Source organism: Streptomyces sp. NPDC102467 (genome assembly GCF_044765445.1).
Taxonomy (GTDB): domain Bacteria; phylum Actinomycetota; class Actinomycetes; order Streptomycetales; family Streptomycetaceae; genus Streptomyces.
The window spans coordinates 1-55,590 of the sequence record NZ_JBIWKA010000017.1 but is presented as its reverse complement, the minus strand read 5'-3'; the positions used below and the strand labels follow the sequence as shown (position 1 = coordinate 55,590).

General features: G+C 71.2%; 53 protein-coding genes (1 of these 53 only partly in view). 28 read left to right on the top strand and 25 right to left on the bottom strand.

Translation table 11 applies throughout. The features are described 5' to 3' along the window. Both ACIREE_RS31965 and ACIREE_RS31960 read left to right on the top strand, forming a co-directional pair. Positions 1 to 458, top strand: the 3' portion of a protein-coding gene (locus ACIREE_RS31965; protein WP_404159935.1) for a hypothetical protein. The gene continues 76 nt to the left of window position 1, outside the view; 458 of the gene's 534 nt are visible here — the last part of the coding sequence; its start codon lies off the left edge, out of view; the stop codon is at positions 456 to 458. Between the two features lie 3 nt (positions 459 to 461). After that, positions 462 to 1,439: a hypothetical protein gene (locus ACIREE_RS31960; protein ID WP_404159932.1), complete on the top strand. Its 978-nt coding sequence runs from the start codon at positions 462 to 464 to the stop codon at positions 1,437 to 1,439. A 43-nt stretch (positions 1,440 to 1,482) separates the two neighbouring features. On the opposite strand, the gene ACIREE_RS31955 is transcribed toward ACIREE_RS31960, so the two are convergent. The 5 genes from ACIREE_RS31955 to ACIREE_RS31935 form a co-directional block, all read right to left on the bottom strand. Beyond that, complete coding sequence (locus ACIREE_RS31955) at positions 1,483 to 1,827, bottom strand: Uma2 family endonuclease (RefSeq protein WP_404159930.1); 345 nt, start codon at positions 1,825 to 1,827, stop codon at positions 1,483 to 1,485. An 87-nt stretch (positions 1,828 to 1,914) separates the two neighbouring features. Then, positions 1,915 to 2,082, bottom strand: coding sequence for a hypothetical protein (locus ACIREE_RS31950; RefSeq protein WP_404159928.1), 168 nt, complete (start codon positions 2,080 to 2,082; stop codon positions 1,915 to 1,917). Positions 2,083 to 2,243: 161 nt separating this feature from the next. Next, complete coding sequence (locus tag ACIREE_RS31945) at positions 2,244 to 2,855, bottom strand: RraA family protein (protein ID WP_404159926.1); 612 nt, start codon at positions 2,853 to 2,855, stop codon at positions 2,244 to 2,246. Then, positions 2,852 to 3,028, bottom strand: coding sequence for a DUF397 domain-containing protein (locus tag ACIREE_RS31940; RefSeq protein WP_404159923.1), 177 nt, complete (start codon positions 3,026 to 3,028; stop codon positions 2,852 to 2,854). The genes ACIREE_RS31945 and ACIREE_RS31940 overlap by 4 nt, the downstream gene beginning before the upstream one ends. Positions 3,029 to 3,031: 3 nt before the next feature. Beyond that, positions 3,032 to 3,910 (bottom strand): helix-turn-helix domain-containing protein, encoded by an 879-nt coding sequence (locus ACIREE_RS31935; protein WP_404159920.1) that lies wholly within the window; start codon positions 3,908 to 3,910, stop codon positions 3,032 to 3,034. Between the two features lie 217 nt (positions 3,911 to 4,127). Here ACIREE_RS31935 and ACIREE_RS31930 point away from each other — a divergent pair, with 217 nt between their 5' ends. From ACIREE_RS31930 to ACIREE_RS31920, 3 genes are read left to right on the top strand one after another with little or no spacing between them, the layout of a single operon-like run. Further along, entirely contained in the window at positions 4,128 to 4,613 is a 486-nt protein-coding gene (locus ACIREE_RS31930; protein ID WP_404159917.1) for an ATP-binding protein, read from the top strand. A 47-nt stretch (positions 4,614 to 4,660) separates the two neighbouring features. Beyond that, a complete protein-coding gene (locus ACIREE_RS31925) occupies positions 4,661 to 5,008 on the top strand; it encodes a hypothetical protein (RefSeq protein ID WP_404159914.1) in 348 nt (115 codons plus the stop codon). Continuing rightward, positions 5,008 to 5,172, top strand: coding sequence for a hypothetical protein (locus ACIREE_RS31920; RefSeq protein WP_404159911.1), 165 nt, complete (start codon positions 5,008 to 5,010; stop codon positions 5,170 to 5,172). Before ACIREE_RS31925 ends, ACIREE_RS31920 begins: the two co-directional genes overlap by 1 nt. A gap of 78 nt (positions 5,173 to 5,250) precedes the next feature. Here ACIREE_RS31920 and ACIREE_RS31915 read toward each other — a convergent pair whose 3' ends face one another. Next, a complete protein-coding gene (locus tag ACIREE_RS31915) occupies positions 5,251 to 5,673 on the bottom strand; it encodes a Rid family hydrolase (RefSeq protein ID WP_404159908.1) in 423 nt (140 codons plus the stop codon). Positions 5,674 to 5,725: 52 nt separating this feature from the next. Then, the gene (locus tag ACIREE_RS31910) at positions 5,726 to 6,400 is read right to left on the bottom strand and encodes an HD domain-containing protein (protein WP_404159905.1); all 675 of its coding nucleotides are present in this window, start codon (positions 6,398 to 6,400) and stop codon (positions 5,726 to 5,728) included. A gap of 70 nt (positions 6,401 to 6,470) precedes the next feature. Here ACIREE_RS31910 and ACIREE_RS31905 point away from each other — a divergent pair, with 70 nt between their 5' ends. Continuing rightward, on the top strand, positions 6,471 to 7,433 hold the full coding sequence (locus tag ACIREE_RS31905) for a GlxA family transcriptional regulator (protein ID WP_404159902.1): 963 nt from the start codon (positions 6,471 to 6,473) through the stop codon (positions 7,431 to 7,433). Between the two features lie 211 nt (positions 7,434 to 7,644). Here the strand turns inward: ACIREE_RS31905 and ACIREE_RS31900 are convergent, their stop codons facing one another. Beyond that, a complete protein-coding gene (locus tag ACIREE_RS31900; RefSeq protein ID WP_324769927.1) occupies positions 7,645 to 8,181 on the bottom strand; it encodes an HNH endonuclease in 537 nt (178 codons plus the stop codon). Positions 8,182 to 8,451: 270 nt separating this feature from the next. Between ACIREE_RS31900 and ACIREE_RS31895 the strand changes: the two genes are divergently transcribed. Next, positions 8,452 to 9,528, top strand: coding sequence for a mechanosensitive ion channel family protein (locus ACIREE_RS31895; RefSeq protein WP_404159898.1), 1,077 nt, complete (start codon positions 8,452 to 8,454; stop codon positions 9,526 to 9,528). A 17-nt stretch (positions 9,529 to 9,545) separates the two neighbouring features. Here the strand turns inward: ACIREE_RS31895 and ACIREE_RS31890 are convergent, their stop codons facing one another. From ACIREE_RS31890 to ACIREE_RS31880, 3 genes are read right to left on the bottom strand one after another with little or no spacing between them, the layout of a single operon-like run. Next, positions 9,546 to 10,898: an FtsX-like permease family protein gene (locus ACIREE_RS31890; RefSeq protein WP_404159895.1), complete on the bottom strand. Its 1,353-nt coding sequence runs from the start codon at positions 10,896 to 10,898 to the stop codon at positions 9,546 to 9,548. After that, on the bottom strand, positions 10,895 to 11,656 hold the full coding sequence (locus tag ACIREE_RS31885) for an ABC transporter ATP-binding protein (RefSeq protein WP_404159893.1): 762 nt from the start codon (positions 11,654 to 11,656) through the stop codon (positions 10,895 to 10,897). The genes ACIREE_RS31890 and ACIREE_RS31885 overlap by 4 nt, the downstream gene beginning before the upstream one ends. Then, positions 11,653 to 12,195, bottom strand: a complete 543-nt coding sequence (locus ACIREE_RS31880; RefSeq protein WP_404159890.1) for a PadR family transcriptional regulator — start codon at positions 12,193 to 12,195, stop codon at positions 11,653 to 11,655. The genes ACIREE_RS31885 and ACIREE_RS31880 overlap by 4 nt, the downstream gene beginning before the upstream one ends. A gap of 283 nt (positions 12,196 to 12,478) precedes the next feature. Here ACIREE_RS31880 and ACIREE_RS31875 point away from each other — a divergent pair, with 283 nt between their 5' ends. The 8 genes from ACIREE_RS31875 (at position 12,479) to ACIREE_RS31840 (ending at position 20,707) form a co-directional block, all read left to right on the top strand. Beyond that, positions 12,479 to 12,691, top strand: coding sequence for a hypothetical protein (locus ACIREE_RS31875; protein WP_363191688.1), 213 nt, complete (start codon positions 12,479 to 12,481; stop codon positions 12,689 to 12,691). Next, positions 12,688 to 14,790: a 4-alpha-glucanotransferase gene (gene malQ, locus ACIREE_RS31870; protein WP_404159887.1), complete on the top strand. Its 2,103-nt coding sequence runs from the start codon at positions 12,688 to 12,690 to the stop codon at positions 14,788 to 14,790. The genes ACIREE_RS31875 and malQ overlap by 4 nt, the downstream gene beginning before the upstream one ends. 20 nt (positions 14,791 to 14,810) lie before the next feature. Beyond that, positions 14,811 to 15,050: a hypothetical protein gene (locus ACIREE_RS31865; RefSeq protein WP_404159884.1), complete on the top strand. Its 240-nt coding sequence runs from the start codon at positions 14,811 to 14,813 to the stop codon at positions 15,048 to 15,050. Between the two features lie 142 nt (positions 15,051 to 15,192). After that, positions 15,193 to 16,662, top strand: a complete 1,470-nt coding sequence (locus tag ACIREE_RS31860; RefSeq protein ID WP_404159881.1) for an FAD-dependent monooxygenase — start codon at positions 15,193 to 15,195, stop codon at positions 16,660 to 16,662. A 36-nt stretch (positions 16,663 to 16,698) separates the two neighbouring features. Further along, a complete protein-coding gene (locus ACIREE_RS31855) occupies positions 16,699 to 17,964 on the top strand; it encodes a histidine kinase (protein WP_404159878.1) in 1,266 nt (421 codons plus the stop codon). Further along, on the top strand, positions 17,928 to 18,572 hold the full coding sequence (locus tag ACIREE_RS31850; protein WP_404159876.1) for a LuxR C-terminal-related transcriptional regulator: 645 nt from the start codon (positions 17,928 to 17,930) through the stop codon (positions 18,570 to 18,572). The genes ACIREE_RS31855 and ACIREE_RS31850 overlap by 37 nt, the downstream gene beginning before the upstream one ends. A 123-nt stretch (positions 18,573 to 18,695) precedes the next feature. Beyond that, on the top strand, positions 18,696 to 19,631 hold the full coding sequence (locus ACIREE_RS31845; RefSeq protein ID WP_404159873.1) for a DMT family transporter: 936 nt from the start codon (positions 18,696 to 18,698) through the stop codon (positions 19,629 to 19,631). Positions 19,632 to 19,720: 89 nt separating this feature from the next. Further along, complete coding sequence (locus ACIREE_RS31840) at positions 19,721 to 20,707, top strand: alpha/beta fold hydrolase (protein WP_404159870.1); 987 nt, start codon at positions 19,721 to 19,723, stop codon at positions 20,705 to 20,707. Here ACIREE_RS31840 and ACIREE_RS31835 read toward each other — a convergent pair. Further along, on the bottom strand, positions 20,667 to 21,176 hold the full coding sequence (locus ACIREE_RS31835) for a GNAT family N-acetyltransferase (RefSeq protein ID WP_404159867.1): 510 nt from the start codon (positions 21,174 to 21,176) through the stop codon (positions 20,667 to 20,669). The genes ACIREE_RS31840 and ACIREE_RS31835 overlap by 41 nt on opposite strands. Before the next feature lie 33 nt (positions 21,177 to 21,209). Between ACIREE_RS31835 and ACIREE_RS31830 the strand changes: the two genes are divergently transcribed. Together ACIREE_RS31830 and alc are read left to right on the top strand one after the other, a co-directional pair. Next, on the top strand, positions 21,210 to 22,139 hold the full coding sequence (locus ACIREE_RS31830) for a LysR family transcriptional regulator (protein ID WP_404159864.1): 930 nt from the start codon (positions 21,210 to 21,212) through the stop codon (positions 22,137 to 22,139). A 59-nt stretch (positions 22,140 to 22,198) separates the two neighbouring features. Continuing rightward, entirely contained in the window at positions 22,199 to 23,335 is a 1,137-nt protein-coding gene (gene alc / locus ACIREE_RS31825; protein ID WP_404159861.1) for an allantoicase, read from the top strand. 244 nt (positions 23,336 to 23,579) lie between these two features. Here alc and pepN (ACIREE_RS31820) read toward each other — a convergent pair whose 3' ends face one another. Next, the gene (gene pepN, locus ACIREE_RS31820; RefSeq protein WP_404159858.1) at positions 23,580 to 26,153 is read right to left on the bottom strand and encodes an aminopeptidase N; all 2,574 of its coding nucleotides are present in this window, start codon (positions 26,151 to 26,153) and stop codon (positions 23,580 to 23,582) included. Positions 26,154 to 26,284: 131 nt separating this feature from the next. Between pepN (ACIREE_RS31820) and ACIREE_RS31815 the strand changes: the two genes are divergently transcribed. After that, positions 26,285 to 26,797: a DUF1203 domain-containing protein gene (locus ACIREE_RS31815; RefSeq protein ID WP_404159855.1), complete on the top strand. Its 513-nt coding sequence runs from the start codon at positions 26,285 to 26,287 to the stop codon at positions 26,795 to 26,797. 7 nt (positions 26,798 to 26,804) lie between these two features. Here the strand turns inward: ACIREE_RS31815 and ACIREE_RS31810 are convergent, their stop codons facing one another. Next, positions 26,805 to 27,824: an aspartate-semialdehyde dehydrogenase gene (locus tag ACIREE_RS31810; RefSeq protein ID WP_404159852.1), complete on the bottom strand. Its 1,020-nt coding sequence runs from the start codon at positions 27,822 to 27,824 to the stop codon at positions 26,805 to 26,807. Positions 27,825 to 28,007: 183 nt separating this feature from the next. Between ACIREE_RS31810 and ACIREE_RS31805 the strand changes: the two genes are divergently transcribed. Continuing rightward, a complete protein-coding gene (locus tag ACIREE_RS31805; protein ID WP_404159849.1) occupies positions 28,008 to 28,532 on the top strand; it encodes a sigma-70 family RNA polymerase sigma factor in 525 nt (174 codons plus the stop codon). Between the two features lies 1 nt (position 28,533). Next, complete coding sequence (locus ACIREE_RS31800) at positions 28,534 to 29,265, top strand: hypothetical protein (protein ID WP_404159846.1); 732 nt, start codon at positions 28,534 to 28,536, stop codon at positions 29,263 to 29,265. Positions 29,266 to 29,326: 61 nt separating this feature from the next. On the opposite strand, the gene ACIREE_RS31795 is transcribed toward ACIREE_RS31800, so the two are convergent. Continuing rightward, positions 29,327 to 32,665 carry a S8 family serine peptidase gene (locus ACIREE_RS31795; RefSeq protein WP_404159844.1) on the bottom strand — a complete coding sequence of 1,113 codons (3,339 nt, stop codon included), beginning with the start codon at positions 32,663 to 32,665 and terminating at the stop codon, positions 29,327 to 29,329. Positions 32,666 to 33,005: 340 nt separating this feature from the next. Here ACIREE_RS31795 and ACIREE_RS31790 point away from each other — a divergent pair, with 340 nt between their 5' ends. Continuing rightward, the gene (locus tag ACIREE_RS31790) at positions 33,006 to 33,455 is read left to right on the top strand and encodes an NUDIX hydrolase (RefSeq protein ID WP_404159841.1); all 450 of its coding nucleotides are present in this window, start codon (positions 33,006 to 33,008) and stop codon (positions 33,453 to 33,455) included. Between the two features lie 249 nt (positions 33,456 to 33,704). Then, the gene (locus ACIREE_RS31785) at positions 33,705 to 35,465 is read left to right on the top strand and encodes a TIGR03767 family metallophosphoesterase (RefSeq protein WP_404159838.1); all 1,761 of its coding nucleotides are present in this window, start codon (positions 33,705 to 33,707) and stop codon (positions 35,463 to 35,465) included. Positions 35,466 to 35,547: 82 nt separating this feature from the next. Here the strand turns inward: ACIREE_RS31785 and ACIREE_RS31780 are convergent, their stop codons facing one another. Further along, the gene (locus ACIREE_RS31780) at positions 35,548 to 36,642 is read right to left on the bottom strand and encodes a hypothetical protein (protein ID WP_404159836.1); all 1,095 of its coding nucleotides are present in this window, start codon (positions 36,640 to 36,642) and stop codon (positions 35,548 to 35,550) included. Between the two features lie 221 nt (positions 36,643 to 36,863). Then, complete coding sequence (pepN, locus tag ACIREE_RS31775) at positions 36,864 to 39,443, bottom strand: aminopeptidase N (protein WP_404159834.1); 2,580 nt, start codon at positions 39,441 to 39,443, stop codon at positions 36,864 to 36,866. Between the two features lie 167 nt (positions 39,444 to 39,610). Between pepN (ACIREE_RS31775) and ACIREE_RS31770 the strand changes: the two genes are divergently transcribed. After that, on the top strand, positions 39,611 to 40,252 hold the full coding sequence (locus ACIREE_RS31770) for a DsbA family protein (protein WP_404159831.1): 642 nt from the start codon (positions 39,611 to 39,613) through the stop codon (positions 40,250 to 40,252). Here the strand turns inward: ACIREE_RS31770 and ACIREE_RS31765 are convergent, their stop codons facing one another. The 4 genes from ACIREE_RS31765 to ACIREE_RS31750 all read right to left on the bottom strand — a co-directional run bounded on the left by ACIREE_RS31765 (position 40,253) and on the right by ACIREE_RS31750 (position 44,377). Next, a complete protein-coding gene (locus tag ACIREE_RS31765) occupies positions 40,253 to 40,477 on the bottom strand; it encodes a hypothetical protein (RefSeq protein ID WP_404159829.1) in 225 nt (74 codons plus the stop codon). A gap of 141 nt (positions 40,478 to 40,618) precedes the next feature. Next, a complete protein-coding gene (locus tag ACIREE_RS31760) occupies positions 40,619 to 41,269 on the bottom strand; it encodes a superoxide dismutase (RefSeq protein ID WP_404159826.1) in 651 nt (216 codons plus the stop codon). Positions 41,270 to 41,465: 196 nt separating this feature from the next. Continuing rightward, complete coding sequence (locus ACIREE_RS31755; protein WP_404159823.1) at positions 41,466 to 42,866, bottom strand: amino acid permease; 1,401 nt, start codon at positions 42,864 to 42,866, stop codon at positions 41,466 to 41,468. Positions 42,867 to 43,009: 143 nt separating this feature from the next. Further along, positions 43,010 to 44,377: an amino acid permease gene (locus ACIREE_RS31750; protein WP_404159820.1), complete on the bottom strand. Its 1,368-nt coding sequence runs from the start codon at positions 44,375 to 44,377 to the stop codon at positions 43,010 to 43,012. Positions 44,378 to 44,661: 284 nt separating this feature from the next. On the opposite strand from ACIREE_RS31750, the gene ACIREE_RS31745 reads away from it, so the two are divergent. Further along, positions 44,662 to 45,267, top strand: a complete 606-nt coding sequence (locus ACIREE_RS31745; RefSeq protein WP_404159817.1) for a biotin transporter BioY — start codon at positions 44,662 to 44,664, stop codon at positions 45,265 to 45,267. 4 nt (positions 45,268 to 45,271) lie between these two features. Here ACIREE_RS31745 and ACIREE_RS31740 read toward each other — a convergent pair whose 3' ends face one another. Both ACIREE_RS31740 and ACIREE_RS31735 read right to left on the bottom strand, forming a co-directional pair. Beyond that, positions 45,272 to 46,654, bottom strand: coding sequence for an FAD-binding oxidoreductase (locus tag ACIREE_RS31740; protein ID WP_404159814.1), 1,383 nt, complete (start codon positions 46,652 to 46,654; stop codon positions 45,272 to 45,274). Between the two features lie 44 nt (positions 46,655 to 46,698). Then, positions 46,699 to 47,481, bottom strand: coding sequence for a hypothetical protein (locus ACIREE_RS31735; RefSeq protein ID WP_404159811.1), 783 nt, complete (start codon positions 47,479 to 47,481; stop codon positions 46,699 to 46,701). A 173-nt stretch (positions 47,482 to 47,654) separates the two neighbouring features. Between ACIREE_RS31735 and ACIREE_RS31730 the strand changes: the two genes are divergently transcribed. Continuing rightward, entirely contained in the window at positions 47,655 to 49,634 is a 1,980-nt protein-coding gene (locus ACIREE_RS31730) for a serine/threonine-protein kinase (RefSeq protein ID WP_404159808.1), read from the top strand. A gap of 54 nt (positions 49,635 to 49,688) precedes the next feature. Here the strand turns inward: ACIREE_RS31730 and ACIREE_RS31725 are convergent, their stop codons facing one another. Beyond that, positions 49,689 to 51,122: an amino acid permease gene (locus tag ACIREE_RS31725; RefSeq protein ID WP_404159805.1), complete on the bottom strand. Its 1,434-nt coding sequence runs from the start codon at positions 51,120 to 51,122 to the stop codon at positions 49,689 to 49,691. Between the two features lie 186 nt (positions 51,123 to 51,308). Here ACIREE_RS31725 and ACIREE_RS31720 point away from each other — a divergent pair, with 186 nt between their 5' ends. Then, complete coding sequence (locus tag ACIREE_RS31720; protein ID WP_404159802.1) at positions 51,309 to 51,794, top strand: ribose-5-phosphate isomerase; 486 nt, start codon at positions 51,309 to 51,311, stop codon at positions 51,792 to 51,794. Positions 51,795 to 51,998: 204 nt separating this feature from the next. Continuing rightward, a complete protein-coding gene (locus ACIREE_RS31715; protein ID WP_404159799.1) occupies positions 51,999 to 52,820 on the top strand; it encodes an Fpg/Nei family DNA glycosylase in 822 nt (273 codons plus the stop codon). On the opposite strand, the gene ACIREE_RS31710 is transcribed toward ACIREE_RS31715, so the two are convergent. After that, complete coding sequence (locus ACIREE_RS31710) at positions 52,805 to 54,034, bottom strand: GNAT family N-acetyltransferase (protein WP_404159797.1); 1,230 nt, start codon at positions 54,032 to 54,034, stop codon at positions 52,805 to 52,807. The genes ACIREE_RS31715 and ACIREE_RS31710 overlap by 16 nt on opposite strands. Before the next feature lie 150 nt (positions 54,035 to 54,184). On the opposite strand from ACIREE_RS31710, the gene ACIREE_RS31705 reads away from it, so the two are divergent. After that, positions 54,185 to 55,357, top strand: a complete 1,173-nt coding sequence (locus tag ACIREE_RS31705; protein ID WP_404159794.1) for a PP2C family protein-serine/threonine phosphatase — start codon at positions 54,185 to 54,187, stop codon at positions 55,355 to 55,357. Positions 55,358 to 55,590: the final 233 nt, after the last annotated feature.

The window sequence follows — 55,590 nt, the reverse complement described above, 5'->3', positions numbered from 1 at the left end:
CCGCGACCGACCACCGCGTCGCGGCCGAGAACGCGTTGCGCGCCCGGGACTACGAATCCGCGATCACGCACCTCAAGCACGTGCTGATGACGGACCCGGCCGACCCGCTCGCCCGCTACCGGCTCGTCCTCGCCGCCCTGCGCGGCCGCCACCCCGACCGCTACGGCGCCCGCCAGATCCACGACCTGACCGCGCGTCTCGTCCGTCTCGTCACCGAGTACCCCGACTGCCACCACGCCCGGGCCCTCGCCCTCGTCATCAACGACGGCATGGTGGCGGGCGGCCCGTCGGGCCCGCCCGCGCCCGGCGCCGGGGCCCGGCGTCTGATCGCGCTGGTCGACCCGGACCGGGCCCGCGAGATCGTCCTCCACGTCGACGTCCCCGGCAGCCCGGTCCGCGCGCTGCTCAGCCGCCGGGCAGAGCGCAGTTCCACGTCCCCGAACCGGCAGGAGTTCTGAACCATGGCGTCCCAGCCGTACGTACCGCCGCAGGGACAGCGGCCCGCCCCGGGCGGGCAGTCCTCGCGACCCCCGGCTTACTGGATCACCCGCTACTTCATCGACCCGCCGGATCCGGCCGTGCTGCGCTCCGCCCTGATCAAGCTGTGGATCGGCGCGAGTGCCTTCGCCCTCGGCCTGCTGACGCTCGTCGCGGCCAGCGGCGCGGACAAGGGCCTCGGCTTCGTCCTCCTCATCGTGGGCTGCGTCGTCGGGAGCGGCGGCCTGTCGGCGAAGAAGGCCTACGACGCCGCGTACGCGCTGGCGATGCCCCGCCCGTCCGACGCCGAGATCGACCAGCTGATCGGCATGGACTCCCTCTCCATCCTGAACCGCGCGCTGCCCCAACTCGGCCTCACCGACGCGGACCTGGTGCAGCCCAGAGGCGTCTCCGGCGCGGCCGGGGTGAGCTTCACCGACATCGAGGCCCGGGCCGGGGCGGAGCCGGTGCCGGGCGGCAACCAGATGATGGTCTGGGGCCCGTCCTTCCCCTGCAACAGCTCGATCGGCCAGGACCAGCGCACCCGGTACTCACGCTACGAGTTCATGGTGATCTGCCCGACCCACTACCAACTGGCCATCTACAAGTGCGAACTCGACCTCTACACCGGCCAGTTGAAGGAGAGCACGAACGAGTACCACTACCAGGACGTGGTGGCGGTGCGCACGTCCGCCGTGCCGCTGAACCGGCACGGCGGTCAGTACGTGAACCCGCGCCCGTCACAGCGCGCGTACTTCTCCCGGATCGACACGAGGCGTGTGATGGAGATCGTCGTCTCCAGCGGCGACCGCACCTCGATCAACCTGAGGGTGGCTTCCTCGACCGAAGCCACCGTCGACTCCGGTGACCCGCTGGACTTCCCGCAGGTACTGGAGCGCGTGCGGGCCACGCTGCGGGAGAAGAAGGGTGGCGTGCGGCGCGCGGAGGAGGACCTGATCTGACGCCCTGCCCCCCGCGGCAACCGATCCGGCCCCGGCCGCCGCCTCAGTCCAGGAACGGGGCGGTGTCGAGCGCGGGGCAGGGCTCGGGGAGGGGGAGCGGGCGGCCCAGGTCGACCTCGGTGCGGGTCGTGTAGTGCCCCTCCGTCGGGAGGGAGTGGCACGAGGCCTTCATGGCGTGCCGGTCGATCAGGACGTACACGGGTACGTCGGCGGTGGCATAGGTCCGCAGCTTCGGCCCGGTGTCCGTCTCGTGGTTGCTGGAGGTGACCTCGCCGACGAGGGCGATCATGTCGAGGGGGTACCAGCCCTTGTGGGCTTTGCGGTAGGACTCGTCGAGATCGGTGGGGCGACGGCGGCGCACGTAGAAGTCGGGGATGACGAGGGCCATGGTGCGGCCGTCTCTGTAGGCGGCGCGATAGCCGTTTCCAAAGCCCACAAGACGGATTCCGGCAGCACGGAACTGGTAGAAGAGCTCTCACGCCCCGTCGTTGTGGTTGTCATTGGGCTGCGGAGGCACGATGGCGGTTCCCTCGATGAACTCGGGCCGAATCGGTGCCTGGGACGCTTCTTCGATCGCGATCAACAGATCGATGGGGTCCTGCTGCGGCTCCATGACCGGCTCCAAGATGGTTTCGGCGCTCATCGCTGGTCCTCCGTGTCGCTGTGGCCCGGCTACGCCGGTGCCGGGTGCCCCGCGCCGAACTCTGGGACGCCCCGCGCGGGACCGCCCCGAAGATGCGCAGCCGTTCACTCGAACCAGCGTGCAGAGGCGTTCCGCTCCGCGTGGGGCGGGTTCGGCCCTTGTCAGCCGGTGAAGCCGCCCTCGCTCAGCGCCTTGTCGATCTTCGCTCGGTGGGCCGCCTCCCAGTCGTCCAGGGACTCGGCGGCCTCCTTGGCGAGCATGGCCCGCGCCGCGGTGAGCGTCCGGTCGCGACGGTCGACCGGGACGACCACGACGCCGTCCTCGTCGGCGACGACCACGTCCCCGGCCGCCACGGTCACCCCGCCGCACGTCACCGGCTCGCCCAGCGGAGTGACGGCCTTCTTCGTGCCCGGGATCGGCACGACGCCGCGCCCGTACACCGGGAATCCGGCCTCGCGGGCCTCCCCGATGTCCCGGATCACCCCGTCCAGCACGAACCCGGCGATGCCGCGCCGCTGGGCGACCGCGCACACGTTGCCTCCGGCGAGCGCGTGGTCCAGGTCGCCGGACTCGACGACGATGACCGAGCCGGGCTCCGCGCGGTAGATCGCGGCGTGCAGCATCAGGTTGTCGCCGGGCGGGCAGCGCACCGTGAAGGCCGGGCCCGCGAGGTGCGGGGCCGGGGTCCAGAGTGAGCGGATGCCGAGGGTCATGACCTGGGGGCGGCCCAGGAGGTCGGCGAGCGTGGTCGTGGGGATGTCGGCGAAGGTCATCGCAGGTAGTCCGTGAAAGTGGTCCAACTCGTCGGCGATATGCGGAGGGTGGGGGCGGTCCCGGGTGTCTTCGAGTCGCGGACGGCGACGACCCCGGTCACGTTGCGGGCGACCTCGACACACTCGTTGGCGACGGTGCTGTAACTGGACTTCTCGAAGCGGAATTCTTGCATCGCTCACATTTCCTTGCGGAGATCCTCGATGAGGGCGATCGAGTCCCGGGGCGCCAGGCTCAGACGCGCGGTGCGCTCGAAGTGAGTCCGGTACGTCGTACTCGTCGCGGCGTCCTCGACCCAGACCATATCCGTCACGGTGTCGGACTGGACCACGTCGAGGGCGCCGTCCTCGGCGAAGCTGATGATGCTGAACGGCCCGGCCATGCTGGGGTGGCTGCCTGCCCGGAACGGCAGAACCTGCAAGCGGACGTTGGGCAGTTCCGCCAGTTCCAGCAAGCGTTCCAGCTGGGCCCGCATCACGCTTCGCCCGCCGACCTCCTGGCGTAGCGCGGCTTCCCACACGATGCCGTAGAACTGGAGGGGTCTTTCGCCCAGCAGGCGCTGCTGGCGCCGCCGTTTGACCTCCGCGTAGCGTTCGATCTCGTCCGGGTCGTCCCAGTTCCCTTCGCCGACGGCGAGTGCGCGGGTGTACTCAAGCGTCTGCAGCAGTCCTGGGATGAGTGAGACCTGCCAGTTCCGCACCAGCGTGGCAGCGTCTTCCATCGCCACGTACTCGGCCATCGTTCCGTCCGGCGGCATCTGTCGCCACCAGCCCCTCGCCTTGCGCCGGTCACGGTCGAGCCTGGCCAACTCCAGCAAGAGACCGAGGCCTTCGGGCCCGGCGGCGCCGTAGAACTCGTGAAGCGCCTTGATGTCAGGGTCCCGCATCGGAACCCAGCCGCGTTCCATCTTCACGATCTTCGAGTTGGTGGCATTGATGGCTTCGGCGGCTTGCTGCTGTGTCGTGCCGGAGGCATCGCGCAGCCGAAGGAGTTCTCCACCGAGGCGGCGGCCAAGGACAGTTGACGTCCGGTTGCCGAGTTGAGCTGGTCGCTTCACGGACTCAATGGTGCCCCGCGTGATGTCAACGCGTCGACTACCTCACTCGTTGGAGACAATTATCTCCGAGTCCATTGCGCCGGAGAAAGACAGATCGCTACTGTCCGTACGCAACAAGCCACCCGGCGAAGCCAGTTGGCGGAAGCGCACCGACCTGCCCTCCGGCAGGTCGGCAGAGCCACCACCAACTCCCCGACCGCACAGAGAGGTGCGCGTCATGGCCGAACACCGGCCCGATGCCGTCCGCGAGGACACCGTCAGCTACACCCCCGCCGCGCGCAGCGTCCCGCTCGCCCGGCGCCGAGCCGCCCGCCTCGCCGCCGAGTGGGGCCACCCGGACCTGGCCGGAGACGTCGCCCTCGTCGTCTCCGAGCTGATGACGAACGCCCTCCTGCACGGCGGTGTCCGCGACCACCTCATCCGCGTAGGGCTCTACGTCACCGACGTGACGCTCCGCGTAGAGGTGAGCGACCCGCGCGCCGAGCGGCAGCCGGAAGCGCGCGGGGCGCCGGACGGCATGGACCAGTTCGGGCGCGGGCTGCTCCTGGTCGGGGCGCTGGCGGATCGCTGGGGCTGGGAGTCGCGGAGCGTGGGCAAGACGGTGTGGGCCCAATGGGGTCTCGACCCGGGCCGGAAGCGTGGGGGTGAGGAAGACGGGGTGGGTTCGCTCGTCGGAGAGAAGGTGCGAGCGGAACGGCGCTAGCGCGGGCGCGTGCCACAGGGGTGCTCGACGAGCGGAAGAGGCGCCCGATGACCATGCCGTACGCGGACGGGGGCAGCCCTGTCATTCCCGCTCCCGAGCTGACGCTTCCGGCGCTGCGGCAGGCGGTGGCGACGGTCACGCCGTCCCGCCTCCCCGAGTTCTTCGAGGACCCGCAGAGGGCGTTCGTCCGGGCAGGGGACGAGGACAGCGTCGTGCCGATCCGGATGTTCTACCGGCAGTGGGGCGTGATCGTCGGGATCGAGCGGCACCCCGAGACCGCTCGCAGACTGCACGCTGCCGAGCAGGCGGTGAACAGCCAGGACCCCGAGGGGCGCGAGAAGGCCACGTGCTGGAAGGACTCCCGGAAGAGGCGTGGACGGAAGCGGAACGGTTGATGACCGAGATCGCGGTGCGCGAGTCCATGGTCTTTCTGGAAGGGGCCGACTGCACCGGGACGGGTCCAGGTGTGCGCACGGAGGCCCGTGGTCGGCTGATGGTCGACTACCTGACCGACGTCCGAGGCGAACGCATCACGCTGATCCAGGTCATCCGGATGTGACGTGACGGTGGCCGCGCCCCCCCCCGCCCGGCTCCCGGGCCAGGGGCGGTCCAGGAGCGGGAGCGGCGGAGCGGTGGGCTACGAGACTGCGTCGGGATACGCCGCGGTCGCGCGGATCTCGACAAGGAGTCCCGGGCTGGCGAGGCCGCTGACCCCGATGATCGTCCAGGTCGGAAGGGACGCCGTGACGAGGCGCTGTTTGGCCTCGCCGAAGCCGCTCAGGTGCTGACGGATGTCGACGTGGTAGCTGGTGACGTCGACGAGGGCGGACAGGTCGAGGTTCTCCAGTCGGAGGATCTCTTCGATCTTCAGGATGGCGAGCTCTGTCTGCTCCTCGATGGTGTCCGGGATGGTCCCATCGGCGCGGCGGCCGATCGTTCCGGCGATGAAGAGGAGGCCGTGCGCGCGAACCGCGGCGGAATAGCCGAAGCTCGCGAAGGCACTGCGGGTCTGCCCGAAGACCGCGTTGCCCTCGGGGACCTCGACGGTGTGGATGCTCATGGTGGTGCTTCCTTTTCCTGAGGGGGTTGTGGAGCCGGTGACGTGCGGGGAATCAGTTGCCCCAGCGGGACGAACGGCAGGCGTGCTCCAGCCGTGTTCGGCCGAACTCCTCGCGTTCGCGCAGGAGCTCGCCGGGGATCGCGTACCGGGGTGCGTTCTTCGGGTGCTTCGCGGCCTGCGCGACGATCGCGTCGGTGAGTGAGCGGACCATGTCCAGCCGCGGATACGTGGTGTGCAGGGTGGCGGCCTGCTCGTCGGTGACGGCGTCGACGTGGTCGGCACCCAGTGGGCCGCCGAAGTCGAGAGCGACGCCTTCGCGGACGAGCACACACAGCGTGCCGCGGCGTTCGGCGATGCCCGGAGAGGTGTGCAGGGCGATGGCCTGCCAGACCTGCTCGGCGTCCGCCGCGGGCAGCCCGCGCTCGACGAGGAATGCGGCGGCCCGGTCGGCGCCCTCGACCTCGAACCGCTGCTTGTGCGGGCCGTCCGACGCAACACCGATGTCGTGCATGGCGCAAGCGGCGAACAACAGGTCGTCGTCGTAGTCCCGGCCGACGGTCAGAGCCAGGCGCCCGGCCACCAGCCGGGCGAACAGATAGGTGCGGATGCTGTGGTTGAAGACGGACCGCACTTCCACCGACTGGATCAGATTCACCACGGCGTCGGAAAGCGGTGTACCCGGCAGCGTCACCAGGTCAGTGGATGCCTCATGGGTGGTCTCTGTCATGTCTTCAGCCTGGCCGCACCGCTCTGACCTGGCGAGAGGCAAAATTCCCATACTTCGTTAGGATATTGCCATGACTGTGCATCGCGTCGCGGTCCTGGCGCTGGACGGGGTCACCCCGCTCGATCTGGCGATCCCGACCCAGATCTTCACCGCCCGGCCGGAGACTTCCTACGAGACGACCGTGTGCGCGCTCGACGCGAAGGTAGCCACCACCGGGGGGTTCAGCCTGGTCGCCGACGGGGATCTGGAGCAGGTGCGCGCCGCCGACACGGTGATCGTGCCGGGGTTCGAGCCGTTGCTTCGGCCGCCGGAGGCCGTGCTCCGCACGCTGGCCGAGGCCCATGACCGAGGCAGACGCGTGGTGTCGATCTGCACGGGAGCTTTCGCGCTGGCCGCGGCGGGCGTGCTGGACGGGCTGCACGCCACGACCCACTGGAAGCATGTCGACGCGTTCGAGCGGGACTTCCCGGCCGTCACGGTCGATCGCGACGTGCTCTACGTCGACGCGGGATCCGTGCTCACCTCGGCCGGAGTGTGCTGCGGCATCGACCTGTGCCTGCACCTCGTGCGCCACGACCTGGGCGCGGTGGTGGCCAACGAGATCGCTCGCGGTCTGGTGGCCGCCCCGCATCGCGACGGCGGGCAGGCCCAGTACGTGCCGGCCCCGGTCCCGGTGGCCGGCCAGGCGTCGCTCTCCGCCACCCGAGGATGGGCCCTGCAACGGTTGGACGAGCCCCTCACGCTACGCGAACTCGCCCGGCACGCAGGCCTCTCGCAGCGCACCCTCATGCGCCGGTTCACCGAGGAGACGGGCACGACCCCGTTGCGGTGGTTGCTCAACGCCCGCCTCGGCAAGGCGCGGGAACTGCTGGAAGCCACGGACCATTCGGTCGACCGGGTGGCACGCGACTGCGGGCTGGGCACAGCCGCCAACCTGCGCCTGCACTTCCGGCGCGCACTCGATACCACCCCCACCGCCTACCGCCGCACCTTCGGGCGCTCGATGCCGAGTACTGCGACCAGCCTGAACTGAGCACAAGAGACCCGTATCGGCAGTCATGTGCAGACGCTCTCGATTCCGGCCACAGCCTCGTCCGCGCCGAACGACGGTGGCGACACGTGTTCCGCACGGCGCGCATGAACGAGCACGGCGAAGCCGAGCCCGGACACGACGGCGGCCGCACACCCACCGGCGTGCGGCCGCCCGGAAACACAGGGACCCGGATCGAGAGTCAGGTCGGAGATCAGGCGGAGACTCCCTCGATCCGGGCCAGTGCCTCGTCCGCGCCGAACGGCTGCAAGTAGGGCAGCCAGCGCGGATCCCGATGTCCGGTCCCGATGATGCGCCAGGCCAGACCCGACGGCGGAGCCGGCTTGTGGCGCAGGCGCCAGCCGATCTCCACCAGATGACGGTCGGCCTTGGTGTGATTGCAGCGGCGGCACGACGCCACCACGTTGTCCCAGGCGTGCAGACCCCCGCGGCTGCGCGGGATCACGTGGTCGACGCTGGTTGCGACGCCACCGCAGTACATGCACCGGCCGCCGTCACGGGCGAACAGTGCACGCCGGGTCAGAGGAACGGGCCCCCGATAAGGGACCCTGACGAACCGCTTGAGCCGGACCACGCTGGGAGCGGGGACGGTGCGTGTCGCGCTGTGCATGAAGGCGCCGGACTCCTCGAGGCACGTGGCCTTGTTCTCGAGGACGAGTACGAGCGCGCGGCGGAGCGGTACGACGCCGAGTGGCTCGTACGACGCGTTGAGGACCAGGACATGCGGCACGGATGCCTCCTTGTACGCCGGCGGCGCGTGGCTCGCGCCGGGACGATCTCGTAGCCAGTCTCCCCTCCTGGCTGGTCGTGGCGCCACCATGTCCACGTAACGGCCTTGGAGTGTTTTCGACCACACTTCCTTCATCCCCAAGTGAGCACCGTCTCTCCCTCCAACATGACAACGATCCACACACAATGCCCCGTTAGTGTGGTGGGTCTGCCCGCTGATGTCCCCGAGCCACCCGAGGCGAGCAGATGGCCACGCCTGGAGGTACCTGCCGTGATCTCGTCCGTCCTGTCGGCCGCGGGGGCGAGCAACTCCTCGTCCGACTCCCCGCAACCCACCCTCAAGGACGCCCAGGAGCAGGCCGGACAGGCCGCCAGCTGGGTCGAACAGAACTGGTCCGCCTGGCTGGGCATCGGTCTGCGGGTGCTGCTGATCGTCGTCATCGCGTGCGTGCTGCGCGTCGCGATACGGCGGGCCATCACCAAGCTGATCGAGCGCATGAACCGCACCGCGCAGGCGGTCAACGGCACCGCGCTCGGCAGCCTCTTGGTGAATGTGGAGCGGCGCCGTCAGCGCTCGCACGCCATCGGTTCCGTGCTGCGCTCGGTCGCCTCGTTCGTGATCATGGGCACGGCCGCGCTGATGATCCTCGGCACGTTCGAGATCAATCTGGCGCCGCTGCTCGCCTCCGCCGGTGTCGCCGGTGTCGCGATCGGTTTCGGCGCCCGCAACCTCGTCACCGACTTCCTCTCCGGCGTCTTCATGATTCTCGAGGATCAATACGGCGTAGGGGACACCATCGACGCGGGCGTCGCCTCCGGCGAGGTCATCGAGGTGGGCCTGCGCGTGACCAAGCTGCGCGGCGACGGCGGCGAGATCTGGTATGTGCGCAACGGCGAGGTCAAGCGCATCGGCAACCTGTCCCAGGGCTGGGCCACCGCGGGCGTCGACGTCACCGTCCGCGGCGACGAGGACCTCGACAAGGTGAGGGCGGTGCTCTCCGAGGTCGGCGAGGCCATGAGCAAGGCCGAACCGTGGAACGAGATGCTGTGGGGGCCCATCGAGGTGCTCGGCCTCGACAGCGTGCTGCTCGACTCGATGGTGGTCCGGGTCACCGCCAAGACGATGCCCGGCAAGGCCCTTACCGTCGAACGCGAACTGCGCTGGCGCATCAAGGGGGCCTTCGACGAGTCGGGCATCCGGATCGTGGGCGGCGCGCCGGTGCTGGTGGACGGCGAGGCGGCCGTGGACCCGGCGGCCGGCGTGTCGGCGCCGTCCGCGTACGCCTCGGCCACCTCGCCGCAGTCGCTGGCCGCCTCGCCGATACCCCCGACGAACCTGGCGAAGTAGCCGGCGACCGGGAGGACTCAGGCGGTCCGCAGCAAGGCCGGGTGCACCGAGCGCCGCAGCAGCGGCAGCGCGGTGGCCGCCGCCAGGAGGCAGGCCGCGTAGACGCCGACCGGGACCAGCAGCGGCAGCGCCCAGGGGAGGGCCTGCCCCGACGCGACGGCGTACGCGAGGTGGATCGCCGTGCCGCCGAGGGTGGCCAGGACGAGTGCGGGGGCCAGCGGCAGCGCGGTCTCCAGAAGGAGCGTGCGGGTCAGGACCCGGCGCGGCACCCCGGCGGCGACCTGCGCGGCGAGCGCCCTGCGCCGCGTGGACAGCGACTCGGCCGTGCCCACCGCGAGCGCGGCGAGGCTGATCACGAGGGCGACCAGGACGGCCGCCGCGGAGAGGTCAAGGCCGAAGGTGTAGTAGTCCGTGGGCTCGCCCGCGCTGCCCGTGCGCTGGATCTCGTGCAGGTCGGCCAGGAGCACCCGGCGGATGCCGACCACGCCGACCCCCACGATCGTGACCAGCAGGACAGCGGCGTGGCTGCGGGCCGCCGCCCACGGGTCCTCCTGAAGGCGCGCGGCGGCGAGCAGCACGGCCGGGTTCTCGGTGCGGCCCGCGAGCCGCCGCCCCATCGCCGAGGCGGACGCGCCGGCGACCCAGATGGATCCCGCGCCGGTGAGCACGACCGCGCCGAGCACGAAGAGCGGCAGGCCCGCGAGGCCGGTACCGGAACCGCGGGTCATGAGCAGTGCCACTCCGAGGATCACGGCGAGTGTGGGCAGCAACAGCGCGGTCAGCGGACGGGGCCCGCGCGGCGGCCGCTCCCGGCGGACGTACCCCAGCGGCGAGGCGATGACCCGGTGCAGTGCGACGGCGCTGACCAGCGCCGCGAGCACCGGGATCAGCAGGGTGACGAGGACGAGGCCCGGCCAGGCGAGGCCCGGCGGTGTCCAGCCCACGACCGGCAGCAGCGCGGCGAACACGACGAACCCGGCGAGCGTCCCCGCCAGACAGGCGAGCCCCGCCTCCAGCGCCGCGATCCGCCGCACCTGCCGTGGCCCGGCCCCCGCGAGGCGCAGGCCCGCGAGGCGCCGGTCGCGGTGGACCGCGCCGATCCGGGCGCACTGCCCGAGGAAGCCGAGCAGCGGGACCAGCAGGAGCAGCAGTCCGGCGGCGATGCCGTGCCGGGTGCCGGGCTGGTCGAGCAGACCGTGGCCGTACGTGAAGGAGTACTGCCCCTGGATGCTCGCCAGTGCCATGGCCGGCAGGGCGAACCACGTCGCCACGGCGGCCCCCGCCGCGGTGAGCGCGGCCCGCCGCCGCTCCAGGCGGTCGGCGCCGCGGGTCAGCAGCCACGCGAGGCGCAGGTCGGAGACGACCTTCATCGCTCCACCTCCGACGACGACGCGACCCCGGCGGCCCCGGAGGAACCGGCGCCCCAGGCGGAATCCGCCGAACCGGCGCCCCCGAAGGCCCCGGAGGTCTCCTGCACCACCCCGTCTTGCAGGCTCACCTCCCGGTCCGCGTACGCCGCCACCTGCGCCTCGTGCGTCACCAGGATCACGGCCGTGTGCGTCTCGCGCACGGTGTGGACCAGGGACGTCAGGACCTGCTCGGTCGCCAGGGAGTCGAGCGCGCCGGTCGGCTCGTCGGCGAAGACCACCTTCGGCTCCGTCACCAGGGCGCGGGCCAGCGCGACCCGCTGGGTCTGGCCGCCGCTCATCTCGCCCGGCCGCAGCTCCCGCTGGCCGCGCACCCCGAAGCGCTCCAGCCACGCGTCGGCCTCGCCCTGTGCCGCCGCCCGCCTGCGGCCCGCGAGCAGCAGCGGCAGGGCGACATTGTCCAGAGCGGTCAACTCCGGTACGAGCTGGCCGAATTGGAAGACGACGCCGAAGTCCGTACGGCGCAGCTCGCTCAGCCGTTCCTCGTCGAGGCCGTCGAGCCGGAGACCGTCGTACGTCACGGTGCCCTCCTCGGGGCGGACGATGCCGGCCAGGCAGTGCAGCAGGGTCGACTTGCCGCTGCCGCTCGCGCCCGTGACGGCGAGGATCTCGCCGGTGCGGACCTCTACGTCGGCGCCGCGCAGCGCGGGCGTCCTGCCGTACGACTTCGTGAGTCCTCTGGCGGTCAGAAGTGTGCTCATGCTGCGGTGACCTCCGCGGTCAAGGTGGCGAGCCGGGCCGCGGTGGTGGTCATCCACCGCAGATCGGCATCGAGGTGGGCGAGGGCGTAGTCGGCGGACAGGACGGTGGTGAGGTCGGCGCCGGGAGCGCTCTTCACCGCGGTCAGCTCCCGCATGCGCGCCATGTGCGCGGCGCGCTGGGCCAGCAGGTGGGCGGCGGGATCGGCGCCCTGCCCCGCGACCAGGATGGAGACGACGACCTTGGCGAAGATCTCGTTGGTGACGTGCGGGGCGGGCGGGGTGATCCGCGCCGCCCAGCCGAGGAGTTCACGGTTGCCGTGGGGTGTCGCCCGGTACAGCGTCCGCTCGGGGCCGCCGTCCGAGTCGGTCCCCTCGACCTCCACGAGGCCGTCGCGGACCAGGCGCTGCAGCGTCGTATAGACCTGCGCGTAGGCGAGGGGACGGGCCTGCGGGAACCGGTCGTCGTGGCGTCGCTTGAGGTCGTAACCATGGCGCGGACCGGAAGCGAGCAGTCCCAGCAGGACGTGGCGGGTGCTCATGGCGCTCAGTATGTACTGCGTATATGTACTGAGTACATAGTGGCGAATGGAGTGGCCGGTGGAATGCCGTAAGTGGGAATCGGGGTTCCGGTTGGCCGGCCGTCGCCGGGCCGGAGGACTTCCGGTTTTCCCGGCTCCCTGGTCAACTTCTTCTCGTCGTACACAATGTGACCAGCAACACGTTGTCCGCCCGAACAGGTCTGCCTTCGTATCCAGTGGGTAGGGACCCGGACTCCTGACACGTACGAGAACATGTATGAGACCTCTGACGAAGGAGGCCCCCGTGGCCGCATCGGCACATCTTCTGCTCTCGGCCCTCTCCAAACAGGCGGACACCACCCTGACCGGCGCCGACACCACGACGTCCTCCGCCGAGCCCCCGCTGACCAGCGAACCGCCCTTCGCGGACTACGCTCCGCTGACCTCCGAGCCGCCCCTCACCGACGCGGCCCCGCTGACCTCCGAGCCCACTCCGAGCGGCCTGGCCGCGGGATGACCCTGGCCCGGCTCGCCGAGCTGTACGGCGTGGCCACCTCCTACTCGCCCGCGCCGGGCCGCACGGTCGTGGCCTCCGACGCGGCGGTCACGGCGGCGCTCGCCGCGTTCGGCGTCGACGCGGCTACGCCAGAAGCGGTGCGGGACGCGCTGGCCGCGCGGGAGGCGGAGTCGGCCGCGCGTCTGCTGCCGCCGACGGTGGTGTGGTGGCTCGGCGCCGCACGGCCGGGCTGGCTGGACGAGCTCCCCGAGGGCACCCGTCTGTCCCTGGCCGATACGGAGCCCGGCGATCAGGCGGGCGGGTGGGAGTATCCGCCGCGCCCCGGCGACCAGGAGAGTCCCCCGCCGGGGGTGCACACCCTCACGGTCGAGACCCGGGACGGCGTCACGGCGACGGCCCACTTGATCGCCGCGCCGCGCAAGGCCCCGGTGCCGCCCCTGCGCACGCACGGCCTCCTGGTCCAGCTCTACTCCCTGCTCTCCGGCCGCTCGTGGGGGATGGGCGACCTCGCCGACCTCGCCGATCTGGCGTCCTGGTCGGCGCACACCCACGGCACGGGATTCCTCCAGGTCAACCCGTTGCACGCGGCGGTCCCCAGCGGGCCGGACGGCGGCACCGACCCGTCCCCGTACCGCCCCTCGTCCCGCCGCTTCCCCGACCCGGTGCACCTGCGGATCGAGGACGTACCCGAGTACGCGTACGTCCCCGCACGCGTCCCGCCGATCGCGAGCGAGGCCGCCCGGCTGCGCGAAGCCGTCCTCGAAGAGGCAGGGCTGATCGACCGGGACGCCGTATGGGCGCTGAAGCGGGAGGCGCTCGAAGCGGCGTACGACATCCCCCTGACACCCGGCCGCCGGGCCGCCTACGAGAAGTACCTCGCCGAACAGGGCGCCGCCCTGGAGGACCACGCCACGTACAACGCGCTCGCCGAGCGCCACGGCCCCGACTGGCGCACCTGGCCGGCCGAGCTGCAGGACCCGCGCTCGTCCGGGACGGCGCATGCGCGCCGGGAGTCGGCGGGCCGCGTCGACTTCCACCGCCGGCTCGCCTGGCTCACCGACGTCCAGCTGGCCGCCGCCCAGCGGGCCACGCGTGAGGCGGGCATGCCGATCGGGCTCGTGCACGACCTCGCGGTCGGCGTGCACCCCGGCGGCGCCGACGCGTGGGCCCAGCGGCTCGTCTTCGCGCCGGGCACGAGCGTGGGCGCGCCGCCGGACGCGTTCAACGCGCGCGGCCAGGACTGGGGCCTGCCCCCGTGGCGCCCCGACCGTCTCGCGGAGACCGGTTACGCGGCCTTCCGCGATCTCCTGCGCAACCTGATGCGGCACGCGGGCGCCGTCCGCATCGACCACGTGATGGGCCTGTTCCGGCTCTGGTGGATCCCCGAGGGCGAGGCCCCGACGGAGGGCACGTACGTCCACTACGACGCCGAGGCGATGCTGGCCGTACTGCTCCTGGAGGCGTCGCGATCGGGCACGTACGTCATCGGGGAGGACCTGGGTACGGTCGAGCCAGGCGTGCGCGAGCGGCTGCGCGAGGGCGGCGTGCTCGGCACGTCCGTGCTGTGGTTCGAGCGGAACTACGCACCCGAGGGCGACGGGAGCCCGGTGCCGGCCGAGGAGTGGCGCACCGACTGCGTCGCCACGGCCACCACCCACGACCTGCCGTCCACCGCGGCCCGGCTCTCCGGCGACGACGTGCGGCTGCGCGAGCGGCTCGGCCTGTCCACGGCGACACCCGCCGAGGCGGCGGCGGAGATCGCGGAGTGGCTCGACCTGTTCACCCGCCACGGCCTGCTGCCGCCGGGCAGCCACGGCGACGAGGAGGAGGCCGCGCGGGCCGTGCACCGCTTCCTGCTGCGCACCCCGGCCCGTCTGGTCGGCATCTGGCTGCCCGACCTCGTGGGCGACCGGCGCCCGCAGAACCTGCCCGGGACCTGGACCGAGTACCCCAACTGGCGGCTGCCTGTCGCCGACTCGGCGGGCCGCCCCGTCACCTTGGAGGACCTGACTTCCTCGCCCCGCGCGCACGCGTTGCTCAACGTGTTCGCGGGAACGACCGTGCCCCTTACAGGCCCCCCGGACGCGCGCGTCGTTTAGGCGTTCGCTACGTTGGCACCGTGGACAAGAAGAACGCCCTGCGCGCCGGCGCCCTGGCCTCCGGTACGACGCTGATGATGCTGCTCATGTCGTCCCCCGCGCTCGCGCTCACGCGCGACGACGGCGACGACCCGGGTAACGGCCTGAGTGTGATCGATACGCTCGGCCTCTATGTGGCGGCCCCGATCGTCCTGTTCCTGGTGATCGCCGGTCTCGTGGTGCTGGGTGACAAGTCCCGCAAGCAGCACAAGCAGGGCTGACCCGCAGAGTTTTCCCGTCGAGGGCACTCGCCGCGCACCTGTCGCGGTGGGTGCCCTCGACGCGTTCTCCGCGAAAGAGGACTTCCTCGTTCCTGACGTGACGCCTCACCATGAACGCCTCACCGTGTAAGAGGAGGCCTCCATGAACGGCACCCCGAGCAACGGCACCGCGCACGACCGCTCCGTCCTCGTCGTCGGCGCGGGCCCCACCGGCCTGCTGCTCGCGGGTGACCTCGCCGCCGCCGGCGTGCCCGTCACCCTCGTGGAGAAGCGCCCGCCCGGCATCAGCAATCTCTCCCGCGCCTTCGTCGTGCACGCCCGCACCCTGGAACAGCTCGACGCCCGCGGCCTGGCCGACGAGGTCGAGGAACAAGGGCAGGTACTCGACCGGCTCCGCCTGTTCGGCGGACTCACCATCGACCTGACCGGACTGCCCTCCCGCTTCAACCACCTCCTCGTCGTCCCGCAGTACGAGGTCGAGAAGGCCCTGGAGCGGCGCGCGGTCGGAGCCGGGGTCTCCTTCGCGTACGAGACCGAGGTGACCGGCCTCGTCCAGGGCACGGACGGGGTCACCGTCCAGGTGCGGGGCGCGGACGGCGAGGCGGGGGAGCTGAGCGCCGCGTACGTCGTCGGCACCGACGGCATGCGCAGCGCCGTACGGGGCGCCGTGGGGCTGCCCTTCCCCGGCAAGTCCGTCATCCGCTCGGTCGTGCTCGCCGACGTCCGTCTCGCCGAGCAGCCGGAGAACCTGCTCACGGTGAACGCGGTCGGTGACGCCTTCGCCTTCATCGCGCCCTTCGGCGACGGCTACTACCGCGTCATCGGCTGGAACCGCGCCCGGAACGTGCCCGACAGCGAGCCCCTCGACCTCGACGAGATCAAGGAGACCGCCCGGCTCGCCCTCGGCCACGACTACGGCATGTACGACGCCCGCTGGATGTCCCGCTTCCACAGCGACGAACGTCAGGCACCCGCCTACCGTGTAGGCCGCGTCCTGCTCGCGGGCGACGCCGCGCACGTGCACACCCCGGCGGGCGGGCAGGGCATGAACACCGGTCTGCAGGACGCGGCCAACCTGGGGTGGAAGCTGGCCGCGGTCGTCAACGGCCGTGCGTCGGACGCCCTGTTGGACACGTACGAGGCCGAGCGGCACCCCGTCGGCAAGGCCGTTCTGCGCAGCAGCGGCGGCATCGTGCGGATGGCGATGGCGAAGTCCCCCCTCACGCTCGCGACCCGCGCCGCCCTCATCGGGGTCATCGGCCGGATCGGCGCCGTGCGCACCCGCGCCATCGGCCAGGTCACCGGCATCGGCTTCGCCTACCCGGCACCCAAGGGCGCGCACCCCCTGGTCGGCAAGCGGGTGCCCGACGTGGCGCTGGCCGACGGTGCGCGGCTCTACGAGGTGCTGCGCGCGGGCGAGTTCGTGCTGATCCTGCCCGAGGGCGACGCGTACAAGGGCGACGGGATCCGCGTCGTCCACTGGGCCGGCGGCCGGCAGACCGCCCTGCTGGTGCGGCCCGACGGGTACGCGGCCTGGGCGTCGCGCGGCACGGATGGGGGAGTTAACTCCACCGACGTGCCCAGGGAGTTCGCCTCATACTCGTTGCGGTAGGCGGAACGAGCAGGTGAGCCGGGGGAGTTGCGGGACATGAAGCGGATCGAGGCGCTGCGGCGCTGCCATCGGCTGTGGTGGCTTTCGGTAGTGGCGATGCACTGGTCGCTCATGGTCGGCAACGCGCTGTGGATCCCGGTCCCCGGGCTGCTGCCCCGGGCCGCGGACGGCATGCGGCGCCTCGTGGACCGCGAACGCGCCCTGGCCGCCGAGTGGTCGGGGATCACCGTCGGATCGGCGTCGGGGCCGCGGATGGACCGGGGTGCGGAGCGCCGCGGGCTCGTGGCCCGCTACCGGTGGATCCTGGAGGACCCGCAGCGGCTGCGCGAATGGCGCTGGGTCACGCTGTACTCGTTCGCGGGGGGCCTCATCGCCTGCGTCCCCGGCGCCCTCGTCCTCTACGGCCTGTGGGGCGTCTTCCTGGCGTTCTTCGGCCCGTACCTGGCCGGCCGGGGGGCCGGCTGGGACGGCCTCTGGTACACGGTCGTCCACGTCACGGACACCCCCACCGCCGTCATGGCGGGCCTGCTCGGTCTGGTCGTCGGCGCGGCCGGCCTGTGGCTCGCGCCCGGCACCGTCGACCGGCACGCCCGCTTCGTCCGGTCCACGCTCGCCCCGAGCGAGCAGGAGATCATGGCCGCCCGCATCACCCACCTGGCAGCGACCCGCTCCGACGCCGTCGACACCTCGGCGGCCGAACTGCGGCGCATCGAGCGGGACTTGCACGACGGCGCCCAGGCCCGCCTCGTCGCGATGGGCATGACCCTCGACGCGGCCGAGCACCGGCTCGCCGAGGACCCGGAAGCCGTGCGCGTCCTGCTCGCCGAGGCCCGCGCCTCTTCCGTCGCGGCCCTCCAAGAGCTGCGCGATCTCGTCCGCGGCATCCACCCGCCGGTCCTCGCCGACCGCGGAATCGCCGACGCCGTACGGTCGTTGGCGCTGCTGAGCCCCTTGCACACGGAGGTCGCCGTCGACCTGGAGGGCCGCCCCGAGCCGCCCGTCGAGTCCGCCGTGTACTTCGCGGTCGCCGAGGCCGTGACGAACGCGGCCAAGCACGGTGACGCCGAACGCCTGTGGATCGACATCGGCTACGACGTCGCGCGCTCGGCCCTGAGCGTCAGCGTCACCGACGACGGCCGCGGCGGCGCCGATCCGGCCCGGGGCAGCGGTCTGGCCGGCATCGAGCGCCGCCTGGCCACCTTCGACGGTGTCCTCGCGGTGAACAGCCCGGCCGGTGGCCCGACGCAGGTCTCGATGGAGGTGCCGTGCGCGTTGTCGTCGCCGAAGACCACTTCCTGCTGAGGGACGGTCTCGTCCGGCTCCTCGGCGCGTACGGCCATGAAGTCGTCGCCGCCGTCGACAACGGACCGGAGCTGCGCACGGCCCTGGTGGCACAGCGGCCCGACGTCGCGATCGTCGACGTACGCCTGCCGCCGGACTTCAGCGACGAGGGCCTGCGCGCGGCCCTCGCCGCCCGCGAACAGGTGCCGGGGCTCCCTGTGTTGCTGCTTTCCCAGTACGTGGAGCCTTTGTACGCACATGAGTTGCTGGCCGACGGCGCGGGTGCGGTCGGCTACGTCCTGAAGGACCGGGTCACGAACGGCGCCGAATTCCTGCGCACCATCGGGCAGGTCGCGGGCGGCGGGACCGTGATGGACCCGGAGGTCGTCTCGAAGCTGCTCGCCCGCAAGGTCCGCGACCGCAAGCTCGGCTCGCTGACCGCCCGCGAGCGCGAGGTCCTCGGGCTGCTCGCGCAGGGGCGCTCCAACGCCGGTGTCGCGGAGGCCCTGTTCGTCGGGGAGAAGGCCGTGACCAAGCACATCGGCAACATCTTCACCAAGCTCGGCCTGCTGCCCGGCGAGAGCGACAACCGTCGGGTGCTGGCCGTACTGGCGTATCTGGAGGGATGAGTCCCGGCCTCGATCGTTCGTTTCTGCTGAACATAAGCAGCGGAAACATTCGGTAGACGTGACAGGTGGTGCGCTGCGACGGTATCCCCATATCCCGCAGACAGCACTCACGAGAGGCTCCCGATGGCAGTCCTGGACCGCGTCCGTATTCCCACCGAGCCGGGGCGGGCGGTCGGGGGCCTCGGTGCCGGGATCGCCCTCGCCGCGCTCGCCACCGTCGTCTGGTCGGGCAGCTTCGTCACCTCCCGCGCCCTGCACGACAGCGTGCCGCCGATCCAGCACGCGTTCTGGCGGTGGATCATCGCGATCGTGGCCCTCGCCCCGTTCGGTCTCCGGGCGGCCTGGCGGGAACGGGCCCTGATCCGGCGGCACTTGGGGTACGTCACCCTGGCCGCGCTGCTCGGCGTCACCGTCTACAACACCCTCGTCAACCAGGCGGGGCTGACCACCTCCGCCGGCAACATGGGCATGATCATGGCCGCGTCGCCGGTGCTGATGGCCCTGTACGAACGGCTCGGCGGGGCACGCCTGGGCGCCCGCCGCGTCACCGGCACCCTCGTGGCCTGCGCGGGCGTCGTGCTCCTCGTCAGCAAGGGCTCGCTGTCCCCCGAGTTCGCCCCCGGCGACCTGTGGGTCGTCGCGGCCGCGGTCTGCTTCGGCTCGTACAGCGCACTGCTGCGCCGCAGGCCCCGGGAGATCGGCGGCGTCGCGTTCCTGTTCGCCACGTTCGTACTCGGCGCGCTGATGCTGCTGCCCGCGTATGTGGCGAGCGTGGCGGTGCAGGGCGGCTTCGAGGCGCGTCCGGGCACGGTCGGCCCGCTGCTGTACGTCGGCGTGGTCTCCTCCGCCGTCGCCTTCTTCGCCTGGAACAAGGCGATCGCCCTGATCGGGGCCGCCCGCGCGGGCGTCGTCTACTACCTGCAACCGGTCTGCGTGGCCCTGCTGTCCTACGCGGTGCTCGGCGAGGCGATGGGCGGCACCCAACTGGTGTGCATGGGGCTGATCCTGGCGGGCGTCGTGCTCGCGTCGGCGACGGGCCGGAGCGCGAAGCGCCGGTGAATTTGCCGGACCGGCAAACGCGGGCGGCGCCGCGGGCCGACCGGGGAGACCATCGAAGGACCGCAGCACCGCTCCTCCCGGAGGTCCTTATGACACAGCCGCCCGCCGCCGCGCCCGCCCACCGCCTCGTCCCCACCCCCGCCGGCCGCACCCACCTCGTAGAACAGGGCACGGGCCCGCTCGTCCTGCTCGTGCACGGCTTCCCCGAGTCCTGGTACTCCTGGCGCCGTCAGCTCCCGGCCCTGGCCGCGGCCGGATACCGGGCCGTCGCCGTCGACGTCCGCGGCTACGGGCGCTCCTCCCGGCCCGCGCAGGCCGAGGCCTACCGGATGACGGAGCTCGTCGAGGACAACGCCGCCGTGGTGCACGCGCTCGGCGAGGAGTCCGCGGTGGTCGTCGGCCACGACTGGGGAGCGAACATCGCCGCGAACTCGGCGCTCCTGCGCCCGGACGTCTTCCGCGCCGTCGGCCTGCTGAGCGTGCCCTACGCGCCGCGCGGCGGCCCGCGCCCCAGCGAGGTGTTCGCCGGGATGGCGGGCGGGGCGGAGGAGTTCTACGTCTCCTACTTCCAGGAGCCCGGCCGCGCCGAGGCGGAGATCGAGCCCGACGTACGCGGCTGGCTGGCCGGGTTCTACGCGGCGTTCTCCGCCGACACGATGCCGGCGCCCGGGGAACCCGACCCGCACTTCGTCGCGCGCGGCGGCCGACTGCGGGACCGCTTCCCGGCCCCCGGACAGCGGCCCGGCTGGCTCGGCGAGGACGAACTCGACGTCTACGCGGCCGAGTTCGAACGCACCGGGCTCAGCGGCGCCCTCGCCCGCTACCGGAACATGGACCGGGACTGGGCGGACCTAGAGCCCTACGACGGCGCCCCGATCCCACAGCCGTCGCTCTTCGTCGGCGGCGCGCTCGACGCGTCCACGACCTGGCTCGCCGACGCGATCGAGGCGTACCCGAAGACCCTCCCCGGGCTCGTCGCCTCGCACGTGCTCGACGGGGCCGGGCACTGGATCCAGCAGGAGCGGTCCGACGAGGTCAACCGCCTGCTCCTCGACTGGCTGGCCGCTCTTCCGTAGCGGCGCGCACCGCCAGCTCCATCAGCGGCAGTACCCGCCCCGCGATCGACCCCGACGGGATCGAGCCGACCCGCCGCCCGCCCATCGCCTCGTAGAACGGCAGGGCGTTCGGGTCGGCGGCCCAGCCGAAGCGGGTGAAACCGGCGGCGCGCGCCGTCTCGCGCACGTGCGTGAACAGCAGGCGCCCCACGCCGCCGCCGATCGCGTCCGGGTCGACGAACATCAGGCCCAACTCGCCCTGCGGCGGCTGTCCTTCGAGTGTCGCGAAGCCCAGGAGCCGGCCGTCCGGCGCCTCGGCCACGGCCGTCCGGCGCGGCTCGACCTCGTCCGCCCGCAGCGTCAGCTCGGCGGCGCAGGCCGCCAGGAACTCCGCGTCGTACCCCCAGTGCGCCTTCGACCGCAGGGCCAGCGCGCTCAGCAGCTCCGCCTCGTCGGGGCGGGCCGTCCGGATCCGTACCGTCTGCCGCATGACTTCAGCGTAGACCGGGTTACGTTGGGGCGTATGAGCGAAGCTGCGCCGAGACCGGACCGGTGGGACATCAAGAAGCTGGTGATTCTGCGCACCCTGCGGGAGTGCGGCACCGTGACCGCCACCGCGGAGGCGCTCCTCATGACGCCGTCCGCCGTGTCGCAGCAGCTCACCAATCTGGCGAAACAGCTCGGCGTGCCGCTCCTCCAGGCGCACGGGCGGCGGGTGCGGCTCACCGACGCGGCGCACATCGTGCTGGGACACGCGGAAGCCGTCTTCGCCCAACTGGAGCGCGCCGACGCCGAGTTGGCGCAGTACGTGTACGGAGACGCCGGGCTCGTACGGCTCGCCGCGTTCTCCACCGCCGTGCCCGCCCTCGTCGTACCCGCCGTCCGGGCGCTGCGCACCACCCACCCCGGAATCACCGTCCGCGTCCGCGAGGCCGAGGCGGCGCAGGCCTACGAACTCCTCGCGTCCGGCGACGTCGACCTCGCCCTCTCGCTCGCCGCGCACGCGCCGACCGCCCGCGACCCGAAGTTCACCCGGGTGCCGCTGCTCGCCGATCCGCTGGACGTGGCCCTGCCGGTCGGGCACCGGCTGGCGGAAGCGCCGGGGCTGCGGCTCGCCGACCTCGCCGGTGAGCCGTGGATCTTCGGCGGCTCCGGGCCCTGGTCCGAGATCACCATCGCCGCCTGCGAGGCCGCCGGGTTCGTGCCCGAGCAGGCGCACAGCGCGGCCGGCTGGACGGCCATCCTCGCCCTGGTGGAGGCGGGGATGGGGGTCGCACTCGTGCCGCGGATGGCGGCGGCCCGTCGGGACGGCGTCGTGATGTGCGCGCTCGGCGCCGACCGGCCCGTACGGCATGTGGTGGCGGCCGTACGGAAGGGGGCGGAGGAGGGGGCGACGGTGCGCCGGGTGCTCGACGCACTGCACCCGCAGCCCAGGATTGTTCAGCCCAGCTGAACAGTGACCTCGGAAACTTTCGATGGACCTGCGAGGTCGGTGTCGCCGAGAGTACGGGCATGACGACGACCCCCGCGCACGACGGCCTGCACGACGACCCGCACGCCAACGACGCCGCCCCCTACGGAGGCGGCGACCCGTACGCCGACTACCGCACCTTCGGCGAGGCCACCGGCTTCGCCGAGCTGGTCGACCTCGCCGACCGGCGGCTCGGCGCCGGGGTCATCGCCGCCAACGACGAGTTCTTCGCCGAGCGCGAGAACCTCCTCGTGCGCGAGCGCGCCGTCTTCGACCCCGAGCACTTCGGGCACAAGGGCAAGGTCATGGACGGCTGGGAGACCCGGCGCCGCCGCGGCACCGCCGACTCCCCGTTCCCCGCGCCCGAGGACCACGACTGGGCCATCGTGCGGCTCGGCGCCCCCGGCGTGATCCGCGGCATCGTCGTCGACACCGCGCACTTCCGCGGCAACTACCCGCAGCGCGTGAGCGTCCAGGCCGCCGCCGTGCCCGGCACCCCGAGTCCCGGCGACCTCCTCGCCGACGACGTGAAGTGGGAGGAGATCGTCCCGCGCAGCCAGGTCCGCGGCCACGCCGCCAACGCCTTCACCGTCACCTCCGAGCGCCGCTTCACGCACCTGCGCGTCTGCCAGCACCCCGACGGCGGCATCGCCCGCCTGCGCGTCCACGGCGAGGTGATACCCGACCCCGAGTGGCTCGGCCTGCTCGGCACGTTCGACCTGGTCTCCGTACTCAACGGGGGTGTGTACGAGGACGCGTCGGACAAGTTCTACTCCTCGCCGACCCAGATCATCCTGCCCGGCACCTCGCGCAAGATGGACGACGGCTGGGAGAACCGGCGCCGCCGCGTCCACGGCACCAACGACTGGGTCCGCTTCCGGCTCGCCGCGCAGGGCACGATCCGCGCCGTCGAGATCGACACGGCTTACTTGAAGGGCAATTCGGCGGGGTGGGTGGCCCTGAGCGGCCGGGACGGGGATTCCGGTGACTGGTTCGAGGTCATCCCGCGCACCCGGCTCCAGCCGGATACGCTGCACCGCTTTGCGCTGGCCGCGGGGGTTGTGGCGACGCATGTCCGGCTGGACGCGTTCCCTGACGGGGGTGTGGCCCGGATGCGGGTGCACGGCGTCTTGACGGAGGCGGGGCGGGCGGCGCTGGAATCGAGGTTCCGCGGGTGAGCCGCCCGCTCGGGTTTCGCCGTCGGGGATCTGCTTGATGCCGTGCGCGCCCCGGTGGGGACTTCTCGCGCAGTTCCCCGCGCCCCTGAAATGCGCACTGCGTGCGCCATTTCAGGGGCGCACACGCGTGCGCCCCATGGGGCTGCGGCGAAGCCGCATGCTCCAGGGGCGCGGGGAACTGCGCGACCAGCCCCCACCGGGCCGCGGTCCGCGAAGGGCGGCGACCCGGCAGACGGGGATCGGGCTACGCGTCGGCGCCCTGCGCCTTGAGCGCTCGCTCCACACCGGCGTGGGACTCGGACACCAGCCGACGAAGCGCCGCGCTCGGTTCCGCCGACGACAACCACTCCGTGGTCCGCGCGAGCGTCTCCTCGGACACCTGGATCGACGGGTACAGGCCCACCGCGATCTGCTGCGCCATCTCGTGGGACCGCGCGTCCCACACGGTCCGCAGCGCCTCGAAGTACTTGTCGGCGTACGGCGCGAGCAGCTCACGCTGGTCGGTCTGGACGAAGCCGCCGATCACCGCTTCCTGCACCGCGTTCGGCAGCTTGTCCGACTCGACGACGGAGGCCCACGCCTCCGCCTTCGCCTCCGGGGTGGGCCGCGCCGCACGGGCCGTGGCCGCGTGCCGCTCACCGGCGGCCGTCCGGTCCCGCTCGTACTCGGTGGTGATCTCCGACTCGTCGAAACGGCCGACCGCCGCGAGCCGCTGCACGAACGCCCAGCGCAGCTCGGTGTCCACGGCCAGCCCCTCGATGGTCTGAGACCCCTCCAACAGGCCGTCCAGCACGTCGAGTTGCTCCGGCGTACGGGCCGTCGCCGCGAACGCGCGGGCCCACGCCAGCTGGTGGTCGCTGCCGGCCTCGGCGGTGCGCAGATGGGTCAGCGCCGCCTCGGTCCAGCGGGCCAGCAGCGCGTCGCGGTGGGAGGGGGCCGCGTACAGGTCGATGGCCAGCTTCACCTGACGGTGCAGCGACTGCACGACGCCGATGTCGGACTCCTTGGCGATGCCGGAGAGCACCAGGTCCAGGTAGGCGCTGGTGGACAGTTCGGCGTCGCGCGTCATGTCCCAGGCCGACGCCCAGCACAGCGCGCGCGGCAGCGAGGACTCGAAGTCGCCGAGGTGTTCCGTGACGGCGGCGAGCGACTGCTCGTCGAGGCGGACCTTCGCGTACGACAGGTCGTCGTCGTTGAGCAGGATCACGGCCGGGCGGCGCTTGCCGACGAGCTCGTTCACCTGCGTCGACTCGGCCGCGGTGACGTCGAGTTCGACGCGCTCGCCCCGCAGCAGCTTGCCGCTCGCCTCATCGAGGTCGTAGAAGCCGATGGCGATGCGGTGCGGCCGCAGCGTGGAGGTGCCCTTCGCGCCCTCGGGCAGCGCCGGGGCCTCCTGGCGGACGGCGAAGGACGTGATGACGCCGTGCTCGTCCGTCTCGATCTCCGGGCGCAGCACATTGATTCCGGCCGTCTCCAGCCACGCCTTCGACCAGGCCTTCAGGTCACGGCCGCTGGTCTCCTCAAGCGCGCCGAGCAGGTCGGACAGGCGGGTGTTCCCGAAGGCGTGCCGCTTGAAGTACGCCTGCACGCCCTGGAAGAACTCGTCCATGCCGACGTACGCGACGAGCTGCTTGAGGACAGAGGCGCCCTTCGCGTACGTGATGCCGTCGAAGTTGACGAGCACGTCGTCGAGGTCGTTGATCTCCGCCATGATCGGGTGCGTGGAGGGCAGCTGGTCCTGCCGGTACGCCCACGTCTTCATGGAGTTGGCGAACGTCGTCCACGAGTGCGGCCACTTCGAGTTCGGCGCGTAGGCCTGGCAGGCGGCCTCGGCGTACGTGGCGAACGACTCGTTCAGCCACAGGTCGTTCCACCACTCCATGGTGACCAGGTCGCCGAACCACATGTGGGCCAGCTCGTGAAGGATTGTCGCCGCCCGCACCTCGTACGCGGCGTCCGTCACCTTCGAGCGGAACACGTACTGGTCGCGGATGGTCACCGCGCCCGCGTTCTCCATCGCGCCCGCGTTGAACTCCGGCACGAAGAGCTGGTCGTACTTGGCGAACGGGTACGCGTAGTCGAACTTCTCCTGGAACCAGTCGAAGCCCTGCCGCGTCACCTCGAAGATCGCGTCCGAGTCGAGGTGCTCGGCGAGCGAGGGCCGGCAGTAGATGCCGAGCGGCACCGACTGCCCGGTCTCGGCGTTCTCGTACGAGGAGTGCACCGAGTGGTACGGGCCGACGATGAGCGCCGTGATGTACGTCGACATCCGCGGCGTCGGCTCGAAGAACCAGGTGTCGTCCTTCGGCTCCGGGGTCGGCGAGTTCGAGATCACGGTCCAGCCGCCGGGCGCCCGCACCGTGAACTGGAAGGTGGCCTTCAGGTCCGGCTGCTCGAAGCTCGCGAACACGCGCCGCGCGTCCGGCACCTCGAACTGCGTGTACAGATAGGCCTGTTGATCGACGGGGTCGACGAACCTGTGCAGTCCCTCACCGGTGTTCGTGTACGCGCAGTCGGCGACGACCCGCAGCTCGTTGGGCCCCTGCTCCAGGCCGCTCAGCGCGATGCGGGAGTCCTGGAAGACGGCGGCGGCGTCGAGGGGGCGCCCGTTGAGGACCACCTCGTGGACGGCCGGCGCGACGAGGTCGATGAACGTCTCGCCCCCCGCCTCCGCGCTGTCGAAGCGGACGGTGGTCACCGACCGGTAGGTGCCGCCCTCCTGCGCGCCGGAGAGGTCGAGATCGATCTCGTACGAGTCAACGGTGAGCAGCTTCGCCCGCTGCTGTGCCTCTACGCGGGTCAGATTGGTGCCAGGCACGCGGTCATCTCCTAGTGCGGTTACGTGTTCTACGTTTGTGACGTTTCCGGTCATCCTTCCACGCGCGGGTGCGCGAGCGCGATGTCCGTTTTCCGCCGGTGCACACGCGTGCGCGGGGCCACTCTCGACCCATGACCAGGTACACCGCACGCCCCATCGAGGACGCCGCCCTCAAGGAACTCAGGAGCAGCGACGACGCGGGCAGGCCCTGCCTCCCGTACACCGCCACCGACGACGACGCGGGTTCCCCGCTGCGCTGCTGCCTGCGGCCGATCCGGCCGGGGGAGCGCATCGCGCTCGTCTCGTACGCGCCGCTGCGCCGCTGGGCCGCCGCGACGGGCGCGGACCCGGGCGCGTACGACGAACAGGGCCCGGTCTTCCTGCACGCGGCGGCCGAGGAGTGCGCGGGCTACGTCCCCGATCCCGGCCGCTACCCCTTCGACCGGCCCGGCGCCCTGCGCACCCTGCGCCGCTACGACGCGCGCGGGCACATCGCGGGCGGGCGGCTCCTGGAGATCCCCGCCGCCGCGACGGCCGGATTCGACGCGGCGCTCGACGAGGCGTTCGCCGACCCGGACGTGGCCTTGGTGCACGTCCGGGCCGTCGAGTACGGCTGCCTGCACTTCGAGGTGCGGCGGCCGTGACAGGGGACTACTTGGCGGACAGCTCCTGAGCCACCAGCTCCGCGATCTGTACGGCGTTCAGCGCGGCGCCCTTGCGGAGGTTGTCGTTCGAGATGAACAGGGACAGGCCGTTGTCGACCGTCTCGTCGCCGCGGATACGGCCCACGAACGACGCGTCCTGGCCCGCGGCCTGCAGCGGCGTCGGGATGTCGGAGAGCTCGACGCCGGGGGCGCCGCCGAGCAGCTCCGTGGCGCGCTCGACGGAGATCGGGCGGGCGAAGCGGGCGTTGACCTGGAGGGAGTGGCCGGAGAACACCGGGACGCGGACACAGGTGCCGGAGACCTTGAGCTCCGGGATCTCCAGGATCTTGCGGGACTCGTTGCGGAGCTTCTGCTCCTCGTCCGTCTCGTTCAGACCGTCGTCGACGATGGCGCCCGCGAGCGGCAGCACGTTGAACGCGATGGGGCGCTTGTAGACGTTCGGCTCGGGGAAGTCGACGGCGCCGCCGTCGTGCGTGAGCTTGTCGGCCTCGGCGACGACCTTCTGCGCCTGACCGTGCAGCTCGGCCACACCGGCAAGACCCGAACCCGAGACGGCCTGGTACGTGGCGACGACCAGCGCTTCGAGACCGGCCTCGTCGTGCAGCGGGCGAAGCACCGGCATGGCGGCCATCGTCGTGCAGTTCGGGTTGGCGATGATGCCCTTGGGGCGGTTCGCGATCGCGTGCGGGTTGACCTCGGAGACGACGAGCGGCACCTCGGGGTCCTTGCGCCAGGCCGAGGAGTTGTCGATCACGACGGGACCCTGCGCGGCGACCTTCTCCGCGAGCGCCTTGGAGGTGGCGCCCCCGGCGGAGAACAGAACGATGTCCAGGCCCGTGTAGTCGGCCGTCGAGGCGTCCTCGACCGTCACACCGTCCAGCACCGTGCCGGCGCTGCGCGCCGACGCGAACAGGCGCAGCTCGTCGGCCGGGAAGGCCCGCTCCACGAGGATCTTGCGCATGACCGTGCCGACCTGACCGGTGGCTCCGACGATTCCGACCTTCACAGGGGTTCCTCCGTGCTGACGTGCGGCCATCCGGCCTGGCGGGTGCTCCATGATGCGTCTCTCCAGGGCGGCCTTGTCCAATCCATTGTCCGGGGTGCGGACGGTATGGCACAGGCCACAAAGAGCCGTGAACGTTTCCGGGGCCTGCCGCGTCCTAGGACAAACGCGGGGAGGGGAGGGGCATTGCTGCGCAGAAAGCCACGGGGGCGGGCGGACGACGTGCCGGACCCGCTGGACGCCGGGGTCGAGGACCGGGTGCGCGCCGTGCTGTCGCTCGGCGGAGTGCCGTACACGGATCTGCCGGACGGCGTGCAGCAGGTGCGGCTGCGACTGCTCGAGCGGGCGGCGAAGGGGCAGGAGGCGCCGCGGGACGTCTCGGCGTGGGCGGCGGTCGTCGCCTCCAACCTCGCCATGGACTGGCACCGGGCGCGCCGCCGCCAGGAACGGCTGGGGGAGCGCCTCGCCGCGCTGCGCCAGGAGCACTCACGGGACGCCGCGGACACCCGCGTCCTCTCGCTCGCCGTGGCCCAGGGCCTCGACGCGCTCCCCGACCAGCAGCGGCAGGTGGTCGTGCTGCGGTTCTACGCCGATCTGCCGGTCCGGGACATCGCGGCCGAGCTGGGCGTGCCCGAGGGCACCGTCAAGAGCCGGCTGCACACGGCCGTCCGCGTGCTGCGGGCCCGGCTGCACGAACAGGAGGTGGTGTGACGTGGAGGACAGCGCACGGGAGGACCGGCTCCTGATGATGGCCGTCAGTGGGGAACCGCTGCCCGACAGCGATCCGGACGCCGCGGAGGTGGCAGCGGACGTCGCCCTGCTGCGGGAGCAGGTGCGCGGCCTCGGCGACGCGCTCGCGGCCCACCGGACCCCGGAGCCGATGCGCGCGCCCGTATCCGTACCCCTCTCGGTACCCGTACGCCGCCGACGCCCGCTGCGTCTCGCGCTCGGCGGACTCGCCGTGGCGGGCGGCCTGGGCGTGGCGAGCGTCATGGTGTGGGCCGTCCTGCAGAGCGGCGGCGGAATCGCGGCGAGCAGCGGGGACGACAAGTCCGCCGCCGACAACGGCAAGGCGGCGGGCGGGGAGAGCGCCGACCTGTCCCCGGAGGGCTTCGTGGCCTGCTCCCGCGTCATCGCGGAAGGCACGGTCGTGAAGGTGGAACAGCTCCCCGGCACCGGGCAGGACCGCATCACGCTGCGCGTCACCCGATACATCAAGCCGGAGTCGGGCGGCGCGAAGACCCTCACGTTCCCGATGGACCACGACGTGGACCCGCGCCTGAAGACCGGCGACCGGCCGTTGATCACGATCCCGGAGGGCGGGCGGCAGCCGGACAACTGGTCCACGGGCAAGGACAGCGAGCGTCTGCGTGCGATGGTGCTCAAGGCCCTGCCGGGCTCGCACGCCATCACGTGCGACAAGGGGCCGGGCCCGCAGACGTGAGATACGGGAACGGGGGCGGCCGCCACCGGCGACCGCCCCCGCACTCACACCACCCCGAGCCCTACGAGGTGACCTTCTCGATCTTCACGCTGCCGACGCCCGCGGCGACGCCGCGCTCGTTCAGCAGCCGCACCTCGCCGAAGAACTCACGGCCCTCCGGCGCGGCGGCCGAAGCGGTGACCTCGGCGGCCACGTCCGTGGACGCGCCGTTGGCCAGCGTCACGGTCTTCGTCTCGTCGACCTTCACCGTGCCGAGCGACGGCGAGAAGAAGACGTCGACGTAGTCGTACGCGGTCGAGCCGGACGGCACCGAGTAACCCGCGACCTCGACCGTGTACGTACCCGCGGCCGGCTTGGCGATGCTGACGGCCTCCTCGGAGTCACCGTCGGCGGACGTCGCGACGACGTTGCCGGCCTGGTCCTTGACCGTCAGGTCGAGGTCGGCGGCCTGGTCGGAGACGTTGCCGATGGAGACGTCGAGCTTCTCGGCGCCCGCGGGCACCTCGACCGTCGAGGTCTGCGTGGCACCGTCCGCGATGGTCGGCCGCGCCGACTTGGACGAGCCGAGCGGGCCGCCCTGCAGCTTCCCGCCGGTGATGGCGGCGAAGTTGTTCGTCACCTTCCAGTCGACGGCGGCCGGGGTACCGACCTTCGCCTCGGGCAGCGTCTGAACGGCCGGGTCGAAGGAGGCACCCAGCACAGAGGCGTCCAGCGTGTACGGGTTGTCGAGCAGCGGCGACGTACGGCGCGCCTCGACCTCGATCTCCCAGACACCGGCCTGCGGGTCCGCGTACGAACGCAGGTCCGGGCGGCAGGTGTTGGCCGGGTTCTCGTAGTTCGGGTAGCAGCTCGGCGTGGACGTGTCGTCGACCGGGACGCCGTACGGGTGGATGGAGATGAAGCGGGTCTGGCTCGTGGCCTTGAGCCCGCTCATCCGCACCTGCAGCGACGCGGCGCCCTCGGGCACCGTCAGGAAGTAGGACTTGGTGCTGTTGCGCTGCACCGAGCTCCGGTCGCTGAAGGAGTACGACGGCTTGGCCAGCGGCTCGGAGACGACGACGGTCGCCATGATCTGCTGGTCGACGCCCTCGGTCCGCGGGTCGTTCACTTCGAGGATGGCGCTGCGCAGCCCGGCCGACTCCGGCCTGGCCTGCACCTTCACGGTGACGGCCTTGTTCAGCGGCAGCAGGACGCTGTGCGATCCGGCGATGGTGAAGGTGTCACCGGAGTTGTTCTTCAGCGACAGCTTGTGCAGCACCGGCTTCGCGGAACCGGACGTACGCGTGATGGTGACGTCGTACGTCTTCTTCTGCCCGGCCTTCAGACCGCCCTCGCGGTCGTAGATGCCGGTGCCGAAGCCCGGCGTCTTCAGCGCGTCGTCGATCGCGGTGTCGACGGGCGCCTTGACGGTGTACGTGTGCGCGCTCGCCCCGTCCTCGATCGCGTCCCACGCGTCCTCGATGGAGATGAGGCCCGCGCCCTCGGCGTACGCCTGCTCGCCCTTGATGTGGCTCGCGGTCGAGGTGAGCGCGGTGCGCAGCTTCGCCGGGGTCAGGTCGACGTGCGCCCGCTTGGCGGCGGACAGCAGCAGCGCGGAGGCGCCGGCGGCCTGCGGGGAGGCCATCGAGGTGCCCTGCAGCATGGAGTAGCCGGCGGGGAGCGAGTAGCCCGCCTCGGCGACCGGGGAGCCGGGCAGCCAGGTCTGGGTGGAGTTGATCGACGCGCCGGGCGCGGTGATGGTCGGTGTGAAGCCGCCGTCCTCGCGCGGGCCGCGCGAGGAGAACGGCATCATCGCGTACGACTTCTCCACCTTGGAGCCGTAGTTGGCGGCCCAGGTGTCCTTGGAGATGGAGGCGCCGACGGAGAGGACCTTGTCCGCGAGACCGGGGTCGCCGATGGTGTTGGCGCCGGGCCCGGAGTTCCCCGCGGAGATCACGAGCTGCACGCCGTACTGGTCGATGAGGCGCGAGTACAGCTCGGAACGGGCGTTGTTGCCGTCGTTCAGCGCGGGGAGTCCGCCGATGGACATGTTCACGATGTCCACGCCGCGGTTGGCGACGAGGTCGATCATGCCCTCGGTGAGCGCGACGTTGGTGCAGCCGCCGGACCAGGTGCAGGCACGCGAGGAGACGAGCTTCGCGCCGGGCGCGGCCCCGTTCATCTTCTTGTTGCCGAACAGCGAGTTGGCCGAGGTGATGCCCGCGACGTGCGTGCCGTGCTCGGACTCGATGACGCCGATGTTGACGAAGTCGGCCTTCTTGCCGACCCAGTCGCCGCCGTACGGGTCCATGGGGACGTCCTTGCGGATCTCCACCACGAACGGCACGCGCTCGACGACGTCCGTCTTCGGGTCGTCCTTGCCGAAGTACCCGATCTGGTAGCCGTCCTTGTACGGCTTCATCGGGGTGTCGTCGGTGAAGTCACCGTTGTCGTTCAGGTCGACGGTGACGGTCCCGGCGGTGGCGTTGTAGAGCACGCCCCACTTGTCGGTGGTGTCGCCGTCCCGGTTCAGGTCGCCCTTGGCGTCGCCGCCGGTGGTCGCGGACTCGGCGAAGGTGCTGAAGCCGAAGGTGCCCGCACCCGCCTTGTAGGTGCGGCCGCCCGCGGTGAACGTCGGGCCGGTGACCGAGGTGACCATCGGGCGCCAGGTGGCGTCCGCGTCCACGATCGGGTCGGTCGAGGTGACCCAGTCGACGATCTTGCGCTCGCCGGTGGTGGTCTTCTGCAGCGCCGGGTGACCCAGGTCGACGCCGGAGTCGAGGATGCCGATGGTGACGCCGCGGCCGTCCGCCTTCGGGTTGTCCTTCACGAAGTCGACGGCGCCCGTCTCGAAGGACGGGTTGTACGGGTTCTTCGCGGCGGTGTTCCTGCCGGGCCCGCTGTACGACCCGGTGGCCTTCTTGGACGCGCCCTTGGCGGTGTCCGCGGCCGGCGTCGGGTCGTCGAGCTGGATCTCCTGCCGCAGGTCGATGCCGTGCACGGAGTCGAGTTTCTCGGCGGCCTTGATGGCGGCGTCGGCCCGGCCGGTGGGCACGGTCGCCCGGACATAGCCGAGCTTGTCGTAGGTGCGGCCCACGGAGCCGCCCTTGACGGCGTCGAGCTGCTTCGCCACCTGCGCGGTGGCGCCCGGGGCGGTGGCGACCATGAGGGTCACGTTCTTGGTGCCGTCGGCCTGGGCGTCGGCGAGGAGCTCCGCGTCGTGCGCGCCGAGCTTCTCACTGGCGCTCTTGACGGCGGGGTCGGCGGACGGGGCGGTGCTGGCGGTGTCCGCGTCCGCGGCGAGGGCCATGGGTATCGGCCCGGCCGCGGTGAGCGCGGCAACGAGTCCTGCGGCGGCCGCGAGTCGGGCCGCGCGTCTCGCGCCGCCGGATATCGGTGCGCGCTGGGGATCGGGGGTCATCGGCATCCCTGTACGTAAAGGTCGGACAACAAGGGGTGTTGTGCGAAAGGCTCCGGAATTCGGTGCCGGATGACCGCTCAGCCTTACTTAAGTGACCACAGTTTGGGGAGAGTTGTCCGGGGCGGGATGAGGCCATGGCGTACTTCCGCCATACGCCATCCGGCGCGAACCCGGTCGGATCGGGGTTTTTCGGCGCCCTCTTTTGAACGCTGCGTGGAGATCTTGAACTCTTCGTGGTCGCCCGGCGGCTGCCCCCAGAGCCACGGGGCTCCGCCCCGGACCCCGTTCCGCAATCTCCGGAAGGGCTTCAGTTCGCCCCGGATACCTCTAGCGTCGGGGAATGCACAAAGAGCTGAGGGTCGCGGCGTACGCCGTGTGCGTACGCGACGGACAGATCCTGCTCGCCCGCTGGGTCGCGGGCGACGGCAGCAAGCGCTGGACCCTGCCGGGCGGTGGCATGGACCACGGCGAGGACCCGTACGACACGGTCGTCCGCGAGGTGGACGAGGAGACCGGGTACGCCGTCGACCCCGTCACCTTCCTCGGCGTCCACTCCGTCCTGCGCCGCTACCCCCGCAAGCTCGGCCAGATCGCCGACTTCCACGGCCTGCGCCTCGTCTACGAGGGCATCGTCGCCGGCGGCACCCTGCGCCACGAACTGAACGGCTCCACGGACATGGCGGCCTGGCACGACCTCACCGCCGTCACCGAGCTGCCACGCGTCGAACTCGTCGACGTCGGACTGCGGCTCTGGCGCGAGCGCCCGCCGACCGGGCACCTTCTTCCCTGAAAGGTGAACACAGAGTGACAGCAGGGGGGTCGAGTCCCCTCCCGCACATGACAAGACGGGCGACCCTCGCGCCCCGCCTCACCGGACGGTGATCCACGTACCGTGATCGGCGCTGCGCGTTGCGTCGCCGTTAACGCGCAGGCCACCCCCGATGTCAACGCTTCCATACGAGCGGGAAGTTCGGCCCGGACCCGGTGCCGCGCGGCCCGCGGTCACTGTCGACGCGTTCGCACTCGGGGAGACCGCGCCATGTCGCGCATACGCTCTGTCACCAAAGCCGCCGCAGCATTCGACCGCCGTACGTTCCTGGCCGCGACCGGCGCGGTGACGCTGACCGCCGGACTCGGCTACGCCGTCGGCGCGGGCGGTTCCGAAGCCGCCGCGGGCCCCGCCACGGCCCGCAACCTCTCCTCCCGCAAGGGACCCGCTGCCCCGCTCGCCCCCTACACCCGCGGCACGACCCTCGACTCGGTCGCCGCGGGCCCGGCCGGTTCCACCTACCGCCGCCTCGGCGACGGCCCGGCCTGGCAGCGCGTCGTCCGCTCCGACCTGACGGCGCCCCGCTCGGGGCGGGAGGCCCGCCGCACCGCGCTCGCCGCCTTCGTGCAATTCACCGACCTGCACCTGGTCGACGTACAACACCCGCTGCGCTACGAGTACTTGAGGTCGCAGACGGCCAGCGCCTGGCGTCCGCAGGAGGCGCTCTCGGTGGCCGGAGCGGTGGCCCTCGTCGAACGGGTCAACGCCCTGCGGGGCGCCCCCGTCACCGCGTCCCCCCTCCACTTCGTCATGACGACGGGCGACAACACGGACAACAACGCCCGCTCCGAACTCGACTGGTTCCTCAAGACGATGAGCGGCGGCCGCATCACCCCCAACACCGGCGACCCGCGCCACTACGAAGGCGTCCAGAACAGCGGCGTCCCCCTCTACTGGCACCCGGACGCCGCCCTGCGCGACTCCGACAAGCAGCACCACGCCTTCCCCCGCATCCCCGGCTTCCTCGAAGCGGCCATCGCCGAACTGCGCAGCCCGGGTCTGAACCTCCCCTGGTACTCCACGGTCGGCAACCACGACGCGCTGCCCGGCGGCTGCTACGCGCCCGGCGACTCGTTCTTCGCCGAATACGCCGTGGGCGGCCGCAAGCTGATGGATCTGCCCGCCTCCGCGGGCAAGGCCATCTGGGACAACGTGCAGCAGGGCGGCGATCCCCAGGGCGCCGCCTTCAGGCACCTCCTGGAGAGCAACACCCGCGCCATGCGCGCGGTCACCCCGGACGAGACCCGCGCCCCGTTCACCCCGGCCGAGTACCTCGCGGCGCACCTCGACCCCGCCCACACGGGCCCGGGGCCCGTCGGCCACGGCTACACACAGGCCAACCTCGATGCGGCCACGCAGTACTACGCGTTCCGGATCTCCGACGACGTCCTCGGCGTCAGCCTCGACACGACCGACCCCGGCGGCCACTACGAGGGCTCGATCAGTACGAGTCAACTCGCCTGGCTCACAGACCAGTTGAAGGAAGCCGAAAAGCGCGGCGACCGCGTCATCGTCTTCTCGCACCACACCAGCAAGAGCATGCGCAATCTGCGCGAGGACCCGCACCACCCCGGCGAGCAACGCCACGGCGGCAAGGAACTCGCCGCGCTGCTGACCCGCCACCGTCCGGTCCTCGCCTGGGTCAACGGCCACAGCCACAAGAACAAGATCACCCCGCACACCGGCGAGAACGGCACCGGCGGCTACTGGGAGATCTCCACCGCCTCCCACGTCGACTTCCCCCAGCTGGCCCGGATCATCGAGATCGCCGACAACCACGACGGCACGCTCTCCCTCTTCACCACCTGCATCGAGTCGTCCGCCCCGCACCGCACGGACTTCCACGACCTCGGCCAGACGGGCCTCGCCGCCCTCTACCGCGAACTGTCCTTCAACGCCCCGGGCTCCCGCGCGACGCTCTCCGGCACCCCGGGCGACCGCAACACGGAGCTCGTCCTGCGCAAGGGCTGAGGGCCTGCGCACACGTGTAGGGGCGGGCCCCCGTCAGGCCCCGCCCCTACACTCCCCTCCTGGCCACCGCCCCGATGTGTCGCTACCGGGGCAGCACCACGACGTACGCCGCCGGATCCCGGTCGCCCGCGGCCATCAGCGCGGTCCGCACCACGGCGGCCTGCTGGTCGAGGGACTCGCGCAGCTTCCTCGGCGTGATGTGCACGACGGTGATCCCGAGCCGTTCCAGGTGCTCGCGCTTACGGGCGTACTCGCTCCACAGCGCGTCCTCGTCCTGGCGCGCGGCGCGGGTGTCCAGCTCCACGGCCACGGCGTGGTCGGGCCAGAACGCGTCCACGCCCCCGAGGTGCGGGCCGCCGGGCAGGCGCAGGTCCACGTTCCACAGCGGGTCGGGCAGTCCGAGCTCGCGCACCATCGCGTACAGCCGGTCCTCGGCGATCGCCCGCCCCTCCGCGAGCAGCGAGTCGACGGCGTCCACCACGTGCGGCCGGGTGAGCAGCCGGGCCTGCGTCAACTCCCGTACCACGAGCGCCGCTTCGCAGTGCCCGCCGCGTACGGCCTCGGTCAGCAGCCGGCGCACGGCGCCCGCGTCGGTCAACTGCGCGACCGCGTCCGCCAGCGCCCGCGCCACCGGCGCGACCGGAACTCCCGTCAGCTGTACGGGAGTCGGCAGGGCCGTCGTGCGGACGAGCCGGGCGAACTCGGTGGACCGCAGCCGCCGGGTGCGCGGCACGAGGACATCGATGTGGTCGAGCGTGAGCAGCGGGGGAGCGGACACGAACCCGTGCAGCGCAAGGGCCGCGAGCCCGGTGACCATGGCGTCGGCGTACGGCACGACGGCCGCGCCGTGGGCCTCGCCGGGGGCGGGCTGGGAGGGAACGCCGTCCGCCGGGCGCCGCCGGTCCTGGGCCCGCCCGGCGTACAACAGCACGGCGTGCAGCCGCTCCTCGCCGGTCGAAGGCCCCGGGTGGAGCAGGTACACCCCCGGCAGGACCTGCTGCCAGGGCCCGCCGGCCCTGCACTGCTCGGCGGCCGCGGCGGCGGTGACTCCGTGCGCCTTCAACTGGGCGCCGCTCATCACGCGCCGCTGGGTCTCGACGAGGTGGCGCAGGGGGCGGGGGGTGCGGGAGGAGCGGGAAGAGCGGGAAGAGAGGGGAGCGGAGGCGTTGTGGTTCATGACCCGGACATTCCCAGCCGGATCGCCCCCGCTAACCGCTGTTACAAGGTCGTCGCTCAAACCGGACAAGTTAGCCCTAAAGTCCAGCAGTTCGACTGCCGAAAAGGCCAGGCGGCAGACGGGTTACGGCCAGTCATACCCACATTCGGTAACACCCGTCGCGCGGCCCGGCGCCGGGCCTCGGAGCCTGTCCGAGTCAACCCGGCGCCGCACTGCCGCGATCAACCGGCCGCGGCCTCGTCGCAGGCCTGGGCCCGCAGCGCCCGCGCCAGATCGTCCCGGGCCTCCAGGACGAGGCGGCGCAGCGCGGGCGCCGCCTCCTCGTGCCCGGAGAGCCACGCGTCGGCCTGCTCCAGCGTCGCGGCCGAGTCCTGCAGCGAGGGGAAGAGGCCCCGCACCACATCCATCCCGATCTGGATCGACCGCTCGTCCCACACCCGCTCGATCACCGCGAAGTACTTCTGCGCGTACGGCGCCGTGAGCTCCCGCTGGGACGGCTGCTGGAACCCGGCGATGACCGCCTCCACCAGCGCGTTCGACAGCGCGTCGGACTCCACGACCTGCACCCACGCCTGCGCCTTGACGGCCTGGGAGGGCCGCGCCGCCAGGCACCGCACCTGGTGCCGCTTGCCGGACGCGGTGTCGTCCCGCGCCAGCTCCGCACCGAGTACGGCCTCGTCGGCGGCGCCGTACGCCGAGAGCGTGTCCAGGAACGACCAGCGCAGCTCCTGGTCGATCTCCAGGCCGTCGATCTTCGCAGTGCCTGCGAGGAGCCCCTCAAGCAGCTGAAGATCGGCCGGCCCGGACGCGACGGACGTGAAGAACCGCGCCCACGTCAGCTGGTGCTGGCTGCCGGGCTCGGCGAGCCGCAGCTCCCGCAGGGCGCCGTCGGCGAGCAGCCGCCCGCCCTCCTCGCGCCACTCGGGTGCCGCGTAGTGCGCGAGCGCGGAGCGCGCCCACGCGTGCAGCATCTGCAGCACGCCGATGTCCGACTCGCGCCCCGCGAACCGCAGCACCAGGTCGACGAAGTCCCGGGCCGGCATGAGCGCGTCCCGCGTCAGGCTCCACAGCGCGGACCAGCACAGGGCGCGGGCCAGCGGGTCGGAGATGTCGCCGAGCCGCTCGCGCAGCGTCGCGAGGGAGTTCTCGTCGAAGCGGATCTTGCAGTACGTGAGGTCGTCGTCGTTGACGAGCACCAGCTCCGGCGCCTCGGCCCCGGCCAGCTCACCGACCACGGTCCGCGGCCCGTCCACGTCGACCTCGGCGCGCGCGTAGCGCTCGAGGGCGCCCTCGGGCGTACGCCGGTACAGGCCGACCGCGACCCGGTGCGGGCGCAGCTCGGGGTGCGACTCGGCGGCCTCCTGGAGCACGGACAGCTCCGTGATCCGCCCCTCGCTGTTCAGAATCACCTGCGGCGTAAGGGAGTTGACGCCGGCCGTCTGCAGCCACGACCGCGACCACGACGTCATGTCGCGGCCGCTGGTCTCCTCCAGGACCGACAGCAGATCGCCGAGGCGCGTGTTGCCGTACGCGTGCCGCTTGAAGTAGCGCCGCGCGCCTTCGAGGAACGCGTCACGGCCGACGTAGGCGACGAGCTGCTTGAGCACGCTCGCGCCCTTCGCGTACGTGATGCCGTCGAAGTTGAGCTTCGCGTCCTCCAGGTCCCGGATGTCGGCGGTGACCGGGTGGGTGCTCGGCAGCTGGTCGGCCCGGTACGCCCAGGCCTTGCGGTTGTTGGCGAACGTGACCCAGCCGTTCGTGAACCGCGTCGCCTCCACCATCGAGAAGGACCCCATGAAGTCCGCGAAGGACTCCTTCAGCCACAGGTCGTCCCACCACTGCATGGTGACCAGGTCGCCGAACCACATGTGGGCCATCTCGTGCAGGATCACGTTCGCCCGGCGCTCGTACGACGCCTGCGTGACCTTGCCGCGGAAGATGAACTCCTCGCGGAAGGTGACCATGCCCGGGTTCTCCATGGCGCCGAGGTTGTACTCGGGCACGAACGCCTGGTCGTACTTGCCGAAGGGGTACGGGTAGTCGAAGTGCTCGTGGAAGAAGTCGAGCCCCTGCTTGGTGACGAGGAAGATGTCGTCGGCGTCGAAGTACGGGGCGAGACCCTTGCGGCACATGGCGCCCAGCGGCACGACGAGCTTCGAGCCGTCCTCCAGGACGCGCTCGTAGGAGTCGGTCACGTAGTGGTACGGGCCGGCCACGACGGCGGTGATGTACGTCGAGATCGGCTTGGTCTCCGCGAACCGCCAGACCCCGTCGACGAGTTCACCGACACCGTTCGACCAGACCGTCCACCCCTCCGGCGCCTGCGCGCTGAAGCGGTAGGGCGCCTTCAGGTCCGGCTGCTCGAAATTGGCGAAGACGCGGCGCGCGTCGGCGGGCTCGTACTGCGTGTACAGATAGACCTCGCCGTCCTCCGGGTCGACGAAGCGGTGCATGCCCTCGCCCGTACGCGAGTACGCGCACTGGGCGTCGACGATCAGCTCGTTCTCCTCGGCCAGGCCCTCCAGGCGGATGCGGTTGCCGTCGAACACGGCGGCCGGGTCGAGGTCCTCGCCGTTCAGCGACACGGCCGTCACCGACGGCGCGATCAGATCGACGAACGTCGCCGCACCCGGCTCGCTCGCCCGGAACCGGATCGTGGTCACGGAGCGGAAGGTGCGCGGCCCCTCGCCGCCCGCCTCGCCGACCGCCGAGCGCAGGTCGAGCGCCACCTCGTACCCGTCGACGGACAGCAGACCCGCCCGCTCGCGGGCCTCGTCGCGGGACAGATTCTCTCCGGGCACGGCGGCACTCCTTCGTGACGTTCTCATGTGGCCTGTCCGGGCCCTTGTGGGGCCGTCCGAACGCCTACGATCCTCGCACGCGGCCTTCCTCCCGGACATCCGGGAATGCGCCCGGCGCGGGTCGCGTTGCCGCAGGCACGACCGCTACGTCACTCCCGAGGAGAGCAATGTCCACTGTGGACGAGAAGACCCCCGTCGACTTCTGGTTCGACCCGCTCTGCCCCTGGGCCTGGATGACGTCGCGCTGGGTCCTGGAGGTCGAGAAGGTCCGCGACATCAAGGTCCGCTGGCACGTCATGAGCCTCGCCGTCCTGAACGAGCCGCGCGTCGACGAGCTCCCCGAGGAGTACCAGGAGATGATGCGGACCAAGGCCTGGGGCCCGGTCCGCGTCGTCATCGCCGCGCAGCAGGAGCACGGCGCGGAGGTCCTCGGTGACCTGTACACGGCGCTCGGCACCCGGATCCACAACCGCGGCGAGGGCCCCACGAAGGAGGCCGTCGCCGGCGCCCTGGAGGAGGTCGGCCTTCCGGCGTCGCTCCTCGACCACTGGGACAAGACGCCCTACGAAGCCGAGCTGCGCGCCTCCCACAAGGAGGGCATCGACCTGGTCGGCCAGGACGTCGGCACCCCGGTCATCGCGGTCCCCGGCGCGGACGGCAACCAGATCGCCTTCTTCGGCCCGGTCGTCACCCCCGCTCCCAAGGGCGAGGAGGCCGCCAAGCTCTGGGACGGCACGCTCCTCGTCGCGTCGGTCCCGGGCTTCTACGAGATCAAGCGCACGCGTACGCAGGGCCCGATCTTCGACTGACTAGTCGTCTATGTCGGCGGGGAGGCGCTGCCCCTGCCAGGGTTTGAGGTGCTGCCGCATCGACAGGCAGCCGGTCGTGGCGCACCGCCAGGTGGCGTGGATGTCCGCGGGGCTCACGCCCTTCGACGCGAGGAAAGCTTCCTCGTTCGGCTTGAGATGCCGGAAGGGGCGGGGCCCGCCGCCGCACGTGGGGCAGGCCCAGTCCATCTGCGTTGCTTTCACCATGCGGCCACGGTCCCGCGGAACCCCGCATACCGACAGACCCCCGTGAGCACGTCCTCACGGGGGTCTGTCGTCATTCCGCCCGCCCGGCGTGAAGGTTGAGAAGACGATCACGAGGCGGGACGTAGGGGGCTGCGCGGCCCGTCAGGGCGCGAGCAGCAGAGCGTTCACGCGCTCCTTCGCGGCCGCGTACCGCTTCGACACGTCCTGCCAGTTGACGACGGCCCACATGGCCTCGATGAAGTCGACCTTCTGGTTCTTGTACTGCAGGTAGAAGGCGTGCTCCCAGGCGTCGAAGACCAGGATCGGCGTGGAGCCCTGGCCGACATTGCCCTGGTGGTCGTAGACCTGCTCGACGATGAGGCGGTTGCTGAGCGGCTCGTAGGCGAGCACACCCCAGCCCGAGCCCTGCGTGGTCGCCGAGGCCTTGGTCAGCTGCGCCTTGAACTTGGCGAAGGAGCCGAAGGACTCGGTGATCGCGTCCGCCAGGTCACCGACCCCGTCGGCGGCCAGCGGCTCGCCGCCGCCACCGTCCTTGGGGCTGTTCATGTTGTGCCAGTAGATGCTGTGCAGGATGTGCCCGGAGAGGTGGAACGCGAGGTTCTTCTCCAGGCCGTTGATGGCGCCCCACGTCTCCTTGTCGCGCGCCTCCTCCAACTGCTCGAGGGTGTCGTTCGCGCCCTTCACGTAAGCCGCGTGGTGCTTGTCGTGGTGCAGCTCGACGATCTGCGGGTTGATGACGGGCTCGAGCGCCGCGTAGTCGTACGGGAGTTCCGGGAGTGTGTAGATCGCCATGTCCGTCCGTGCCCTCCGGCTGCAAGATGCTGGTGCAGATCTTATTGCAATCAATGTGCAACTGCAGGCTAACAGCAGGAGTGTGCCAAAGTTGATCAGCCCTTCGTCCTAGGACTTGTGTCGGAACGTCGGAACACGCAGGAGCCCCGGGGTGGTCGGACCGGCCCGGGGCTCCTGTGGATTCTTCGGCGCGTGGTTACTTCCTCGCGCCGGCCTTCTGCCGTACGTAACCGACGATCGCCAGGATCGCGGTCAGGCCACCGGCGTAGTAGAGCTGCTCCCGCGTGCTCTCCTCGCGGGCCATCAGGACGAAGACGACCGCCATACCGGCCAGCGCCACCCACGTGAGATACGGGTAGGCCCACATCTTCACGACGAGCTTCTCGGGCGCCTCGCGCTCCAGCCTGCGCCGCAGGATCAGCTGTGAGGCGGCGATGAAGAACCAGACGACGAGGATGAGCGCGCCGATGGTCTTCAGCAGCCACTGGAAGATGTCGTCGGGGCGCCAGTAGCTCAGCAGGACACAGACGAACCCGAACACCGCGGACAGCAGGACGGCGATGCGCGGAACCCCGCCGTGGATCTTCCCGAGGAGCTGGGGGCCCTGGCCGCGCGCGACCAGCGAACCGGCCATGCGGGACGCGCCGTAGATGTTGGCGTTCATCGCCGAGAGCAGGGCGACGAAGACCACGATCTTCATGATGACGCCGGCGGCCGGCAGGTCCAGGTACTCCAGGGTGGCGACGTAGGACCCCTTGTCCGGGTCCACCAACGCCTTGTCGGACCAGGGGATGAGCGCGACGACCACGACCATGGAGCCGACGTAGAAGAGCGCGATCCGCCACATCGCGGTCCGCACGGCCTTCGCGACACCCTGGACCGGGTGCTCGGACTCGGCGGCGGCGATGGTGACGGTCTCCAGACCGCCGTACGCGAAGACGGAGGCGAGCAGTCCGGCGATGAGCCCCTCGGTCCCGTTCGGCATGAAGCCGCCGTGGCCGGTGAGGTTCTCGGTGCCCGGCGCGTCGTTGCCGAGCAGCCCGGCGATCGCCAGGACGCCGATGACCAGGAACGCCACGATCGCGGCGACCTTCAGCGTGGCGAACCAGAACTCGAACTCACCGAAGTTCTTCACAGCCGAGACGTTCGTGCCGGTGAACACGAGCATGAACAGCGCGACCCAGAGCCACTCCGGCACACCGGGAACCCAGCCGTGCGCGATCTGCGCCGCGCCGATTCCCTCAAGACCCACCGCCACGCAGAGCAGGAACCAGAACGACCACCCCGCCGTGAACCCGGCCCAGGGACCGATCGCCCGCTCGGAGTGCACGGAGAACGAGCCGGACGCGGGATACGCGGCCGCCATCTCGCCCAGCATGCGCATCACGAGCATCACGAGGGCGCCCGAGATCGCGTAGGCGAGGATGATCGACGGTCCTGCCGCCGCGATGGCGGTGCCGGAGCCGACGAAGAGGCCCGCGCCGATCACGCCGCCGAGCGCGATCATGGAAAGGTGCCGCTGCTTGAGGCCGGGCGAGAGTGACGACGCGTCGGTCGGTGCGTCGACGGATGGCTGCGCGGACGACGTCCGAGACATGTAAATGCCCTGTTCAGTAGCGCGTAAGGATGACGTAAAACGGCCACAGTCTGAGCGGGCACCCCACTTAATGGGAATACGTTTCCGCTATACGGACACGACGCTCACACCCCGCGACGGCCGTGTCGACGCCGCGTGAAGGATCAGACACGCCGCGCGCGCAGCTCCCGCACACCCGCCACCACGAGGACCGCGGCCGTCGCCCCGGTCGACCACAGCAACTGCGGCCGCGCCGTGTCGTCGGTCAGCATCAGCCCGAACACCACGGCCATCGCGGCGAGCGCCGCCCAGGTCAGCCACGGGAACGCCCACATCTTCAGCACCAGCCGCTCGGGCGCCTCGGCCTCCAGACGGCGCCGCAGCCGCAGCTGGGACGCCGCGATCAACGCCCACACGAACAGCAGCACCGCGCCGACCGAGTTGAGCATGTAGAGGAAGACCGTGTCCGGCCACTCCAGATTGAGCAGGACGGAGACGAAGCCGAAGGCCACCGACGCGAGCACCGCCCGGCGCGGCACACCGCCGCCCACCTTCAGCAGCGCCTTCGGTGCCTCGTCGCGCTCGGCCAGCGAGAAGATCATGCGGGACGAGCCGTACAGGTTGGCGTTGAGGGCGGAGAGCAGCGCCACGAAGACGACGATGTTCATGATCTGGCCCGCCGACGGGACGCCGATGGAGTCGAGGACGGTGACATACGGGCTGATGCCCGCCTTCTGCGCCGTCCAGGGCAGCACCGTCACGATGACCAGCATCGAACCGACGTAGAAGAACAGGATCCGGAACACCGCGCTGCGCACCGCCCGCGCCACCGAGCGCACCGGGTCGTCGGACTCCGCCGCCGCGATGGTGACGACCTCCAGGCCGCCGAAGGCGAAGATCACCGCGAGGACGCCGGAGACGACGCCCCGCCAGCCGTGCGGCAGGAACCCGCCGTCACCCGTGAGATGGGTGAGGCCCACGGGATCCGTGTCGGGCAGCACCCCGAAGATCGCCAGGGCGCCGAGAACCAGGAACGCGATGATCGCGCAGACCTTGAGCGTCGCGAACCAGAACTCGAACTCGCCGAAGTTGCGCACGGACGCCAGGTTCGTCGCGGTGAACACCACCATGAACAGCAGCACCCACGCCCACTGCGGAATCCCCGGCACCCACCCGTTCGCGATCTGCGCGGCGCCCGTCGCCTCGACGGCCAACACGACGACCAGCAGGAACCAGTACAGCCAGCCCACACTGAACCCGGCCCACCGCCCGAGCGCCCGCTCCGCGTGCACCGAGAACGAGCCGGACGCGGGCATCGCCGCCGACATCTCGCCGAGCATCCGCATCACGCACATCGCGAGCGCGCCCGCGATCAGATACGACACGACGATCCCGGGCCCGGCGACCGCGATCCCGGCCCCCGACCCGACGAACAGGCCGGCGCCGATGACACCGCCGAGACCGAGCATGGTCAGATGGCGCTGCTTGAGCCCGCCCGAGAGCGGTTCCGCGGAGGGGACTTGGTCGTGCATAAAAGGCTCAGCCGGCTCTCGGGCTCACAAAGGGATTGGCGGGAACCTACAGTCTCCCCGGCAGGCGCCCCTCACCGCAAAATGGCCCCTGACTGCCCGTGTCGTCAGTGATGAGCATCACCCCGGGCGATGTGTACAGGCGTCCCTTTGTACGGAGTCCACCAACACCCGGCCCGAGCCTTTGTCGACCGGCGACCGTGATCGGCTCAACTCGCCTGGGATAGCGTCACGGAGTCCCACCTTGCCCGCCCGCCCCCAAGGCGCCTTCAGAACGCGGAGTCCCCATGAGCACCGTCACCGCCACCGCAGCAGTCGCCCGCCCGGGCAAGGTCCTGGCCGACCTCCTCCCCGCCTCCCGCACCAAGGCCGCCGTCGTCGCGAGGAGCGCGGCGCTCGTCATCGGCGGCGCCGTCCTCACCGGCATCGCCGCGCAGATAGCGATCCCCGTGCCCGGCTCGCCGGTGCCGGTCACCGGGCAGACCTTCGCCGCGCTCCTCGTCGGCACCGCGCTCGGCGCCCGCCGCGGCTTCCTCTCGATCGCCCTGTACGCGCTCGCGGGCATGGCCGGCCTGCCGTGGTTCGCCGAGGGCGGCTCGGGCTACGCGATGCCGTCGTTCGGCTACGTGCTCGGCATGCTGCTCGCCGCGACCGTCGTGGGCTCGCTCGCCCGCCGCGGCGGCGACCGCTCGGCGCTGCGCACCGCGGGCACGATGCTGCTCGGCGAGGCGATCATCTACGCGATCGGCGTCCCGTACCTGGCGCTCTCCACCGGCATGAGCCTGACGGCGGCGATCGCCGCGGGCCTCACCCCGTTCCTCATCGGCGACGCCCTGAAGGCGGCCCTGGCGATGGGCGCGCTGCCCACCGCCTGGAAGTTCGCCAACAAGTAAGCACCTAGCTGATGTTGTAGTTCCTCCGGAAGAGGTTCGCCGGGTCGTGCGCGGCCTTCAGATCGGCGAGCCTCTTCCGCGTACCGGCGTCGTACAGCCCTTCCGTACGGTCCCCGCCGCCGAAGGTGAAATTGAGGGACCGCCCGACGGAGACCTTCGCGACGGCGCCGAACGCCCGCGTCTGATGAGCCCGCGCGGCGTCCTTGGCCCCGGCGGACTCGTCGAGCGGCGACAGGATCCGCACCAGCCAGCCCGCGTCCCGGTAGGGCACCGCGTTCGGCGCGGGCCGCGACAGGGCGCCGCCCAGGTGGTTGAGCTGGACCACGTGCATAGCGTCGGCCGCGGGCCCGGACAGGGTGAACAGCTCGGCGACGGCGGCGACGTCCAGCTCACTCAGGAACACGCTGTCCCCGTAGTACGCGTGCGGGAAGTCCGGGTCGTTGTGGATCGTGTGGCTCTCGCCGTACGGCATCTCGCGCAGGGTGTCCGTGACGGCGGGCCCGAGCTCCGTCCGCAACGGGGCCACAAGACGCTCGCCCTCCTCGGCGCCGCCGGTGAACGCGACCCGCACCGAGACCACGTACTGCCCGCGCAGATGCGGCGGCAGCATCGGCAGGTCCGGGTAGACGAGCGCGGCGAGCGAGGAGGTGAGGGTGTCCGGCACGGTCGCCGTCCACTCTGTGTACGCGCGCAAGATGTCCGCCGGGTCGGTGGCCCGCCCGTCGTAGGCGAGAAAGCCCCCGTACAGGCGGGTCACGGGCACCAGGTCCACCCGCAGCGCGGTCACCACGCCGAGGTTGGCGCCGCCGCCGAGCAGGCCCCAGAAGAGTTCGGCGTCGCTGTCGGCGGTGACGTGCCGGACCTCGCCGGCGGCGGTCACCACGTCGACGGCCCGTACGTGGTCGGCGGTGTAGCCGAACTCCCTTGCCAGGATGCCGAGTCCGCCGCCCAGGACGTAGCCGACGGCGCCCACGCTCGGCGCCGACCCGTTGAGCGGGGCGAGGCCGTGCTCCGCGGCCGCCTGCGCGACGGCGCCCCAGCGGGCCCCCGCGCCGACGCGCGCGGTGCGGGCCGCCGGATCCACGGCGACCTCGTCCATCCGGCGCGTGCTGATGAGGACCCCGCCCTCGGCGTCGCCCGGCAGACCGTGACCGGTGGCCTGGACGCCGACCGGCAGCCCTGCGGCCGCCGCGTACCGCACGGCGGCCACCACGTCGTCCGCGGTGGCCGCCGCGAAGATCACGTCGGGCCGGAGAGCGAACCCGGTCTGGAATCCGGCGAGTTCGTCGGCGTAACCGGGGTCGCCCGGCCGGAACGCGAGCACGGAGGAGGTGTCGGCAGTGGCGTCCGCGGAACCGCCGGGGGAGCTGTCGTCATGCGTCGTCATGGCACGTACTGTGCCCGCATAACCTGACAGGTGCCGTCAGCTTTTCAGCGCGTCGCGGTCGGCTTCCGCGTCGCCCACCACAGGCCCGCCCCTCCGGCGGCGAGCAGCGCGGCCCCCGTCGCGCCGAGCGGCAGCACGTCGTCCCTGGGACCGGTCGACGGCAGGGTCTCCTGGCCGCCCCCTTCCTTGCCGCCGCCCTTGTCGTCACCCGTGCCGCCGCTCTTGTCCCCGGCCGGGGCGGCGGGCTTGTTCTCGGTGCCGAGCAGCAGCGGTGTCACGGGCGCGTTCGGCGAGGGACTTGTCGTGCCGAACGGCACGGGCCCCTGCTGCCAGAAGGTCTTCTTGCCGTCGGAACTCGTCACCGGCAGACAGACCTTTCCCGTCTTCGCGAGGTCGAAGGTCGCGGCCACCTTGTAGCTCTTGGACTTTCCGGCCGCGAGCTGGTCGATCGCGCAGGTGAATCCGCTGTTCGATCCCTTCGGCAGCTTCGATTCGGTGATCGCCGAGCACCCCGGCACATCCTTGATCACCATTCCGTCGAAACCGACGACAAGCAGATTGGCCTTACCACTTTCTTTGCTGCCCTTGTTGGTGACGCCGGCGACGAGATTGTTCGTTTCCTTGGTCGAGTTGTCGACCGTGATCTTCTCGGAAAGACTCGTGGTCAGCTCCACGCCTGCGGGTGCCTTGTCCATGGCCTTGCCGCCCTCGCCGCTCCCCGGACCGGGCGCGTCGTCAGCGACAGCAGCGAAAGGCAGAATCAGTACCGTCGAGATCGTCGCGGTAAGCAGTGAACCGGCAATTTTGACGTGCCGCCTTGAACTCATGTTCGTCCCCCTGGGTCTTTCCTGTGCTTCCCCAACTGCGTCCGAATTCGCAGTACTTGAAGAGGTACCACAAGATTTCTCCGCACTATGCTGGGACGGCGCGAAGTGTCACTTTTGTGTTTCGGGGGTGCAGTCGATTGCCAGGAAATGCGAGTGGAGGCGTCCGGGGCCTGATGGTGGCAGCGCGCTACCGCCTGGACGAACACATAGGCCAGGGCGGCATGGGGCGCGTGTGGCGCGCGGTGGACGAAATGCTGGACCGGCCCGTCGCCGTCAAGGAGATGCGCATCGACGGGCTCGACCCCGAGGACGCCCGCACCCGCCGCGAGCGCACCCTGCGCGAGGCCCGCGCGACGGCCCGCATCGACCATCCCAACGTGGTGCGCGTGTACGACGTGGTGGACGAGGGCGAACGCCTGTGGATCGTCATGGAGCTCGTCGACGGCCGCTCCCTGGAGCAGGTCCTCGTCGAGGACGGCCCGCTGGACGTGGACGCGGTCGCGGAGATCGGCCGGGGCCTCGCCGAGGCGCTGCGCCCGGTGCACGGCGGCGGCGTCCTGCACCGTGACATCAAACCGGGCAACGTCATGCTCGAACGGGTCGGGCGGCGCCGCGTCATGCTCACCGACTTCGGTATCGCGGCGATCCAGGACGCCACGGCGCTCACCATGGTCGGCATGCTCGTCGGCTCGCCCGACTACATGGCGCCCGAGCGGATCTCGGGCCGCCCGCAGGGCCCGCCCTCCGACCTGTGGTCCCTCGGGGCGACCCTGTGCGCGGCGCTCGGCGGCCGCTCCCCGTTCAGCCGCGACACGACCCTCGCGACGCTGCACGCCGTTCTGTACGAGGAGCCCCAACTACCGCCCGAGGCAGGCAGGTTGTGCCCGCTCCTGGCCGACCTCCTGGCGAAGGAGCCGGAGGACCGCCCCGACCTGGACGCGATCCTGCGAGCCCTCACCCCGCGGCCGGCTCCGGCTCCGGGACCGGCTCCGGCTCCGGCTCCGGCTCCGGCTCCGGGACCGGCTCCGGCTCCGGGCCCAGCTCCGGGACCGGCACAGGCACCGGCCTCGGCTCAGGCACCGGCCTCGGCTCAGGCACCGGCCTCGGCTCAGGACTCGGCCTCGGCTCAGGACTCGGTTCCGGCCTCGGCGCAGGCCCCGGCTCCGGCACCGGCCCCGGCCTCGGCACCGGCCCCGGTTCCGGCTCAGGCCCCGGTTCCGGCTCAGGACTCGGCTCCGGCCTCGGCGCAGGCTCCGGCTCCGGCACCGGCCTCGGCCTCGGCTCAGGACTCGGTTCCGGCTCAGGCCCCGGTTCCGGCTCAGGACTCGGCTCCGGCCTCGGCGCAGGCCCCGGCCCCGGCTCCGGCACAGGCACCGGCTTCCGACGACCCCGCCTCGGAGTGGCACCACAGGACCCCCACGCTCGACGTGGGCGTGCACGGCCCGGCCCGCCCGGCGGCGCCACCGCAGGCCCCACCCACTCCGGCCGACCCACCCGCCCCGGCCCTCCCACGGCCGAAGCGTCGCCGTGTCACCCTGCTCGCCGCCGGGGGAGTGCTGGCAGCGGGCGTCGCCACGGCCCTCGCCCTCACCCTGCCGGGCAACGGCTCGGACGGCGCGAACCAGGACGCGGGCGCCTCGACGCCCGCGTCCCACGCGCCCACGGTCGAGGGCACATCACGCGCGCCGACCACCTCCCCGTCCCTGCCGCCCGGTTCGCGCCGCGAGGCGGGATACGCCTGGGTGCCGCCGAACGGCTGGGAGCGGGTGGTGAAAACGGCGTCCGAGGTGCACTACACGTCACCGGACGGCACGCAGGAACTGGTGGCCCAGTCGGCGCTGGCGAAGGACGACCTTCTGGCGACCTGGAAGAAGGCGGAGGTCGACGCCCATCAGGGCCAGGACTACGAGAAGATCCGGCTGAACCGGGCCACCTTCAGGGGCCACCCCGCGGTGGTCTGGGAGTACCTCTTCACCCTCAAGGGCAAGCGCTGGCACGCGGAACTGCTCGGCTTCGAGCAGGGCAACCAGTCCTACCAGATAGGAACGTGGTACCAGCCACAGGTGGAGACCCGGGCCCGCGCGACGTACGAGCAGGTGAAAAAAACCTTCACGGTGCTGGGGCCGGGTAACCCGAGCCCCTCCGGCGATTGAGGAGCGGGGCCCGGGGCAGAGCCCCGAACCCCGCACTCCAGCAGGCCCGCAGAATCACCGCACCCGCTGAACCCGTTCCCGTACAAGCGAGACACCGACAACAAGCGCAGCCACCAGCAGCGACAGCAACACCTGCTCGCGCCCGGCGTCGTCCGTCAACATATAGACGAGCACGAACGAGATCATCGCGATCGTCGCCCACGTCAGATACGGGAACAGCCACATCTTCACGACGAGCTTCTCCGGCTGCTCGCGCAGGATGATGGCGCGCATCTTCAACTGCGTGAAGCAGATGACGAGCCACACGAACAGCGCGACCGCTCCGGAGGAGTTGAGCAGGAAGTTGAAGACGGTGTCCGGCCACTGGTAGTTGAACCACACGGCGAGGAATCCGAAGACGACGGAGCCGAGGATCGCGGTCCGCGGCACGCCCCGCGAGGTGGTCTTCGCGAACGCCTTCGGCGCGTCCCCGCGCTGCCCGAGCGAGAAGGCCATCCGGGAGGCGGTGTAGAGCCCGGAGTTCAGACACGACAGGACGGCCGTCAGCACGATGACGTCCATGACCTGCCCGGCGTGCGGGATGCCTATGGAGTTGAGCGCGGCGACGTACGAGCCGTCCTTCAGGATCGACGCGTCGTTCCACGGCAGCAGGGTCAGCACGACGAAGATCGAGCCGAGGTAGAAGATGCCGATCCGCCAGATCACCGAGTTGGTGGCCCGGGTGACGGCCTTCTGCGGGTCCTCGGACTCACCGGCGGCGAGCGTGACGATCTCGCTGCCCATGAAGGAGAAGACGACCATCAGCACACCGGTCAGGATCGCGCCGGGCCCCTTGGGGAAGAAGCCGCCGGAATCCGTCAGATGTCCGAACCCGCTGCCCGGGTTGTCGGAGCCCGGCAGCACGCCGAAGACGGCGAGCAGACCGATGATCACGAACGCGCCGATGGCGACGACCTTGATCCCCGCGAACCAGAACTCGAACTCGCCGTAACTGCCGACGGCCGCCAGGTTCACGACGGTGAGCACGATCATCACGATCAGCGCCCAGCCCCACTGCGGAACGCCCGGCACCCAGCCGTTCAGGATCTTGGCCCCCGCGGTCGCCTCCACGGCGAGCACGACGACCCAGAAGAACCAGTACAGCCAGCCGATGGAGAACCCGGCCCAGCGGCCGAGCGCCTGATCGGCGTAGGCGGAGAAGGAGCCGGAGGTCGGCCGGGCCGCCGCCATCTCACCGAGCATCCGCATCACGAGGACGACCATCGCGCCGACGAGGGCGTACGAGATCAGGATGGCCGGCCCCGCCGCCGCGATACCGGAGCCGGACCCGACGAAGAGTCCCGCGCCGATCACACCGCCGATGGCGATCATGGACAGATGCCGGTTCTTCAGCCCGGCCTGAAGGCCGCCGCCATTACCGGCGCCGCCTGACCCTTCGGGGCCGCCGGGCGAGGTGTCTTCCGTCGCAAGGGATGACTGCGAAGTCATGAACGGATCCTTAGGTTCTCGGGGTACGAGCCCTGGCATTCAAAGCGCAGAAGTGTGCGGGACGGAAGACCTGACTCCGGATTGTTGTCTTCATTACGCGGTCCTCACGCCGCCCTTACTTCCGGATGACCATGGTTCGGCCCCCGGACGCGGCTACCCGGCGCGCGGCGTGCCACACTCGGAACCATGCGCGTGTACCTCGGCTCGGATCATGCCGGCTACGAACTCAAGAACCACCTGGTCGAATGGCTCACGGCCCATGGCCACGAGCCCGTCGACTGCGGACCCCACATCTACGACGCCCTGGACGACTACCCCCCGTTCTGCCTCCGCGCCGCGGAGAAGACGGCGGCGGACCCGGACTCCCTCGGCATCGTGATCGGCGGCTCCGGCAACGGTGAGCAGATCGCCGCGAACAAGGTCAAGGGCGTCCGTGCGGCCCTCGCCTGGAGCGAGCAGACCGCGGCGCTCGGCCGCGAGCACAACAACGCGAACGTGATCTCCATCGGTGGCCGGATGCACAGCGAGGAGGACGCGACGAAGTTCGTCGAGATCTTCCTGAGCACCCCGTACTCGAACGAAGAGCGCCACCAGCGCCGCATCGACATGCTGTCGGCCTACGAGGAAACGGGCAACCTCCCCGCGATCCCGCCGCACCACCCGCAGGTCTGACCCCTCCGGAGGGGCTTGACACCCATCAAGCCCCTCCGCAGGTCTGACCCCTCCGGAGGGGCTTGGCACCCATCAAGCCTCTCCGCAGGTCTGACCCCTCCGGAGGGGCTTGGCACCCATCAAGCCCCTCCGGCGATTGAGGAGCGGGGTCTGGGGCAGAGCCCCAGGACAGCAACCCCCGTGAACCCGAGGAGAACAACGGCCGTGCCGGAAGGCCACACCATCCACCGCTTGGCCCAAGACCACGCCGAGCGATTCATGGGCCGGAAAACCCAGGTCACCAGCCCCCAGGGCAAGTTCTCCGACGCGGCAGCACTCCTCACCGGCCAGAAAATGACCGGCACGGAAGCCCACGGCAAACACCTCTTCCTCCAGTTCGGCGCCTCCTGGATCCACATCCACCTGGGCCTCTTCGGCAAATACACCCTGGGCGAGACACCGGCCCCACCCCCGACCGACACGGTCCGCCTACGCCTGCGCAGCGACACGCACTACTCGGACCTGCGCGGCCCCACGACCTGCGCCCTGATCACGGACCCCGAGAAGCAGGCGATACACGACCGCCTCGGCCCGGACCCGCTCCGCCCCGACTCCGACCCGGCCAGGGCCTACGCGCGGATCAACCGCAGCCGTACGACGATCGCCGCGCTCCTCATGGACCAGAAGGTCATCGCGGGCGTCGGCAACGTCTACCGGGCCGAGGTCCTCTTCCGGCACGGAATCGACCCGTACACCCCGGGCAAGGACCTCACGCAGGCCCAACTCACCGCGATCTGGGACGACTTGGTGATGCTGATGCGGGACGGCGTCCGCGCCAACCGCATCGACACGGTCCGTCCCGAGCACGCCCCGGAGGCGATGAACCGCCCGCCGCGCGTGGACGACCACGGCGGCGAGGTCTACGTCTACCGGCGCGCGCCGCACCCCTGTCACCTGTGCGGCACCGAGATCCGCAGAGCGGAACTGGCGGCCCGCAACCTCTTCTGGTGCCCGTCCTGCCAACCTGCCTGTCAGAACCCGTGCTGAAGCCACGGCGCGACCGGCGACCCGAACGCCACCGCCGCCTCCGTGAGCGCCCCCTGCCGAAGTTCGCGCACCCGCCCCGCCCCGGCCAACTCGGCCAGTGACACGTCGCCGAGATACGCCGCGCCCAACTCCCGTACGGACAGGGCGAGATCGGCGGCCTCCCCGGTGCGCTCGCACGACGCACCCTTCGCGTCGCCGGACAGCCGCCAACGCCCTTGATTCCAGGGGCAGAAGGCGTCCTCGACCTCCAACACGACGTCCACGGGCGTGAGATACGTACGCGCTTCGAGGGCGGCCCCCACCTCCACCAGACGTACGTGCATCGAGTCCCGCACGCGCACCCCGCACCGGCGGATGTCGGAGACCATCGACAGCAGCGGATCGTCCACCGGACGGTTGCGCGCCTCCACCGTCGTCGTCAGGTCGATGTCGCACAGGAACCGCCACAGCGCCCCGTACGCCGCCGGGTCGAGCGCGGTGACGTCGCGCGCCTGGATGCGGCCGTGCGGCACCGCCCAGTCCGACTCCGGCTTGTTGTGGAAGCGGGCGAAGCCGACGGTCTCCCCGTCCCGCTCGGCGACGACACACTGCAACGGCGACGCCCCGCCCCGCTCCTCCGGCGGGTCGAGCAGCGGCAGCCGCTCCCAGCCGGGCCCCCGCGCGAGCATCCCCGGCCGGGTGCCGATCACGCGCTGGTACACGGCCTCGCACCGCTCGGCGGCCTCGGCCACACCGACGAACCGCAGCCGCACGTCGTCCGCCCCGGCCGGGGCGTCGATCCGTACCCGTGAGGAGTCGATGCTCAGGTACGCCTGCCGTGTACCGATGCCGTAGCCGAACCGGCCGTAGATCGCCGGCTCGGACGCGGTCAGTACCGCGAGCGGCTCGCCCCAGGCCCGTACGTCGTCGAGCTGGCGACGCATCATCGACGTGAGGATGCCGCGCCTGCGGTGCGTCGCGGCGACGCTCACCATCGTCACGCCCGCGGCCTCCACGAACGCGCCGCCCGGCACCGAGACCCGGAACGAGAAGGCGCCCGCGGTGCCCACGCACTCCTCGCCGTCCCACACCCCGATCGAGCGGGCGACCTCCGTCAGGTCGTCCCACAACCGCCGCTCCTGCGGCGACTCGGCCACCCCGCCGAAGGCCAGCTCGAGCCTGGCGTACCAGCGCTCCCACTCGTCCTGGCGCAGCACGCGCACGTCGGTCGTCATAGGCCATGCCTAGCAGGGCAAGCGGGACAAGAGCGAGCGAATTAAGAGCCTGTGCCGAGCCTGTGCCGTATCCCCGGGTGTGCCCGGAAAGGGGGACAACCGGGACCACCCGTGCACAGGCCCGGGCCCGATGGATAAGGTCCACGAGCAATGGCGGTACGACGAGAGCGGCGCGCGCGAAAGCAGCGCTCGGCAGCAGAGACGTTTCCGGCCCGGTTGAGGATGCGTGTGCACCGGGTCCGCACAGCCGTGCGCAAATCCGGTGTCGACTACTTCCGGGGCGACGGCTCGGACTGGATCGCGCTGGCCGCACTGCTGCTCACGATCCCCCTGATCACCCTGTGCACGATCCTCGACCCGGTCTGGTGCACGCCCACCGTCCTCGTCCTGCCGATCGTCGCGGGCGGCCTGGTGCTCCGCCCGGCGAGCCTGCTCGGTCTGTACGCGGCCGCCGCCGTGGCGCTGATCGTGGAGTCCGTACAACTCGGCCCCTACTCGGAGCGCGCGGCGGGCGTCACCCCCGGTACGGTCCTCACGGTCGCGGCCTGCGGCTTCTTCGGCCTGCTCATAGCGCAGTTCCGCAGCCGCGTCGGGGTGCCCTGGCGGCGCGGCGGCACGATGCTCTTCGACCTGCGCGAGCGGATCCGTACCCAGAGCAGGCTGCCGAAGCTGCCGCCGGGCTGGCACCGTGAGATGGCGCTGCGGCCGGCCGGCGGCCAGTCGTTCTCCGGCGACTTCGTGGTCGCGGCCCGCACGAACCACGGCCGCACCCTGGAGGTCGTCCTCACCGACGTGTCGGGCAAGGGCATGGACGCGGCCTCGCGCGCCCTGCTCCTGGCCGGAGCCTTCAGCGGCCTCCTCGGCTCGCTCCCGCCGCACGCGTTCCTCCCCGCCGCCAACGGCTACCTGCTGCGCCAGGACTGGGACGAGGGCTTCGCGACCTCCATCCACCTCGTCCTCGACCTGGAATCCGGCGACTACGAGCTCTACTCGGCCGGTCACCCGCCGGGCCTCCAGCTCAGCGCCGGCACCGGCCGCTGGGAGGAGAAGGCCGCGGAGGGCCCGCTGCTCGGTGTCTACGACGGCGCCGACTTCGACGCGACGAAGGGCACGCTGCGCCCCGGCGATGTCCTGATGCTCTTCACCGACGGCCTGGTGGAGACCTCCGAGCGGGATATCTCCGAAGGTATGGACCGGTTGACGGGGGAGGCCGACCGTTATGTGCAGGGTGGTTTCCACGGGGCGGCGTGGCACCTCATCGAGGCGGTGGCCAAGGACGTCAACGACGACAGGGCGCTCCTCTTGCTCTGCCGGGACTCCTAGGCGGCGGTGTCGGCTGCGCGCCGGTGGGAGTTTCTCGCGCCGAGTGTTGTCGGGTGCGCGCCGGTGGGGGCTGGTCGCGCAGTTCCCCGCGCCCCTGAAATGCGCACTGCGTGCGCCATTTCAGGGGCGCGTGGTTACGGGCGCGTGGTTACGGGCGCGTGGTTACGGGCGCGTGGTTACGGGCGCGTGGTTACGGGCGCGTGGTTACGGGCGCGTGGTTACGGGCGCGTGGT

What these genes read in the sequence shown, in the direction of transcription:
- ACIREE_RS31960 (WP_404159932.1), top strand. Translation starts at nt 462, where the DNA reads ATGGCGTCCCAGCCGTACGTACCGCCGCAGGGACAGCGGCCCGCCCCG.
- ACIREE_RS31955 (WP_404159930.1), bottom strand. Translation starts at nt 1,827, where the DNA reads ATGGCCCTCGTCATCCCCGACTTCTACGTGCGCCGCCGTCGCCCCACC.
- ACIREE_RS31950 (WP_404159928.1), bottom strand. Translation starts at nt 2,082, where the DNA reads ATGAGCGCCGAAACCATCTTGGAGCCGGTCATGGAGCCGCAGCAGGAC.
- ACIREE_RS31945 (WP_404159926.1), bottom strand. Translation starts at nt 2,855, where the DNA reads ATGACCTTCGCCGACATCCCCACGACCACGCTCGCCGACCTCCTGGGC.
- ACIREE_RS31940 (WP_404159923.1), bottom strand. Translation starts at nt 3,028, where the DNA reads ATGCAAGAATTCCGCTTCGAGAAGTCCAGTTACAGCACCGTCGCCAAC.
- ACIREE_RS31930 (WP_404159917.1), top strand. Translation starts at nt 4,128, where the DNA reads ATGGCCGAACACCGGCCCGATGCCGTCCGCGAGGACACCGTCAGCTAC.
- ACIREE_RS31925 (WP_404159914.1), top strand. Translation starts at nt 4,661, where the DNA reads ATGACCATGCCGTACGCGGACGGGGGCAGCCCTGTCATTCCCGCTCCC.
- ACIREE_RS31920 (WP_404159911.1), top strand. Translation starts at nt 5,008, where the DNA reads ATGACCGAGATCGCGGTGCGCGAGTCCATGGTCTTTCTGGAAGGGGCC.
- ACIREE_RS31915 (WP_404159908.1), bottom strand. Translation starts at nt 5,673, where the DNA reads ATGAGCATCCACACCGTCGAGGTCCCCGAGGGCAACGCGGTCTTCGGG.
- ACIREE_RS31910 (WP_404159905.1), bottom strand. Translation starts at nt 6,400, where the DNA reads ATGACAGAGACCACCCATGAGGCATCCACTGACCTGGTGACGCTGCCG.
- ACIREE_RS31905 (WP_404159902.1), top strand. Translation starts at nt 6,471, where the DNA reads ATGACTGTGCATCGCGTCGCGGTCCTGGCGCTGGACGGGGTCACCCCG.
- ACIREE_RS31890 (WP_404159895.1), bottom strand. Translation starts at nt 10,898, where the DNA reads ATGAAGGTCGTCTCCGACCTGCGCCTCGCGTGGCTGCTGACCCGCGGC.
- ACIREE_RS31885 (WP_404159893.1), bottom strand. Translation starts at nt 11,656, where the DNA reads ATGAGCACACTTCTGACCGCCAGAGGACTCACGAAGTCGTACGGCAGG.
- ACIREE_RS31880 (WP_404159890.1), bottom strand. Translation starts at nt 12,195, where the DNA reads ATGAGCACCCGCCACGTCCTGCTGGGACTGCTCGCTTCCGGTCCGCGC.
- malQ (WP_404159887.1), top strand. Translation starts at nt 12,688, where the DNA reads ATGACCCTGGCCCGGCTCGCCGAGCTGTACGGCGTGGCCACCTCCTAC.
- ACIREE_RS31860 (WP_404159881.1), top strand. Translation starts at nt 15,193, where the DNA reads ATGAACGGCACCCCGAGCAACGGCACCGCGCACGACCGCTCCGTCCTC.
- ACIREE_RS31855 (WP_404159878.1), top strand. Translation starts at nt 16,699, where the DNA reads ATGAAGCGGATCGAGGCGCTGCGGCGCTGCCATCGGCTGTGGTGGCTT.
- ACIREE_RS31845 (WP_404159873.1), top strand. Translation starts at nt 18,696, where the DNA reads ATGGCAGTCCTGGACCGCGTCCGTATTCCCACCGAGCCGGGGCGGGCG.
- ACIREE_RS31840 (WP_404159870.1), top strand. Translation starts at nt 19,721, where the DNA reads ATGACACAGCCGCCCGCCGCCGCGCCCGCCCACCGCCTCGTCCCCACC.
- ACIREE_RS31835 (WP_404159867.1), bottom strand. Translation starts at nt 21,176, where the DNA reads ATGCGGCAGACGGTACGGATCCGGACGGCCCGCCCCGACGAGGCGGAG.
- ACIREE_RS31830 (WP_404159864.1), top strand. Translation starts at nt 21,210, where the DNA reads ATGAGCGAAGCTGCGCCGAGACCGGACCGGTGGGACATCAAGAAGCTG.
- alc (WP_404159861.1), top strand. Translation starts at nt 22,199, where the DNA reads ATGACGACGACCCCCGCGCACGACGGCCTGCACGACGACCCGCACGCC.
- ACIREE_RS31815 (WP_404159855.1), top strand. Translation starts at nt 26,285, where the DNA reads ATGACCAGGTACACCGCACGCCCCATCGAGGACGCCGCCCTCAAGGAA.
- ACIREE_RS31795 (WP_404159844.1), bottom strand. Translation starts at nt 32,665, where the DNA reads ATGACCCCCGATCCCCAGCGCGCACCGATATCCGGCGGCGCGAGACGC.
- ACIREE_RS31790 (WP_404159841.1), top strand. Translation starts at nt 33,006, where the DNA reads ATGCACAAAGAGCTGAGGGTCGCGGCGTACGCCGTGTGCGTACGCGAC.
- ACIREE_RS31785 (WP_404159838.1), top strand. Translation starts at nt 33,705, where the DNA reads ATGTCGCGCATACGCTCTGTCACCAAAGCCGCCGCAGCATTCGACCGC.
- ACIREE_RS31780 (WP_404159836.1), bottom strand. Translation starts at nt 36,642, where the DNA reads ATGAACCACAACGCCTCCGCTCCCCTCTCTTCCCGCTCTTCCCGCTCC.
- ACIREE_RS31770 (WP_404159831.1), top strand. Translation starts at nt 39,611, where the DNA reads ATGTCCACTGTGGACGAGAAGACCCCCGTCGACTTCTGGTTCGACCCG.
- ACIREE_RS31765 (WP_404159829.1), bottom strand. Translation starts at nt 40,477, where the DNA reads ATGGTGAAAGCAACGCAGATGGACTGGGCCTGCCCCACGTGCGGCGGC.
- ACIREE_RS31760 (WP_404159826.1), bottom strand. Translation starts at nt 41,269, where the DNA reads ATGGCGATCTACACACTCCCGGAACTCCCGTACGACTACGCGGCGCTC.
- ACIREE_RS31755 (WP_404159823.1), bottom strand. Translation starts at nt 42,866, where the DNA reads ATGTCTCGGACGTCGTCCGCGCAGCCATCCGTCGACGCACCGACCGAC.
- ACIREE_RS31750 (WP_404159820.1), bottom strand. Translation starts at nt 44,377, where the DNA reads ATGCACGACCAAGTCCCCTCCGCGGAACCGCTCTCGGGCGGGCTCAAG.
- ACIREE_RS31745 (WP_404159817.1), top strand. Translation starts at nt 44,662, where the DNA reads ATGAGCACCGTCACCGCCACCGCAGCAGTCGCCCGCCCGGGCAAGGTC.
- ACIREE_RS31740 (WP_404159814.1), bottom strand. Translation starts at nt 46,654, where the DNA reads ATGACGACGCATGACGACAGCTCCCCCGGCGGTTCCGCGGACGCCACT.
- ACIREE_RS31735 (WP_404159811.1), bottom strand. Translation starts at nt 47,481, where the DNA reads ATGAGTTCAAGGCGGCACGTCAAAATTGCCGGTTCACTGCTTACCGCG.
- ACIREE_RS31730 (WP_404159808.1), top strand. Translation starts at nt 47,655, where the DNA reads ATGGTGGCAGCGCGCTACCGCCTGGACGAACACATAGGCCAGGGCGGC.
- ACIREE_RS31725 (WP_404159805.1), bottom strand. Translation starts at nt 51,122, where the DNA reads ATGACTTCGCAGTCATCCCTTGCGACGGAAGACACCTCGCCCGGCGGC.
- ACIREE_RS31720 (WP_404159802.1), top strand. Translation starts at nt 51,309, where the DNA reads ATGCGCGTGTACCTCGGCTCGGATCATGCCGGCTACGAACTCAAGAAC.
- ACIREE_RS31710 (WP_404159797.1), bottom strand. Translation starts at nt 54,034, where the DNA reads ATGACGACCGACGTGCGCGTGCTGCGCCAGGACGAGTGGGAGCGCTGG.
- ACIREE_RS31705 (WP_404159794.1), top strand. Translation starts at nt 54,185, where the DNA reads ATGGCGGTACGACGAGAGCGGCGCGCGCGAAAGCAGCGCTCGGCAGCA.